Annotated in this window: 52 protein-coding genes and 1 pseudogene (2 of these 53 cut by a window edge); 19 read left to right on the top strand and 34 right to left on the bottom strand. The window is 67.4% G+C overall.

Annotation, left to right across the window (positions count from 1 at the left end; genetic code table 11):
• The 3 genes from ACNQR1_RS16980 to cobN form a co-directional block, all read right to left on the bottom strand.
• Positions 1-213, bottom strand: the start of a protein-coding gene (locus ACNQR1_RS16980; RefSeq protein ID WP_418047340.1) for a PPOX class F420-dependent oxidoreductase. The gene continues 216 nt to the left of window position 1, outside the view; 213 of the gene's 429 nt are visible here — the first part of the coding sequence; the start codon lies at positions 211-213; its stop codon lies off the left edge, out of view.
• A gap of 5 nt (positions 214-218) precedes the next feature.
• On the bottom strand, positions 219-602 hold the full coding sequence (locus ACNQR1_RS16975) for a PPOX class F420-dependent oxidoreductase (protein ID WP_418047339.1): 384 nt from the start codon (positions 600-602) through the stop codon (positions 219-221).
• A 97-nt stretch (positions 603-699) separates the two neighbouring features.
• Positions 700-4,374, bottom strand: a complete 3,675-nt coding sequence (gene cobN / locus ACNQR1_RS16970) for a cobaltochelatase subunit CobN (RefSeq protein ID WP_418047338.1) — start codon at positions 4,372-4,374, stop codon at positions 700-702.
• A gap of 379 nt (positions 4,375-4,753) precedes the next feature.
• Here cobN and cobG point away from each other — a divergent pair, with 379 nt between their 5' ends.
• From cobG to ACNQR1_RS16945, 5 genes are all read left to right on the top strand, one after another.
• Positions 4,754-5,926, top strand: a complete 1,173-nt coding sequence (cobG, locus tag ACNQR1_RS16965) for a precorrin-3B synthase (protein WP_418047337.1) — start codon at positions 4,754-4,756, stop codon at positions 5,924-5,926.
• Positions 5,927-5,935: 9 nt separating this feature from the next.
• Positions 5,936-6,562: a precorrin-8X methylmutase gene (locus ACNQR1_RS16960; protein ID WP_418047336.1), complete on the top strand. Its 627-nt coding sequence runs from the start codon at positions 5,936-5,938 to the stop codon at positions 6,560-6,562.
• Positions 6,559-8,094 carry a precorrin-2 C(20)-methyltransferase gene (locus tag ACNQR1_RS16955; RefSeq protein WP_418047335.1) on the top strand — a complete coding sequence of 512 codons (1,536 nt, stop codon included), beginning with the start codon at positions 6,559-6,561 and terminating at the stop codon, positions 8,092-8,094. The genes ACNQR1_RS16960 and ACNQR1_RS16955 overlap by 4 nt, the downstream gene beginning before the upstream one ends.
• Positions 8,095-8,191: 97 nt before the next feature.
• A complete protein-coding gene (locus tag ACNQR1_RS16950; RefSeq protein ID WP_418047334.1) occupies positions 8,192-8,830 on the top strand; it encodes a TetR/AcrR family transcriptional regulator in 639 nt (212 codons plus the stop codon).
• Positions 8,827-9,900: a phosphotransferase family protein gene (locus ACNQR1_RS16945; RefSeq protein ID WP_418047333.1), complete on the top strand. Its 1,074-nt coding sequence runs from the start codon at positions 8,827-8,829 to the stop codon at positions 9,898-9,900. The genes ACNQR1_RS16950 and ACNQR1_RS16945 overlap by 4 nt, the downstream gene beginning before the upstream one ends.
• Here the strand turns inward: ACNQR1_RS16945 and ACNQR1_RS16940 are convergent.
• The 5 genes from ACNQR1_RS16940 to ACNQR1_RS16920 are packed head-to-tail and all read right to left on the bottom strand — an operon-like array spanning position 9,890 to position 14,959.
• On the bottom strand, positions 9,890-11,449 hold the full coding sequence (locus ACNQR1_RS16940; protein WP_418047332.1) for an adenylate/guanylate cyclase domain-containing protein: 1,560 nt from the start codon (positions 11,447-11,449) through the stop codon (positions 9,890-9,892). The genes ACNQR1_RS16945 and ACNQR1_RS16940 overlap by 11 nt on opposite strands.
• Before the next feature lie 27 nt (positions 11,450-11,476).
• Positions 11,477-12,208 (bottom strand): cobalt-precorrin-6A reductase, encoded by a 732-nt coding sequence (locus tag ACNQR1_RS16935; RefSeq protein WP_418047331.1) that lies wholly within the window; start codon positions 12,206-12,208, stop codon positions 11,477-11,479.
• Positions 12,208-12,963: a precorrin-4 C(11)-methyltransferase gene (gene cobM, locus ACNQR1_RS16930; RefSeq protein ID WP_418047330.1), complete on the bottom strand. Its 756-nt coding sequence runs from the start codon at positions 12,961-12,963 to the stop codon at positions 12,208-12,210. Before cobM ends, ACNQR1_RS16935 begins: the two co-directional genes overlap by 1 nt.
• Entirely contained in the window at positions 12,960-14,183 is a 1,224-nt protein-coding gene (cbiE, locus tag ACNQR1_RS16925) for a precorrin-6y C5,15-methyltransferase (decarboxylating) subunit CbiE (RefSeq protein WP_418050400.1), read from the bottom strand. Before cbiE ends, cobM begins: the two co-directional genes overlap by 4 nt.
• A complete protein-coding gene (locus tag ACNQR1_RS16920; RefSeq protein WP_418047329.1) occupies positions 14,183-14,959 on the bottom strand; it encodes an SDR family NAD(P)-dependent oxidoreductase in 777 nt (258 codons plus the stop codon). Before ACNQR1_RS16920 ends, cbiE begins: the two co-directional genes overlap by 1 nt.
• 35 nt (positions 14,960-14,994) lie before the next feature.
• Between ACNQR1_RS16920 and ACNQR1_RS16915 the strand changes: the two genes are divergently transcribed.
• Positions 14,995-15,420, top strand: coding sequence for a F420-dependent biliverdin reductase (locus ACNQR1_RS16915; protein WP_418047328.1), 426 nt, complete (start codon positions 14,995-14,997; stop codon positions 15,418-15,420).
• A gap of 86 nt (positions 15,421-15,506) precedes the next feature.
• Here ACNQR1_RS16915 and ACNQR1_RS16910 read toward each other — a convergent pair whose 3' ends face one another.
• From ACNQR1_RS16910 to ACNQR1_RS16895, 4 genes are read right to left on the bottom strand one after another with little or no spacing between them, the layout of a single operon-like run.
• Entirely contained in the window at positions 15,507-16,634 is a 1,128-nt protein-coding gene (locus ACNQR1_RS16910) for a M24 family metallopeptidase (protein ID WP_418047327.1), read from the bottom strand.
• Between the two features lie 9 nt (positions 16,635-16,643).
• Positions 16,644-17,039 (bottom strand): VOC family protein, encoded by a 396-nt coding sequence (locus ACNQR1_RS16905; RefSeq protein ID WP_418047326.1) that lies wholly within the window; start codon positions 17,037-17,039, stop codon positions 16,644-16,646.
• Between the two features lie 15 nt (positions 17,040-17,054).
• Positions 17,055-20,786: a WD40 repeat domain-containing protein gene (locus tag ACNQR1_RS16900; protein WP_418047325.1), complete on the bottom strand. Its 3,732-nt coding sequence runs from the start codon at positions 20,784-20,786 to the stop codon at positions 17,055-17,057.
• A complete protein-coding gene (locus ACNQR1_RS16895; RefSeq protein ID WP_418047324.1) occupies positions 20,783-22,159 on the bottom strand; it encodes a toll/interleukin-1 receptor domain-containing protein in 1,377 nt (458 codons plus the stop codon). Before ACNQR1_RS16895 ends, ACNQR1_RS16900 begins: the two co-directional genes overlap by 4 nt.
• A 106-nt stretch (positions 22,160-22,265) precedes the next feature.
• Between ACNQR1_RS16895 and ACNQR1_RS16890 the strand changes: the two genes are divergently transcribed.
• The gene (locus tag ACNQR1_RS16890) at positions 22,266-23,117 is read left to right on the top strand and encodes a hypothetical protein (RefSeq protein WP_418047323.1); all 852 of its coding nucleotides are present in this window, start codon (positions 22,266-22,268) and stop codon (positions 23,115-23,117) included.
• Positions 23,114-24,073: a 5'-3' exonuclease gene (locus ACNQR1_RS16885; protein WP_418047322.1), complete on the top strand. Its 960-nt coding sequence runs from the start codon at positions 23,114-23,116 to the stop codon at positions 24,071-24,073. Before ACNQR1_RS16890 ends, ACNQR1_RS16885 begins: the two co-directional genes overlap by 4 nt.
• Positions 24,074-24,159: 86 nt before the next feature.
• Here ACNQR1_RS16885 and ACNQR1_RS16880 read toward each other — a convergent pair whose 3' ends face one another.
• The 6 genes from ACNQR1_RS16880 to ACNQR1_RS16855 form a co-directional block, all read right to left on the bottom strand.
• On the bottom strand, positions 24,160-24,951 hold the full coding sequence (locus tag ACNQR1_RS16880; protein WP_418047321.1) for a DUF4333 domain-containing protein: 792 nt from the start codon (positions 24,949-24,951) through the stop codon (positions 24,160-24,162).
• A 38-nt stretch (positions 24,952-24,989) separates the two neighbouring features.
• Positions 24,990-27,734, bottom strand: coding sequence for a DEAD/DEAH box helicase (locus ACNQR1_RS16875; protein WP_418047320.1), 2,745 nt, complete (start codon positions 27,732-27,734; stop codon positions 24,990-24,992).
• A complete protein-coding gene (tatC, locus tag ACNQR1_RS16870; RefSeq protein WP_418047319.1) occupies positions 27,724-28,668 on the bottom strand; it encodes a twin-arginine translocase subunit TatC in 945 nt (314 codons plus the stop codon). The genes ACNQR1_RS16875 and tatC overlap by 11 nt, the downstream gene beginning before the upstream one ends.
• A gap of 74 nt (positions 28,669-28,742) precedes the next feature.
• The gene (gene tatA, locus ACNQR1_RS16865; protein WP_418047318.1) at positions 28,743-28,991 is read right to left on the bottom strand and encodes a Sec-independent protein translocase subunit TatA; all 249 of its coding nucleotides are present in this window, start codon (positions 28,989-28,991) and stop codon (positions 28,743-28,745) included.
• A 30-nt stretch (positions 28,992-29,021) separates the two neighbouring features.
• Complete coding sequence (locus tag ACNQR1_RS16860) at positions 29,022-30,029, bottom strand: helix-turn-helix transcriptional regulator (protein WP_418047317.1); 1,008 nt, start codon at positions 30,027-30,029, stop codon at positions 29,022-29,024.
• Complete coding sequence (locus ACNQR1_RS16855) at positions 30,026-31,015, bottom strand: helix-turn-helix transcriptional regulator (RefSeq protein ID WP_418047316.1); 990 nt, start codon at positions 31,013-31,015, stop codon at positions 30,026-30,028. Before ACNQR1_RS16855 ends, ACNQR1_RS16860 begins: the two co-directional genes overlap by 4 nt.
• A 180-nt stretch (positions 31,016-31,195) precedes the next feature.
• On the opposite strand from ACNQR1_RS16855, the gene ACNQR1_RS16850 reads away from it, so the two are divergent.
• On the top strand, positions 31,196-31,687 hold the full coding sequence (locus ACNQR1_RS16850; protein ID WP_418047315.1) for a hypothetical protein: 492 nt from the start codon (positions 31,196-31,198) through the stop codon (positions 31,685-31,687).
• 11 nt (positions 31,688-31,698) lie between these two features.
• On the opposite strand, the gene pafA is transcribed toward ACNQR1_RS16850, so the two are convergent.
• Together pafA and ACNQR1_RS16840 are read right to left on the bottom strand one after the other, a co-directional pair.
• Positions 31,699-33,057 carry a Pup--protein ligase gene (pafA, locus tag ACNQR1_RS16845; protein WP_418047314.1) on the bottom strand — a complete coding sequence of 453 codons (1,359 nt, stop codon included), beginning with the start codon at positions 33,055-33,057 and terminating at the stop codon, positions 31,699-31,701.
• A gap of 129 nt (positions 33,058-33,186) precedes the next feature.
• Complete coding sequence (locus ACNQR1_RS16840) at positions 33,187-33,876, bottom strand: TetR/AcrR family transcriptional regulator (RefSeq protein WP_418047313.1); 690 nt, start codon at positions 33,874-33,876, stop codon at positions 33,187-33,189.
• An 81-nt stretch (positions 33,877-33,957) separates the two neighbouring features.
• Between ACNQR1_RS16840 and ACNQR1_RS16835 the strand changes: the two genes are divergently transcribed.
• On the top strand, positions 33,958-34,398 hold the full coding sequence (locus ACNQR1_RS16835) for a hypothetical protein (RefSeq protein WP_418047312.1): 441 nt from the start codon (positions 33,958-33,960) through the stop codon (positions 34,396-34,398).
• A gap of 22 nt (positions 34,399-34,420) precedes the next feature.
• Here ACNQR1_RS16835 and ACNQR1_RS16830 read toward each other — a convergent pair whose 3' ends face one another.
• Complete coding sequence (locus ACNQR1_RS16830; protein WP_418050399.1) at positions 34,421-35,935, bottom strand: PucR family transcriptional regulator; 1,515 nt, start codon at positions 35,933-35,935, stop codon at positions 34,421-34,423.
• Positions 35,936-36,104: 169 nt separating this feature from the next.
• Here ACNQR1_RS16830 and ACNQR1_RS16825 point away from each other — a divergent pair, with 169 nt between their 5' ends.
• The 4 genes from ACNQR1_RS16825 to ACNQR1_RS16810 all read left to right on the top strand — a co-directional run bounded on the left by ACNQR1_RS16825 (position 36,105) and on the right by ACNQR1_RS16810 (position 42,175).
• Complete coding sequence (locus tag ACNQR1_RS16825; protein ID WP_418047311.1) at positions 36,105-36,956, top strand: universal stress protein; 852 nt, start codon at positions 36,105-36,107, stop codon at positions 36,954-36,956.
• Positions 36,949-38,481, top strand: a complete 1,533-nt coding sequence (locus ACNQR1_RS16820; RefSeq protein WP_418047310.1) for an APC family permease — start codon at positions 36,949-36,951, stop codon at positions 38,479-38,481. Before ACNQR1_RS16825 ends, ACNQR1_RS16820 begins: the two co-directional genes overlap by 8 nt.
• Positions 38,482-38,572: 91 nt before the next feature.
• Positions 38,573-39,442 carry a DUF559 domain-containing protein gene (locus ACNQR1_RS16815; protein ID WP_418047309.1) on the top strand — a complete coding sequence of 290 codons (870 nt, stop codon included), beginning with the start codon at positions 38,573-38,575 and terminating at the stop codon, positions 39,440-39,442.
• Positions 39,443-39,547: 105 nt separating this feature from the next.
• Entirely contained in the window at positions 39,548-42,175 is a 2,628-nt protein-coding gene (locus tag ACNQR1_RS16810) for an NAD-glutamate dehydrogenase domain-containing protein (RefSeq protein ID WP_418047308.1), read from the top strand.
• On the opposite strand, the gene ACNQR1_RS16805 is transcribed toward ACNQR1_RS16810, so the two are convergent.
• Complete coding sequence (locus tag ACNQR1_RS16805; protein WP_418047307.1) at positions 42,141-43,172, bottom strand: agmatine deiminase family protein; 1,032 nt, start codon at positions 43,170-43,172, stop codon at positions 42,141-42,143. The genes ACNQR1_RS16810 and ACNQR1_RS16805 overlap by 35 nt on opposite strands.
• Complete coding sequence (locus ACNQR1_RS16800) at positions 43,169-44,152, bottom strand: nitrilase-related carbon-nitrogen hydrolase (RefSeq protein WP_418047306.1); 984 nt, start codon at positions 44,150-44,152, stop codon at positions 43,169-43,171. The genes ACNQR1_RS16805 and ACNQR1_RS16800 overlap by 4 nt, the downstream gene beginning before the upstream one ends.
• Before the next feature lie 81 nt (positions 44,153-44,233).
• On the opposite strand from ACNQR1_RS16800, the gene ACNQR1_RS16795 reads away from it, so the two are divergent.
• A complete protein-coding gene (locus ACNQR1_RS16795; protein WP_418047305.1) occupies positions 44,234-44,857 on the top strand; it encodes a TetR/AcrR family transcriptional regulator C-terminal domain-containing protein in 624 nt (207 codons plus the stop codon).
• A 111-nt stretch (positions 44,858-44,968) separates the two neighbouring features.
• Positions 44,969-46,093: a hypothetical protein gene (locus tag ACNQR1_RS16790; protein WP_418047304.1), complete on the top strand. Its 1,125-nt coding sequence runs from the start codon at positions 44,969-44,971 to the stop codon at positions 46,091-46,093.
• Here ACNQR1_RS16790 and ACNQR1_RS16785 read toward each other — a convergent pair.
• Positions 46,073-46,672, bottom strand: coding sequence for a TetR/AcrR family transcriptional regulator (locus tag ACNQR1_RS16785; RefSeq protein ID WP_418047303.1), 600 nt, complete (start codon positions 46,670-46,672; stop codon positions 46,073-46,075). The genes ACNQR1_RS16790 and ACNQR1_RS16785 overlap by 21 nt on opposite strands.
• Positions 46,673-46,866: 194 nt before the next feature.
• Between ACNQR1_RS16785 and ACNQR1_RS16780 the strand changes: the two genes are divergently transcribed.
• Entirely contained in the window at positions 46,867-47,457 is a 591-nt protein-coding gene (locus ACNQR1_RS16780) for an SDR family oxidoreductase (protein ID WP_418050398.1), read from the top strand.
• Here ACNQR1_RS16780 and ACNQR1_RS16775 read toward each other — a convergent pair.
• The 9 genes from ACNQR1_RS16775 to ectA form a co-directional block, all read right to left on the bottom strand.
• Positions 47,447-48,184: a YqjF family protein gene (locus ACNQR1_RS16775; RefSeq protein WP_418047302.1), complete on the bottom strand. Its 738-nt coding sequence runs from the start codon at positions 48,182-48,184 to the stop codon at positions 47,447-47,449. The genes ACNQR1_RS16780 and ACNQR1_RS16775 overlap by 11 nt on opposite strands.
• A 5-nt stretch (positions 48,185-48,189) precedes the next feature.
• The gene (gene prcA / locus ACNQR1_RS16770) at positions 48,190-48,918 is read right to left on the bottom strand and encodes a proteasome subunit alpha (protein WP_418047301.1); all 729 of its coding nucleotides are present in this window, start codon (positions 48,916-48,918) and stop codon (positions 48,190-48,192) included.
• On the bottom strand, positions 48,919-49,716 hold the full coding sequence (prcB, locus tag ACNQR1_RS16765; protein ID WP_418047300.1) for a proteasome subunit beta: 798 nt from the start codon (positions 49,714-49,716) through the stop codon (positions 48,919-48,921).
• Between the two features lie 56 nt (positions 49,717-49,772).
• Positions 49,773-49,967: a ubiquitin-like protein Pup gene (locus tag ACNQR1_RS16760; protein ID WP_019343292.1), complete on the bottom strand. Its 195-nt coding sequence runs from the start codon at positions 49,965-49,967 to the stop codon at positions 49,773-49,775.
• Positions 49,968-50,072: 105 nt separating this feature from the next.
• Positions 50,073-51,581 carry a depupylase/deamidase Dop gene (gene dop / locus ACNQR1_RS16755; RefSeq protein ID WP_418047299.1) on the bottom strand — a complete coding sequence of 503 codons (1,509 nt, stop codon included), beginning with the start codon at positions 51,579-51,581 and terminating at the stop codon, positions 50,073-50,075.
• 9 nt (positions 51,582-51,590) lie between these two features.
• The gene (gene thpD, locus ACNQR1_RS16750; protein WP_418047298.1) at positions 51,591-52,502 is read right to left on the bottom strand and encodes an ectoine hydroxylase; all 912 of its coding nucleotides are present in this window, start codon (positions 52,500-52,502) and stop codon (positions 51,591-51,593) included.
• Positions 52,499-52,891, bottom strand: a complete 393-nt coding sequence (locus tag ACNQR1_RS16745) for an ectoine synthase (protein WP_418047297.1) — start codon at positions 52,889-52,891, stop codon at positions 52,499-52,501. Before ACNQR1_RS16745 ends, thpD begins: the two co-directional genes overlap by 4 nt.
• Positions 52,892-52,904: 13 nt before the next feature.
• Complete coding sequence (gene ectB, locus ACNQR1_RS16740) at positions 52,905-54,191, bottom strand: diaminobutyrate--2-oxoglutarate transaminase (protein WP_418047296.1); 1,287 nt, start codon at positions 54,189-54,191, stop codon at positions 52,905-52,907.
• A 47-nt stretch (positions 54,192-54,238) separates the two neighbouring features.
• A complete protein-coding gene (gene ectA, locus ACNQR1_RS16735) occupies positions 54,239-54,784 on the bottom strand; it encodes a diaminobutyrate acetyltransferase (RefSeq protein ID WP_418047295.1) in 546 nt (181 codons plus the stop codon).
• Between the two features lie 514 nt (positions 54,785-55,298).
• Between ectA and ACNQR1_RS16730 the strand changes: the two genes are divergently transcribed.
• On the top strand, positions 55,299-56,456 hold the full coding sequence (locus ACNQR1_RS16730; protein WP_418050397.1) for a hypothetical protein: 1,158 nt from the start codon (positions 55,299-55,301) through the stop codon (positions 56,454-56,456).
• 93 nt (positions 56,457-56,549) lie between these two features.
• On the opposite strand, the pseudogene ACNQR1_RS16725 reads toward ACNQR1_RS16730, so the two are convergent.
• Positions 56,550-57,320: pseudogene (locus tag ACNQR1_RS16725) on the bottom strand (DMT family transporter); the annotation flags it as partial.
• Between the two features lie 73 nt (positions 57,321-57,393).
• On the opposite strand from ACNQR1_RS16725, the gene ACNQR1_RS16720 reads away from it, so the two are divergent.
• Positions 57,394-57,671, top strand: the 5' portion of a protein-coding gene (locus ACNQR1_RS16720; protein ID WP_418047294.1) for a LysR family transcriptional regulator. Its footprint extends 625 nt past the window's final position; 278 of the gene's 903 nt are visible here — the first part of the coding sequence; it begins with the start codon at positions 57,394-57,396; its stop codon lies off the right edge, out of view.

Genomic DNA, 57,671 nt, shown 5'->3' with positions numbered 1-57,671 from the left:
CTTCGGGGCGCCGAGCACACCGCATTTCTGGATGGTGACCCGCGGGGTGTTGTTGATACGCCTGGTCTTCCAGGATCCGTCGTCGGTGATGATCAGCAGCTTGTCGCCGTCGGGGACGCCCCAGACCGCGGTCGGCTTGGGCTTGCCGTCCTTGGTGAAGGTGGTCAGCAGTAGGTACTTCTCGCGGTAAACGTCCTCGAAGGTGGGTGCCATGCGACTCAGTTCACCGGTTTGAGCAACAGCGAAACATTTTTCTGCATGCCGCCGCGCAGCTTGGAGAAGACGTTGAACGTCTTGCCCAGCAGACCGTAGCGCTTACCGATCGCGGCGTAGGTGGCGCCGTTGGCCGATTTGGGCAGGATCTCCGCGACGGCCTCGACCGCCTCGCTCGTGGGATTGCCACGCACGTCACACGCCGCCAGCGTGACCCGCGGCGTGTTGCGGATCCGTTTGACCTTCCAGGACGCCTCCTGGGTGATCACCACCAGTCCGTCGGGTGACGGCGCGGCCCAGATCGCGGTCGGCTTGGGCCTGCCGTCCTTGGTGAACGTGGTCAGCAGAACGTAGTTGGCCTTGGCGACGTCGGCGAAGGTGAGAGCCATACTGCCCAATCTAAGCCAACGGGTCAGTGGGCGTTGACTCTGCGCGCAGGGCGCAAATGTGCGAGAACGGTGCGCCCTGGGCGCAGAGTCAACCCGGTCAGCCCTCAAGCTCGCCTTCGGTTTCCAGCAGCACCTGCCGCAGCCCGTCGAGGGTGGCCTGCTCGGGCTCGGCCCACATCCCGCGGCCCGCGGCCTCCAGCAGCCGCTCCGCCATCCCGTGCAACGCCCACGGGTTGGATTCGGACATGAACTTGCGGTTCTCGTCGTCGAGCACGTACTCGGCCGAGAGCCGTTCGTACATCCAGTCGGCCATCACGTGCGCGGTGGCGTCGTAGCCGAACAGATAGTCGACGGTGGCCGCCATCTCGAATGCGCCCTTGTAGCCGTGCCTGCGCATCGCGGTGATCCAGCGCGGGTTGACCACCCGGGCCCGGAAGACGCGGTTGGTCTCCTCCGACAGCGTGCGGGTCCGCACGGCGTCGGGGCGGGTGTTGTCACCGATGTAGGCGGCCGGGGCCTGCCCGGTCAGCGCCCGCACGGTGGCGACCATGCCGCCGTGGTACTGGAAATAGTCGTCGGAGTCGGCGATGTCGTGCTCGCGGGTGTCGGTGTTCTTGGCCGCCACCGCGATTCGCCGGTACGCCCGGTTCATGTCATCGGCCGCGGGTGCACCGTCGAGTCCGCGCCCGTAGGCGAATCCGCCCCATGCGGTGTACACCTCGGCCAGGTCGGCGTCGTCGCGCCAGTTGCGGCTGTCGATCAGCTGCAACAGGCCCGCTCCGTAGGTTCCCGGCTTGGAGCCGAAAATTCTTGTGGTGGAACGTCGTTGATCGCCATGTTCGGCCAGGTCGGCCTGGGAGTGGGCGCGCACGTAGTTGTCCTCGGCCGACTCGTCGAGGCCGGCCACCAATGCCACCGCGTCGTCGAGCATGGTGACCACGTGCGGGAAGGCATCACGGAAGAACCCGGAGATGCGCACCGTGACGTCGATGCGCGGCCGGCCGAGTTCGGCGAGGTCGATCGGCTCCAGATTCACCACCCGGCGCGAGGCGTCGTCCCACACCGGCCGCACCCCCAACAGGGCAAGCACTTCGGCGATGTCGTCCCCGGCGGTGCGCATGGCCGAGGTGCCCCACACCGACAGGCCGACCGACTGCGGCCAGCGGCCGTAATCGGTGCGGTAGCGCTCCAACAGCGAATCGGCCATCGCCACACCGGTTTCCCAGGCCAGCCGGGACGGAACGGCCTTGGGGTCCACCGAGTAGAAGTTGCGCCCGGTGGGCAGCACGTTGACCAGGCCGCGCAACGGCGATCCGGACGGCCCCGAGGTGATGAAGCCTCCGGCGAGGGCGCGCAGCACCTGGTCGATCTCGCCTGCGGTGCCGGCCAGCCGGGGCACCACCTCGGTGGCGGCGAACCGCAGGATGCGGGTCACCTCCGCATTGTCGGCGATCTTCTCCGCCGCGTCGGCACATATGCGGTCCACCGCGGAAGCGTCCCAACCGGATTCCTGCAGCGCGGCCACCAGCTCGCGGGCGCCGGCCTCGGCGGCGTCGACGGCCGCGCGGTCGTCGCTGCCGTCCTCGGTCAGGCCCAGCGCCTGGCGCAGCCCGGGCACGGTCTGCTCGCCGCCGAACAGCTGCCGGGCCCGCAGGATCGCCAGCACCAGGTCGAGTTCGCCTGCTCCGGTGGGCTTCTGACCCAACACGTGTAGGCCGTCGCGGATCTGGACGTCCTTGATCTCGCACAGCCAGCCGTCGACGTGCAGCAGCATGTCGTCGAAGGATTCCTCGTCCGGGCGATCCTCCAGTCCCAGATCGTGGTCCATCTTTGCGGCGCGCATCAACGTCCAGATCTGCTGGCGGATCGCCGGCAGCTTGCCGGGGTCCAGTGCCGAGACGGTGGCGTGCTCGTCCAGCAGCTGCTCGAGTTTGGCGATGTCGCCGTAGGTTTCGGCGCGGGCCATCGGCGGGATGAGGTGATCGATGAGGGTGGCGTGCGCCCGGCGCTTGGCCTGGGTGCCCTCCCCCGGATCGTTGACCAGGAACGGATAGATCAGCGGGAGATCGCCGAGGGCGGCGTCGGTGCCGCAGGCCGAACTCATTCCGAGGGTCTTGCCGGGCAGCCATTCCAGGTTGCCGTGCTTGCCGAGGTGCACCACGGCGTCTGCCCGGAAGGAACCGGGGAACGACGCGTCCAGCCAGCGGTAGGCGGCCAGATAGTGGTGGCTGGGCGGCAGGTCGGGATCGTGGTAGATGGCCACGGGATTCTCCCCGAAGCCGCGGGGCGGCTGAACGATCAGCACCACGTTGCCCGCCTGGATGGCCGCGATGACGATCTCGCCGTCGGGATCGCGGCTGCGGTCGACGAAGAGCTCACCTGGCGGCGGCCCCCAGTGCTCGACGACGGCGTCGGCCAGTTCGGCGGGCAGCGTGGCGAACCAGGCCCGGTAGTCCTCGGCCGGGACCCGGATCGGGTTGGCGGCCAGCGCCTCGTCGGTCAGCCAGTCCGGATCCTGTCCGCCGCGTTCGATCAGCGAGTGGATCAGGGCGTCCCCATCCCCGGAGTCGACGATGGTCGCGAGGTCGCCGGGGGCGGCCGCCTCGCCGATGTCGTAACCGGCGTCGCGCATGGTGCGTAGCAGCGCCACCGCACTGGCCGGCGTGTCCAGGCCGACGGCGTTGCCGATCCGGGCGTGCTTGGTGGGATAGGCCGAGAACACCACGGCCACCCGCTTTTCCGCAGCCGGAATGGCCTGCAACCGGGCGTGGCGAACGGCCAGGCCGGCCACCCGCGCGCAACGCTCCGGGTCGGCCACATAGGAGATCAGCCCTTCGGAGTCGATCTCCTTGAACGAGAACGGCACCGTGATGATCCGGCCGTCGAATTCGGGGACGGCGACCTGGGTGGCGACGTCCAGCGGCGACATGCCGTCGTCATTGGCGGCCCAGTCCGACCTCGATCCCGTCAGGCACAGGCCCTGCAGAATCGGAATGTCCAGTGCGGCAAGGTGAGCGACGTTCCACGAATCATCGTCACCCCCCGCCCCGACCGCCGCCGGGGTGGCGCCTCCGGCCGCAAGCACGGTGGTGACGAGTGCGTCGGCGGTGCCGAGCAACTCGAGGAGCTCGGGTTCGGCAGTACGCAGGGACGCGCAGAACACGGGCAGCGCGCGGCCGCCGGCGTGCTCGACGGCATCGCACAGTGCCTCGACGTAGCCGGTGTTTCCTGCCAGTTGCTGGGCGCGGTAGTAGAGCACGGCGACGGTGGGCCGCCCCTGTGCCGACGCGGTCGGTGCCTCGTTTTCGGCGGCGGCCGGACGCTCGAGCACGCCCCAGCTCGGGGTGGTCACCGGGGCCGCGAAACCGAACCCGGTCATCATCAGGGTGTCGGACAGGAAGGAATGCAGGTTCCCGAGGTTTTCCAGACCGCCCTGCGCGAGGTAGATGTGGGTTTGCAGGGCCGCACCCTGCGGAGCGGTCGAATGTCCCATCAGCTCGGCGTCGGGCGACTGCTCACCGCTGACCACAACCGTCGGCAGGCCACTGGCCACCACGGTGTCGATACCGTCCTGCCAGGCCCGGTAGCCGCCGAGAATGCGGATGACCGCGATGTCGGCACCGTCGAGAAGCTCCTCGAGCTCACCGATGACCAGCCGCGACGGGTTGGCCCAGCGATACCGGGCACCGCTGGAGCGGGCAGTGATCAGATCGGTGTCCGAGGTCGACAGCAACAGGACGGTGGGAGCGGCGGCATCGGTTACAGCGGTCACCGCTGGCACTTCAGAGGGGTGGGACACCCCCCATTCGTACCGCACCGGCTACCCCGTCGGGGCAGCCGGTGCGGCGCGATCGGCAACGGTCAGGGCTGGGTCTCGCCGAAGCGGTCGTGCCACGACTGCCGGTACGGCGAGCCGGCGGCCGCAACGAGCACCAGGACCAACGCGGCGAATGCACCAAAGGCAAGCATGGATCGCTCCTTTCATCAGAGCCTTGTCAAGCGTTTCAACTTCCCGGTACCGATGGTCCCGGGAATCCCCATAAACGGTACGTTCCGACGCGGTGAAAATCGCCGATCTGTAAGCGACCGAACAGGTTTCCGGACCTGTGACCGATGTCACAACGATCGCCGAAAGTAAGATGGCGAGCGATATGACCAGGACCCGCGACCAAGACGCCTGCCCCGGTGCACTGACGGTGCACCAGGCCGCCGACGGCGCCCTGGTACGGATCAGGCTCCCCGGCGGGATTATCACGTCGGGCCAGCTGACCGCCCTGGCCCAGGTGGCCGAGCAGTTCGGCTCTCCCGCAATGGAACTGACGTCTCGCGGCAACATTCAGGTCCGGGCTGTGACCGATACCGCCGGGGCCGCCACTGCGCTGGCGGCGGCCGGCCTGCTGCCGTCACCTACCCATGAGCGCGCCCGCAACATCGTGGCCTCGCCGTTGTCCGGACGTTCGGGCGGCGTCACCGATGTCCGCCCCCTGGTGACCGATCTCGACGGCGCCATCCAGGCCACCCCGGCGCTCGCCGGCTTGCCGGGCAGGTTCTGGTTCAGCCTCGACGACGGCCGCGGCGACGTGTCCGGGATCGACGCCGACGCCGGGGTACATGCCCGCGATGACGGCACCTTCGCGCTACTGCTGGCCGGGCGCGACACCGGGGTACGACTGGACTCCGGTGACGTGGTGCAGACCTTGGTCGAGGTGGCCGGACGGTTCGTTCAGATCCGCGGAAACGCCTGGCGGATAAATGAACTCGACGATCGTTCGGCTCTGCTGGAGGGCCTCACCGCCGGCGCTCCGGCCGGCGCCACCTGGCCACCGACCATGACGCCGCCGGTGGGCTGGATCGAGCAACGCGACGACAACGTCGCGCTGGGCGCCGCGGTGCCGTTGGGGGTCCTGCAGGCCCGGGTCGCCCTATTCCTGGCCGCCATCGAGACTCCGCTGGTGATCACCCCGTGGCGTTCGGTCCTGGTGTGCGACGTCCCCGAGGGTGTCGCGGATACCGCCCTCCGCGTGCTGGCGCCGCTGGGACTGGTATTCGACGAGGACTCTCCGTGGCTGCGGATCAGCGCCTGCACCGGCAGCCCCGGGTGCGCCAAGTCCGCCGCCGACGTGCGGGCCGACGCCACCGAAGCGGCCAACGCGCCCACCCAGGCCGACTCCGCCGATCCGCGGCAAGAAACCCACCGGCATTTCGTGGGCTGTGAGCGGGCCTGTGGCAGCCCGCCCGCCGGGGAGGTCCTGGTCGCCACCGAGGACGGATACCGGCTGGGTTTCCGCGCACGCGAGGAGCAAAGGCGCTTGGGGCCCCCGTAGGGTATGCGGGTGCTCGACTACATCCGCGACGCCGCCGAGATCTACCGGCAGTCATTCGCGACGATCCGCGCCGAGGCGAACCTGTCGGGCTTCCCCGACGATGTGTCGCGGGTAGTCGTCCGGCTGATCCACACCTGCGGCCAGGTCGACGTCGCCGATCACGTCTCCTACACCGACGATGTGGTGGCCAAGGCGCATGCTGCCCTGGCCGCGGGCGCCCCGGTCCTGTGCGACTCGTCGATGGTCGCGGCCGGGATCACCCGCTCGCGGCTGCCCGCCGACAACGAGGTCGTCTCGCTGGTGGCCGATCCGCGCGCTCCGGAGATGGCAGCGAAGTTGGGGTTCACCCGCTCGGCGGCGGCCGTCGACCTGTGGGCGGACCGGCTCGGCGGCGCGGTGGTGGCCATCGGCAACGCCCCGACGGCGCTGTTCCGGCTGCTGGAACTGCTCGACGAGGGCGCGCCCGTCCCGGCCGCGGTGCTGGGCGGGCCTGTCGGTTTCGTCGGTTCGGCGCAGTCCAAGCAGGAACTGATCGAGCGCCCACGTGGCATGTCCTATCTGGTGGTGACCGGCCGGCGCGGTGGCAGCGCCATGGCCGCGGCCGCCGTCAATTCGATTGCGAGTGAGCACGAGTGAGCACAACGGCGTCAGAACGTGAAACCCGGGGCACCCTGTACGGCGTCGGGCTCGGCCCGGGCGATCCCGAGCTCGTGACCGTCAAGGCGGCCCGGCTGATCGGTGCGGCGGACGTGGTGGCCTACCACAGCGCCAAGCACGGTCACAGCATCGCCAGAGGCATCGCCGAGCCCTACCTGCGGGAAGGCCAGCACGAGGAACATCTGGTCTATCCCGTCACCACGGAGACCACAGAGCACCCCGGCGGGTACGTCGGCGCGATGGAAGATTTCTATGCCGCCGCGGCCGAGCGCATCGCCACGCACCTTGAGGCCGGCCGCAACGTGGCCCTGCTGGCCGAGGGCGATCCGCTGTTCTACAGCTCCTACATGCACATGCACACCCGGCTCACCGAGCGGTTCGAGGCCGTCATCGTTCCCGGCGTCACCTCGGTCAGCGCCGCCTCGGCCGCCACGGGCACCCCGCTGGTCCAGGGTGACGACGTCTTGACGATCCTGCCCGGCACGCTGCCCACCGCTGAGCTGGAGCGCCGCCTGGCCGACACCGACGCCGCCGTCGTGCTCAAGCTGGGCCGGTCCTACACCCGGGTGCGCGAAGCCCTGCAGTCGACCGGACGACTCGACGAGGCCTACTACGTCGAGCGGGCCAGCACCGACCGTCAGCGGGTGTCGCCGGCCCGCGAGGTGGGCAGCGAAGGCAGCGCCCACGTCAAGGTGCCGTACTTCTCCCTGGCCATGGTTCCCGGCCGGTCCCGGTCCAGCTCACCTCAGGGCAGCGTGGTGGTCGTCGGTCTCGGTCCCGGCGACTCGGACTGGATGACCCCGCAGAGCCGCCGCGAGCTCGCCGCGGCAACGGATCTGATCGGCTACGGCCCCTACCTCGATCGTGTCGGGGCCCGCGCCGGGCAGCACCACCACCCCAGCGACAACACCGACGAGCCGGCCCGCGCGCAGCTGGCCTGCAAGCTGGCCCAGGAGGGCCGGACGGTCGCGGTCGTGTCCTCCGGCGATCCCGGTGTGTTCGCGATGGCCACTGCGGTTCTCGAGGAGGCCAAACAGTGGCCCGGCGTCGAGGTCCGGGTGATTCCGGCGATGACGGCAGCGCAGGCGGTCGCCAGCCGGGTGGGCGCCCCGCTGGGCCACGACTACGCGGTGATCTCGCTGTCCGACCGGCTCAAGCCGTGGGACGTGATCGCTGAGCGTCTGACTGCCGCGGCCAAGGCCGATCTGGCGCTGGCCATCTACAACCCGGCTTCCAAGACCCGGACCTGGCAGGTGGGCGCGATGCGTGAACTGCTGTTGGAGTACCGCGATCCGAGCACCCCGGTGGTCGTGGCGCGGGCCGTCTCCGGTGCGCAGCCCGGCCCTGGTGAACGGGTCACGGTGGTGCGACTGGCCGATCTGGATCCGGCCCAGGTCGACATGCGCACCATGCTGATCATCGGCTCGTCCCAGACGCAGTGGTACGCCGGTTCGGCTGCCGGCGACATCACCGAGGACCGGGTGTTCACCCCGCGCCATTACCCCGGCTGATACCCACTGCCTGACTCGCGTCGATTTTCATTGACTGCTGTCAGAATCACCGATAGTGTCCGGCGTCACACCCGTTGAAAATGGGAGGCCGGCCAGCATGCCGACGGCACCACAGGGCGCACCCGCGCGGTCACCGATCGACCGACGCCAACCGCAACGCAGTGATCAGCGGCGCACCGCGATCCTGGAGGCGCTCAACGAGCACCTGCAGAAGACCGGATTCGACGCACTGAACATCGCGGAGGTGGCGCGGCAGGCGGGCGTCGGCCGTTCGGCGTTCTACTTCTATTTCGAGAACAAGGCGACGGCGGTCGCAGCGCTGGTAGAGCCCATGTACGACGCGTTGTTCGCCGCCAACAACATCCTGGCCGACACCACCAGGCCACCCCGCGACCGGGTCCACGCCACCATCGAGGCCGTGCTGCGGACGGCCGAGGATCACCGTTACCTGATGCAGGCCATGTTGGAGGCCCGGGGCGCCAGCGGCGCCGTCCGCGATCTGTGGGACAGCGCACGCGAGTCCTTCGTTCCCACCGTCTCGACGGTGATCGCCGCCGAGCGCGCCGCGGGCCGCGCTCCCGACGGCGCCGACCCCGCGGTACTGGCCAGCCTGCTGATGGAGTTCAACGACCGACTGCTGGAACGGTTCATCCTGGGTGGACCGCTGTCGCGACAACAACTACTGGAAGGCGCGGAAGCAATGTGGATGGGCTCGATCTACGGGACAGTGCAGTGACCGCGGCGGGGTCGATCCCCAAGTCCATCCCGGGCAAGCCCGCCGAGGTGACGGCCGGGTGGCTGTCGCAGGTCCTTGGCGCCGATGTGGATTCGGTGCAGACCGCGCCGATCGGCACGGGCCAGACAGGTGCCACCTACCGGGTCACCGTCACCTACCGCGACGACGCCGACCTGCCGGGCACGTTCGCGGTCAAGCTGCCATCGCAGGACGACACCGTGCGTGACCGCGTCACCATCGGGTACCGGTCAGAGCACGCCTTCTACACCAATGTGGCCGACCACGTACAGATCCCGGTCCCACACTGCCACCACTGTGAAATCGCCGGAGAGGGAGCCGATTTCGTCCTGCTCCTGGCCGATATGGCGCCCGCCGAGCAAGGTGATCAGATCGCCGGCTGCACACCCGCCGAAGCCACCCTGGCGGTGCTGGCACTCGCCGACCTGCACGGGCCGACGTGGGCCGACCCGCGGTGGGCGAACTTCCCCGGCATCGCCATGCCCAAGCCGGAACCCGACTCCGCCAAGGGATTCGGGGACGTCGCCAAGATGGCCGCCGACATCACCCTGGAGAAGATCGGCGCGCGACTGAACGCCGAGGACCAGGACACCATGCGCGCGGCGATGTCGGTCGTCACCCCGTGGCTGCTGGCCGAACCGGACCGGTTCGCGATCCTGCACGGCGACTACCGCCTGGACAACATGCTGTTCGACCCCGACCGGACCCGGATCACCGTGGTGGACTGGCAGACTCTCGGCTCGGGCCTGCCCGCGCGCGACCTGTCGTACTTCACTGCGACCAGCCTGGACCCGGCCGTTCGGGCCGCTTCCGAAGCCGATCTGGTGACCGCCTACCACGACCGGCTGCTGTCCCATGGTGTCGCCGGCTACGACCGCGAGACCTGTTGGCAGGATTACCGTTTGGGTATGTTGCAGGCGCCGCTGATCACGGTTCTCGGCACCGCGTTCGCCAGCTCCACCGAGCGGGGTGACGACATGATGGTGGTGATGGCCCAGCGCGGCTGTCAGGCCATCCGGGAGCTCGGGACGCTCGATCTGATCAACGCCTGACCGGCGGTCCCGTGACGCGGGTGCCAGGGGTGACGCGGGCGATCCCCCGCACGATCCGAGGCATCCGCCGTGCCATCACCGCCATGGCCTGATCCGATCGACGCATCGTGGGCCTCGGACCAGGCGTCGGCACCGAGGACAGCTCCGCTTCGGGCGTTCCGGCCCGCGCACCGTGGCGATCGACCGCCAGCAGCCGCCAGGTGCCGGGCACCCCACGCAGTTCGACGTCGCCGCGGTCCTCGAAGCCGGTTCCCGAGCCCACGACCAGATCGCGGACGGTGCTCGACACCAGGATCTCCCCCGCGCCGGCCAACCCGAGGATGCGCGCCGCGATGTGGACGGCGATTCCCCCGATATCGCCGTCCAGCAGCTCGCATTCGCCGGTGTGGATGCCGGCGCGGATCTCGATGCCCATGGTCTGGGTCTGATCGCGCAGCGCCTCGGCGCAGCGGATCGCCTGTGTCGGACCGTCGAAGGTGGCGAGGTGTCCGTCGCCGGTGCTCTTCACCACGACACCGCCGAATCGACCGGTCAGGTCTGCGGTGATCTCCCCCATCCGATGCAGCACCGCCCGCCACCGCTCGTCCCCGGTCGCTGCGGCGTGTTGCGTGGAAGACACCATGTCGGTGAACAGGACCGTGCGCAGGGCCCGGTGGGACTGCGACGGTGCGGCGTGGCTGCCTGTGAGGAATCCCTCGATCTCGCTGGTGATCTCGTCAGGATTGGCAATCCAGGGCGCATGGTCGGTGCCGTCCACCTCGAACAGCCGCGCGCCCGGGATGCGGGCGGCGATATACCGCCCGCCCTGGATCGGGACCATATCGCCGGTGGCATGGACGACCAGGGTCGGCGCCGCGATGGTCGACAAGATCGACCGCACATCGATCCGGAACAACGCCCCCAGCGTGGCCCGGGCCATTCCCGGGCTGGCACTCATCCGCTCGACCATCCCGAGCTGACGCACGGACCCGGCGGCCGGGAACAGGATTTTGAGTGCCGCACCGGTACCCCACTGCGAGATGCTGGCGCGGCCGAATTCCTGAAAGGCGGCGAGCTGCCGAATCGAGGGCGTGTAGTCCTCACCCATCTCGGTCAGGATCCGCGCATGCAGCTCGGCCGGGTCACGGTCGAAGTCAGCCCACTCGGTGATACCGAAATACGCGAAGGTGCCGGCGAGGACCAGGGCCTGGGTCCGTTCGGGCCGGGTCGCGGCGAACAGCATCGCCGCGGGCCCGCCCTCGCTCAACCCGAACAGCACGGCACGGCCGAACCCCGCGGCATCCATCACGGCCTCGATCTCCGCCGCCCGTTCATCGAGCGTGCGTACCTGCGGGACAGGGTCCGACAGTCCGACGCCGGCCTTGTCGTACAGCAGGACGCGGCAGAACGTCGAGATCCGCTCCATGAAGGCCTCGAACTCGGGCATCGTCCAGAACAGCTCCAGGTGGCTGACGAACGAACCGGCGTAGACAAGGTCGACGGGCCCGTCTCCGAATACCTGGTAGGCGAGACTCAGACCGCCGCACGGTGCGTATGACGTCTCCGCCACGTTCGGAGCCTACTGCGCCCGGATGCGTCAGCCTGCGGTTTTCGCCCTAACCCAGTCCGCAGCGTCCTCGACCGTGTCGACCGTCTGCACTCCGGGTGGAAGTGCCGGACGGTCCACCATCACCACCGGCACCCCGGCAGTCTCGGCGGCCCGCAGCTTGGGTTCGGTCATCGCGCCACCGCTGTTCTTGGTCACCAACGCGTCGATGCGGTGCTCGCGCAGCAGCGCCAGCTCGCCGTCGTAGTCATACGGACCGCGGGACAGCAGCAGGTGGTGATCGGCGGGCAGGGTGTCCGGGTCGGGCGCGGTGACGGCGCGGATCAGGAACCAGGCGTCGACGTCCTTGAATGCGCGGGTGCCGGACCTGCCGGTGGTGAGGAAGACCCGCGAATAGCCATTCCCGGCCACCGCTTCGGCGGCTTCGGTGTCCGACACCACCACGATCGCCGATCCTGGCGCCCATGCCGGCCGGGCCAGGACCAGGTGCGGCACCCCGAGTTCGATGCACGCTTGGGCCGCGTTGGCGGTGATGGTGGCGGCGAACGGGTGCGTGGCGTCGACCACCGCGTCGACGCACTCGTCGGCCAGCCACTGCCGCATCCCGGCCACTCCGCCGAACCCGCCGATGCGTACCGGTCCGACCGGCAGCGCCGGATCCGGTACCCGCCCGGCCAGGGAGCTGATCACCTCGACCTCTGGATGCAGTGCGGCGGCCAGGGCACGGGCCTCACCGGTTCCGCCGAGCAGCAGGACCTTCATCAGTGGGTGGCCCCACGACGCCGGCCCGACGAATACAGGTAGCTGTCGGAAAACCCTTCAGCGGCAAGCACATCACCGACGACGATCACCGCGGTCTTGGTGACCGCCGCGGCATGCATCTTCTCGGCGATGTCGGCGAGCGTGCCACGCAACACGATCTCCTGCGGCCAGCTGGCGAATGCCACCACCGCACAAGGGGTTTCGGACCGGTATCCACCGTCGATCAGCTGCGGCACGATGTTGTCGATCTGGGCCGCGGCCAGGTGCAGCACCAACGTCGCCCCCGGGGCCGACAGCGTGCGCAGGTCCTCGCCCTCGGGCATCGCCGTGGACAGGGTGGCCACCCGGGACAGGGTGACCGTCTGGGCGACGCCGGGGACCGTGAGCTCGCGGCCCAGCGCGGCGGCCACCGCGGCGAATGCCGGTACGCCGGGGACGATCTCGTACCCGATGCCCAGCTCGTCGAGGCGGCGGCACTGCTCGGCCAGCGCACTGTAGATCGACGGATCTCCGGAATGCAGCCGTGCCACATCGACGCCCGCGCGGTCTGCGGCGACCAACTCGTCGATGATCTGGTCCAGGTTCAGCGGTCCGGTGTCGACCACCTTCGCGCCGGGCGGGCACAACGCCAACAGATCCTCCGGCATGATGGATCCGGCGTACAGACACACCGGGCAGCTGCCGAGCAGTTTCGCACCGCGCACCGTGATGAGGTCGGCAGCGCCCGGGCCGGCGCCGATGAAGTACACCGTCATCGCTTGACCACCGCCCACTGCGTGACCGGAAGCGCCGGGCGCCAGCCGGTGAAGCCGCCGATCGCACCGCCCTGGTAGTGCTGATAACGCCGCACCTCGCCGCCTTCCTTCGAATACCATTGCGCCACAACTGCTTCAGATTCCAGCGTGACCGCGTTGACCACCATCCGCCCACCTGAGGGCAGGCGGTCGAAGCAGGCCTGCAGCAATCCGGGCTGGGTGACGCCACCACCGACGAAGATGACGTCGGGCTCGGGCGCACCGTCGAGGGCTTCGGGAGCGCCGCCGCGGACGTCCACCCGGACTCCGAAGGCCGTGACATTGCCCAGGATCCGCTCGCGGCGCTGCTCGTCGCGTTCGAACGCCACCGCAGAGCAACCCGGTGCGCTGCGCGACCATTCGATCGCGATGCTGCCCGACCCCGAGCCGACATCCCACAACAACTCTCCGGGCCGCGGACCCAGCGCCGCCAGCGTGACCGCCCGGACCGACTGCTTGGTGAGTTGCCCGTCGTGGGAGAACATCTCGTCAGGAAGCGCCTGAGCCCGGCGGTCATCGGGACGGTAGGTCACCGCCACCACGTTGAGGTCGTCGACATCGACCGGGCCAGCTGTCGCCCACTGCGCGGCGGTGCCGTCGTGGCGGCGCTCCCCCGGCCCGCCCAGCTGCTCCAGCACGGTCAATTCCGAGTCGCCCCGGCCGGATTCGCACAGCAGCCGTGCCAGCGTGGTCGGGGTCTGCGCATCGCGGGAGAGCACCACAGCGCGTCCGCCGCGGCGTACCGCGGTATGCGGCGGCGCGGTGACCAAGCTGATCACCTCGGTGTCGGGCACCGTCCAGCCCATCCGGGCGCAGGCCAGCGTCACACTCGACACGTGCGGCAGCACCCGCACCCGGTCAGCGCCGAACAAGCGGATCAGCGTCGCGCCGATGCCGTGCAGCAGCGGATCGCCGCTGGCCACCACGTGCACGTCGGCATCGTCGCCCGCCTCATCGATCAATCCCTGCAGCGCAGGCAGCATCGGCGACGGCCATTCGCGGCGGTCCGACGTCACGCTGTCGTCGAGCAGTTCCAGTTGTCGCGGCGAGCCGTACACCGCGGTGGCTTTTGCCAACTCGTCGCGGGAGGTCTGCGACAAACCGGTCATCCCGTCGGCGCCGATGCCGACCACGGTGATCGTCCCCGTCACCGGCCCTCTGTTCTTCGCGCGAGCGCTCATCACCGCGGCATCTTTCGCCAGATCGGCCGCGGCACGAACCGCGTCACGAAGATCATCGGCCGGATCACCCACGGCACCCACACCGCACGCTTGCCCCGGGCCAGCGCCTTGGCCGTGGCGTCGGCCACCTGAGCCGGCGTGCTGGAGAACGGCGCCGGATCCATGCCCCCGGTCATCCGGCCGATCACGAATCCGGGCCGGACGATCAGCAGCTGCACATCGGTCCCGTGCAGGGCGTCGGTCAGCCCGCTGGCGAAAGAGTCCAGGCCGGCCTTGGCCGAACCGTAGACATAGTTGGCGCGACGGGCCCGCGCTCCGGCGATCGAGGAGAACACCACCAGCCGGCCCCGGCCCGCGGCACGCATCCGCTGCGCCAGCACCGTGAGCAGACCGACCTGCGCCACATAGTCCGTGTGCACGATGGCCACGGCGTGGGCCGGATCGGCTTCGGCCCGGTCCTGATCCCCCAGCACCCCGAAGGCCAGCACCGCTGTGTCGATCGGTCCGTGGCCGGTTTCGATCGCCTCGACCACCCGGGTGTGGCCCGCGACGTCGTCGGCATCGAACTCAAGGGTGTGCACCGCAGCGGCACCGGCCTCCTGCACGGCCGCCACTTGCGCAGCGAGTTGATCGGCACGGCGCGCAGCCAGCACGACGACCGCGCCGGGCGCGAGCCGCACCGCGAGTTCGACACCGATCTCGCTGCGGCCCCCGAAAATCACCACGACACGTGGATCCGTACCGGCAATCCCGGCCGTGTCTGCTGTGTCCTCCATGGCAGCGATTATGTCCTGCGCTAGCGTGGACCCCGATGGCTACATCTCGTGGCAAGGCAACCACCAAGCTCACCAGCGAAGCGCTGGCGTTTCTCACCGAACGCCACCTCGCGATGCTCACCACCCTGCGCTCGGACAATTCCCCGCACGTGGTGGCGGTCGGTTTCACCTTCGATCCCAAGACGCACATCGCGCGGGTCATCACCAACGGCGGCTCACAGAAGGCGGTGAACGCGCACGAGCGCGGCATCGCGGTGCTCAGCCAGGTCGACGGCGCCCGCTGGCTGTCACTGGAAGGCAAGTCCACGGTGAGCAGCGAGGCCGACGCGGTCCGCGATGCCGAACTCCGGTACGCCCAGCGCTACCGCACGCCGCGGGTCAACCCCCGCCGCGTGGTGATCGAGGTGCGGATCGAGCGCGTGCTGGGTTCCTCGGAGCTGCTGGACCGCGGCGAAGGCTGATTCTCGGATCCGGAGCCTGCCCCGCGTAACGCAGTGGCGAGAAAACATGCGAAAAACCGCCACCACGTTACGAGCGCGGCAGGTCGCTAGTTCACCGGCACCACGACGAGATCGTGCGGCTGATTGTTGACCGACAGCGCGCCGTCCTCGGTGACCACGACGATGTCCTCGATCCGGGCGCCCCACTGCCCCGGGAAGTACACACCGGGCTCCACGCTGAACGCCATGCCGGCCTCCAGCGGCAGATCGTTGCCCGCCACGATGTAGGGCTCCTCGTGCACCGACAGCCCGATACCGTGGCCGGTGCGGTGCACGAACGCTTCGGCCAGTCCCTCGGCGGCCAGCACGTCGCGGGCGGCCGCGTCGATCTGTTCGGCAGTCATGCCGGGGCGCACGGCAGCAACTGCCGCCTGCTGGGCACGCTGCAGCACCGCGTAGCGCCGCGCCACCTCGGGGTCGGGCTCACCGATGCTGTAGGTGCGGGTCGAGTCGGAGTTGTAGCCGGGCTCATACGGTCCGCCGATGTCGACGACGACGATGTCGCCTGCGCTCAGTTCACGATCCGAGCATTCGTGGTGCGGATCGGCGCCGTTGGGGCCGGATCCGACGATGATGAACGCCACCTCTGAATGTCCTTCGGCGACAATGGCTTCAGCGATGTCAGCAGCCACGTCGGCTTCGGTACGACCGGGCACCAGGAACGCCGGAACCCGGGCGTGCACCCGGTCGATCGCCGCGCCGGCCTTGCGCAGCGCGTCGATCTCGGCGAGGTCCTTGATCATCCGCAGACGCCGCAGCACATCGGTGGCCAGTACCGGAACCACTCCGAGCAGGTCGGCCAGGGGCAACAGGTGCAGGGCGGGCATGGAGTCGGTGACCGCCACGGCGTTGCCCGGCCCGCCGAGCGCGTCGGCCACCATCTGGTAGGGGTTCTGCCCGTCCACCCAATCGCGCACCGTCACACCGAGTTCGGTGACCGCCGATTCGCGCAGCGCGGCCAGCTCCAGGCGCGGGACCACGATGGTCGGGTCCCCCGAGGCCGGCAGCACGAGCGCGGTCAGCCGTTCGAAGGTCTGGGCCCGAGAGCCGACCAGGTACCGCAGGTCATAGCCGGGGGTGATGACCAGGCCGGCCAGCCCGGCGTCCGCTGCGGCTGACGCGGCCGCGGAGAGCCGGTGGGCATAGACATCGGTGCTGAAGCGGCTGACACTCATGGCACGAGGCTAGTGGTGCGGCAGATAACTGGCGATCTCGACCAGGTTGCCGTCCGGATCCCGGCAGTAGTGTGAGGTCATCGGGCCCTGTGCACCGGTCTTGCGGACCGGGCCCTCGGTGATGTCGACACCGCACGCCCTCAGATGTGCGCCCACTGCCTTCGGTTCGACGTCTGCGATGAAGCACAGATCGAGAGAGCCCGGGGCATCGACGGTACCGGTGACCCAACCAGCCGAACCGGTCGGTCGCACGTTGAGCTTCTGCTCGCCGAACACCAACGCGATGCGGTCGCCGCCGAACACCTCTTTCCGCATGCCCAGCACGCGCACGTAGAAATCGACGGTGGCATCGACGTCACGACAATTGACCACGACATGGTCGATACGGTCGACGGTGAAGGTCATACCTCACGCTACTGCTCAGTTGGGGACCGGCAGGTTCTTGCAGAGGGGCTGGTAGTCGTCGTAGTCAATCTTGGGCGATACCCATCTGCGCCACTCATCACGCGTCATATTCTGGGTCAGCTTGGAGCACAACGTCTCTGGCGATGCCTTGGCCGGCCATAACCGCACTGTGTCGTCAACGCTGGCGGATGCGAGTTGGCTCCCGTCGGGGCTGAACGCTATGTCAGTCACCCTTTCGTTGTGTCCTTTCAGCGGTGCACCGACCGCGTCTGAGGTATCGGTATCCCACAGTCGAATCGTGCCGTTATCGCTGGAAGTTGCGAGGTAATCCCCGTTCGGGCTGAACTCCGCATCGGACACGGGACTTGTATGGCTGAGCGGCTCGCCGACCTCGTCTCCGGTGTCCGGGTTCCACAGCCGCACCGTGTTGTCCAGACTCACCGACGCCAAACGATCGCCATCCGGACTGAACACTACGTCGCTCACCGGATAGCTACCCCTGATCGGCTTCCCGACAACTCGGCCATCGTCGCCGTCCCACATGCGTACCGTGCCATCCTCACTGGCCGTGGCGAGAAGGTGTCCATCTGGGCTGAATCTCATGTCCCGCACGCGCGCGGTGTGGACAAGCGGCTCAGCAACTGACTGTCCGGTATCGACATCCCACAACCGCACGGTGTTGTCCGTACTCGAGACAGCGAGGCGGTCACCATCCGGGCTGAAGATGAAGTTCGCACCCGGCAGGGCCTCGCCTATCGGTCGACCTGTCCGGGCATTCCACAATCGCACCGTGGTGTGCTCACCACTACGCGAAGCCACGCGGTTTCCGTCTGGACTGAACACCACCTTGTAGACAGGCCCCGTGTGCTCCATCAGCCCGCCGATCTGCCTGCCTGTATTGGCGTCCCACAATCGCACCGCATTGTCGGCGCCTGCCGAAGCAAGGCGCTGACCGTCCGGACTGAATTCCACGTCCATCACCACGTCACCATGACGTAGCGGACCACCGATCGGCCTCCCGGTACTTGAGTCACGTAGCGCCACCTGGTCGCCGGCCGCAATCGCGAGACGCCGACTGTCAGGACTGAAGACCGCAGCATCGACACTCTGGCCATACCTGATCGGCACCCCGACGGGCTGACCGGTGACCGGGTTCCACAATCGGGCCGACCCATCAAAACTGAGCGTCGCCAGCCGTTGACCGTCCGGGCTGTACCCCACCGCGTTCACATCTCCGCCGTGGGCCAGGGGCGCATCGACGTCGGCGTCCCAAATCCGAACTGTGCCGTCCCAACTCGATGACGCCAAGTGCTTCCCATCCGAACTGAACATGACACTGCTGACTCCGCTGACATGCCCAACAAGGGAGTCCCCGATTTGTCGGCTCGTCTTCACGTCCCACAGCCTCACAGTGTTGTCCAATCCGGCCGTCGCCAACCGCGTTCCGTCCGGACTGAACACCACCGCACTCACCGCGCTGGTGTGGCCGAGATATGGTTGCCCGACTTGCTCGCCGGTGTCGGCATCCCACAACCGCACCGTTTTATCCCAACCTGCAGAGGCCAGCGTGTGCCCATCGGGGCTGAACGCCACCCACATCACTATCCCGGCTTCGCCATGGTGGAGATTGCCCAACGGCCGGCCTCGCTCCGTATCCCACAGCCGGATGGTGCCGTCTACGCCAGCGGTAGCAAGCCGGCGGCCGTCCGGTCTGAATGCCGCCGTGATCACAGAGGGATCGTCAATGACGAGGGGCCTAGTCTGCTTTCCAGTGGCTTCGGTACCCACGTTCCACAACCGCACCGTGCCATCGGACATGCTGGTTGTCACGAGGCGGTGCCCGTCCCGACTGAACGCCACGTTCAACACCGAGCCTGCATGCCCGACCAGTGGGCTGCCGACCGACTGCCCCGTGACGGCATCCCACAGCCGTACGGTGTGGTCGTCACCGGCTGATGCGATGAGCTTTCCGTCCGGGCTGAACGCCACCGATTGGAGTAGCTCCGAATGACCTTTGAGTGGCTCCCTGATCGGTCGCCCGGTGCGGGCGTCCCACAGTCGCACCATCTTGTCGTCACCGACCGACACGATGCGAGATCCGTCAGTGCTGTACGCCAAGCTGTTGACCGAGCTATCGGTAGTAATAACTTTGACTGTGGTGGCGCGTTGCGTCACAGCGGTGTACAGCGAACTGTCCTCTGAGGGCATCAAGGCACGCGCTGCGAGGATCTCGTCGAACGCCTGGACGTCCTCACCTGGTTCGTCCCTGCTCAGGATTCCCTGCGCTTGGGCAAGCAACTTCTGCGCGGTCGCGGCGCGCAGATTGGCCTTCGCTTGACCTTGGGCGATATACGCCCAGATCCCTAGGCCAGCGGCCACGACGATTGCCACCACAGCAACGGCCAACAGCGCAACGAGAACCCGTGCACGCTTCTTCGCCTTGTCGAGGGCGACCTGCTGACGCTTCTTCTCGGCCTCAAGTTCCGCTGTGCGGGCCACCTCCCGGTGTTCGCGCACGACGTCGGTGAGCACATCGTGTGTCAGCTCGATCCATTGCGCTCCGTAGCGGTCTTCGTCGAGCCGGAGCAGTCGCGATTGGATCAGCTGTTCGAGCTCGTCGTCGGTGAGGTACCGGGGCACCGCGTCCTCGCGGATGTAGCGGTCGCGGAACCCGGTTTCGGTGATGAGCTCGGATTCGATGAATCGTGCCACCCGCGGCTGCATGCCACGGACGCATGACAGGTAGTAGTTCGCCAGGGTGTGCTCCTGAGCCTCTTCCACGAGATCTTCATCGAATCGCGGCAGTCCTCGGCGCTTGCGCATCTCGTTGAGCTCTCGGCAGAACAGACTCAGCAGCGCTGGCTCCACGCCGGAACGTTCCAGTTCCCCGTTCGGCGAATCGATATCACCACCCTGGGCCTTACGGCCGGGGTGAAGGTCCTTGCCCGCAACGATACTCACGACGCGGTGCGCCAGATCGGCTGTGATGAGGTGCGCCGCGGGCTCGTGCACAGCCTCCAACGCCTGGCTCGCAGGCAACCGATGGAGCCGCACACGTGACCGACTCAGCACCGGGATCAATCCACACCATTCGTCTAGAGCAGCCAGATAGTCCTCGCGGAGGCTGATAAGAAGTTTGAAATTCCTTGAACGCAAGTCGAATTGGTCTGCCACCGTTTCGTCGTTGTGGATGCGCGTGGCCAAACTCGCGGGTATGCGATTCTCGGCCAGATCGCCCAACTCCTCGCGGAACGCATCCACGAGCTCGGGAACCCGTTCGCCAAGCGTGAAGATCTCCTCGAACTGATCGATCACCATCACCGGCGTCAGAAGCTGATTCTTCGCGCTCCAGATCTCCAGCCCCTTGCGGTGCAGGTACTCCCACAGTGATTCCTCGTCCGATGGCAGCACGGTGTCCGGCGCCTCACTACGAATCGCTTTGCGAACCGCCTGATGCAATTGCTGCGACAGTGCCCCCACCCTGTGCTTGAGTTCCAGCCGGACATAGATCGGGAGGAAATTGCGGGCGCGAAGTTCCGGGAACAGGCCGGCCTGCAACAGTGAGGTCTTGCCGAGGCCAGAACTTCCGTTCAGCACCGTTACCGGCGTATCGAGAACATGAGCGAGCAGGGTCTGCGTGTCTTCGGTACGACCGAAGAAGAACGCGTGAGCGCTCTCCTCGAACGACGCGAGCCCCGGCCATGGATTTTCGCTGTCGAGTTGCGGTGCGGTCTCGGTGATGATCATGCTGCATCGTTGGTCGGTCGGCGCATGCCACGGATGGCGAGCTTCAATGCCGCAAGCAGATCTACGTCGGGTTCACCTCCGGGTGCGTGGCCGACGTTCAAGTGCCCGAAGGAATCCTGCATTCTCGGATACGCGTCCACGCCTCCCCGGAAGTCGTCATCGATGACAACGGGAACGATGAAACTGCGACCCGGTATCCGGCGCGACCGCTGAAGCGCCTCGTACCATTCGTTGAAGACGTAGCCTTCCTCGACCAACTCGGTACGCGCCGAAATGACGGGCACGAACAACTTAACTGTGCGGCGGATTGCCGCCAGAATCTCGGCGTGCCAGTCGTCACCCGCCAACAGCTCTCCCTCGTCCATCCACACATCGCCGCCGATATCCTTGATCGCGTCGCGCAGCCGGCGCGCCTCGGCCACATCCTCACGCATGTAGCTGATGAAGATGGATGGCATGTCCGATGCGACGCGCCGCGACACGGGTTGCAGCGCAAGCGGCTTTACTCCGGATTCCAGTTCCCACCGCCGCCTTAGGTCGGCCGCGAAATCAGTAGGCGAGACCTTCAACTGCTGAACTTGCGTGCTGCGACAGTAAGTTTCGAAAAAGTCAGATAGCGATGGCTCGTACTGCGATGAGCACCCGGCGAAGAAGAACTGCTTCTGCTCGATCGACAGACGGTCATTTGTCGACATCCGTAGGAGGAATCGACCCACCCAGTCGGGTATTTCACAACCGATGAACAGCAGTGCACAGTCCTTCATCTGGTGATTGAGCCAACTGGGAAGGCTTGCCGTGTCGCTCAGCAAAGCATGCATCCACTCGAGCCGATCCTCTTCGTGGATCGCATATTGAGGAGTCGCCGCGACCCGCCCGAACAGGTTCAGCACCACGGTTTCTGCTGCCGCAGGCGCCTCTGCGTTCAGGGAGTGTTCGTTTGTGGACTGGACCGGGGAGAACGCGATCTCGCGGGCCATCGGCCGGCCCTGGAACCGGACGTCGTTCACCGCCTTGGCCAGCAAGCGGTCTGGCGTGGTCGCGACGAAAAGCCGAAAGTCATCGATGGCTGCAAGATTTCGGAGTGCCTCGCCAGGCTCGGGGTCCAGCTTCGCAATGATCTTGTTGATATCCCGGTAAAGCCGGTCACCCTCGATCTGGCCACGAGTGCGCAGAAAAGCAGCCACCGCTTCGCCCATTGTCGTCGGGCCCGCAGGCACGGCCAATCCGTGTTTCTCAACGAGCTGCTCGCCGATCAGCGTGGTCAGGGTCTGCTGGGAATCGCCGACAACATTCAGCTCGGGCCCGACAACCGGTACGAGCCGCCGCTCGCGGATATGCGAGAGAAGATCATCCCAAAAATCTTCATCGTCCACATTCCCATCGTGTTCTCACGAAATGCGGCGCAATAGAGTAGTCGGCTACTCGATTTGTTGATACGCCCGCGTCCGCACGACCACCCCACCCGCTACTGTCGCTGGAATGTTGCGTGATATCCGCGATCTCACCGACGATCCTGAGGCGTACGCCGCTGAGCTGCGCAGGCGCTGGGGCGGCCTGTTGAGTTACCGCTACCTGGGGCGCTCGTACTCGTCGATGGACCTGGGGCCGGCCGACGACACGGTGACGCTGCGGCGCGACATGCGCAATCCGGCGGGCGGATTACGGCTTGCGGTGCTGGGCATCTCCTCGCCGGACAGCGGTGGCGTGAGCGATCTGGAAGCCGTACCCAACCCGGTGATCCACTCCTGCCAGGTCCTGGATCCGGCAGTGGATGTGGCCCGTATCCGGGTGGACACCGAGGTGCTCAAGCAAGGCAGACAACTGGCGTACAGCCGGTCGGTGATCGTCGACGCCGACAACCCGGACCGGATCATCGCGCTGACCGAGGGGCAGGGCATCTCCATCGGTACGCCGCCGGAGGGCCTGGAGAAGATGCCCTTGGACCCGATCCACGTCGTCGACGGTCCCGATCTGCCGCCGCTGTGGCAGGTGTTCGGCGGCAGCAAGCGCGACACCGGGCACTGGGCACTTCCGGAGCTCGCGGTCGAGGTCGCCTCACCGGACGCCGCGCTGCACATCGGCCCACAGTTCGTGATCCTCGAGACGGCCGCTGCAGAAGCAGCCGCCAGTGCCGAGAAAACTGATGCGTTGCAAGGACTTTCGTCGCACGTGATGTTCCTGGCCCGCGGTAAGACCGGCCCGTTCCGGGTGGACACCCAGGTGTTGCCCGGCGCGGCCGGCACCGTTGCGGTGCGGGCCACCCTGCACGACGAGGGTGCCGGCGGCAAGGCGGTCACCGCCGCGTCATACGTCTTCGGGAGGATCCGATGAGCGACCCCGTTCTGCTGCTCGACGGCGCCAGCATGTGGTTCCGGTCGTACTTCGGCGTGCCGTCGTCGATCAAGGCGCCCGACGGCCGGCCGGTGAACGCGGTGCGCGGTTTCCTGGACTCGATCGCCACGCTGGTCACCCGGGAGCGTCCACGCCGGCTCGTGGTGTGCCGTGACGACGACTGGCGGCCGCAGTGGCGCGTCGATCTGGTGCCGTCGTACAAGGCGCACCGGGTCGAGCAACCGCAGCCCGACGGCACGCCCGATGTCGAAGAGGTTCCCGACGACCTCACGCCACAGGTCGACATGATCATGGAACTGCTGGACGCGTTCGGCATCGCCACGGCGGGGGCACCGGGGTTCGAGGCCGACGATGTGCTCGGCACGCTGGCGACGCAGGAACAACACGATCCGGTCGTGGTGGTCAGCGGTGATCGTGACCTGTTGCAGCTGGTGCGCGACGAGCCGGCTCCCGCCGTCCGCGTGCTCTACATCGGCCGGGGATTGGCCAAGGCAACGAAGTTCGGGCCAGAGGAAGTCGCCGAGCAGTACGGGGTGCCCATCGACCGGGCGGGGCCGGCATACGCGGAGCTGGCACTGCTGCGGGGTGACCCGTCCGACGGGCTTCCCGGTGTCGCAGGCATCGGCGAGAAGACGGCCGCGACGCTCCTGGCCCGGCACGGCTCGCTGGAGGGTATCCAGGCGGCCGCCGAGGATCCGAAATCCTCACTGACAAAAGCACATCGGGCCAAGCTGCTGGCCGCCGCCGACTACATGGCCGCAGCCGAGCCGGTGGTCCGGGTCGCCGTCGACGCTCCGGTGCGCCTGTCCACCGCGAGCGACACATTGCCGCTGGCCGCGGGCAACCCGGCCAGGGTCGCCGAGCTGGCCGCGGCGTACGGGGTGACGTCGTCGATCAGCCGGTTGCAGACGGCGCTCGACCGCCTGCCCGGCTGAGGAAACCTGAGGCCGCACTTACCACAACAGGGTCGTCCGCGCGGCAGCGCGGCGACCCTGTTGTGGAAAACGGCAGCGGGTAAGGACTACTTCGGCCGACCGACCTCGTAGGTGCCCTTGTCGTCCTTGAAAGTCACTGTCACCTTGCGCTTGGTGCCGTCGATGGTGACCTCGCAGTCGAAGCTCGAATCCTTCTTGACCGTCGGGTTCTCACCGTTGTTGCACTTGACGCCGGTGACCTTGGTGGCGCCGTAGCCGTTGGTCTTGTCGGTGAGGATCTGCTCGACGCCACTCTGGGCCTTGTCGATGTCGAGCTTGGTCGTCATCGCCCATCCGGGCAGCCAGAACGCGGTAACCGCGAGGATGGCCAGCAGCAGGGCCACCAGGCCACCGACGATGACACCGATGGTCGCCACCGAACGCTTGGAGCCCGCGTCGGCGCCGGGCATGCCGTATTGCCCGTACTGCCCCGGGGCGCCGTACTGTCCGGGAACGCCGTACTGCCCCGGCTGACCGAACTGCGGGGGCTGGCCGGGCTGCCCGTACTGGGGCTGCTGACCGTAGCCGGGCACCTGCCCGTACTGCGGCGGCTGGCCGCCGGGGTAGGCAGGCTGGCCGTACTGCTCGGGCCCAGGGTACTGCGGCTGTTGCGGCTGCGAGTAATCCGGCTGCTGGCCGCCTTGGGCAGGCGGCTGGTACGACGGGTACTGCTGCGGCGTGTATGCCGGCGGCTGCCAGGCCGGAGCGTGAGTGCTGGGGTCCTCGGAAGCGGGGGTGGGCGGCTGCCATGCCTCGGCACCCTGCGCCTGCTCCCCCCCGGGCTCAGGCTGCTGACCGGACCACTGCTGTCCCTGGTCAGATCCCTGCGGTCCGCTCATGGTTCTCCTTGATCCTGTTCGGTAGCGCCTGCCACACACTACCCCGCATCAACAGCAACAACACCGCGCCGAACGTCGTTGACAGCGCGTTTCGCGCTATTGCGCAGGGCAGTTGCCGGTGCGGCATTGCGCACCTGGTCGAGCAAGTCGAGCACCTGGCGGCACCACCGCACGAAATCTCCGGCCGACAACCCTGAGCCGTTCACGTCGGAGGCGGCCAGCGCGGCGGCCAGATCACCCGTGGTGGCCCACCGGTAGACAGCGGTGACGAAACCTTCGTCGGGTTCACGGCTGGGAGCCAACCGGTGACGCTGCTCGTCGCTGCGCAGATCCGCCGACACCCGCCGGGTCTTGCCCAGCGCGCGGCGCAGGCCCTCGGTGGGGATGTCGACTCCCAGGACGCCGCCCGCGCTGTCCCCGCGCGATTCGAACAGCACGGCCGAGAGCACGCCGGCCAGTTCTGCGGGCTGCAGACCGTCCCACAGTCCGGCGCGCAGACATTCGGCCACGAGCAGATCGCTCTCGCTGTAGATACGGGCCAGCAGGCGACCGGCATCGGTGACGCGGGGTTCACCCGAGCCGGCCTCGATGAAGCCGCGTTCACTGAGCAGGGCCACGATCCTGTCGAAGGTGCGTGCCAGCGAGTTGGTCGCCGCATTCACCTTCTGCTGGATCTGGGCATTGTCCCGTTCGATGCGCAGATAGCGTTCGGCGATCCGGGCCTGGGCCTCACGGCCCGGCAGTTGGTGCGCCGGGTGATGCCGCATTTCCTCACGCAGCCCGGCAAGTTCGGGATCGACATCCCGTTCGGGGGCGGCGTCGCCACGGCTCGAGCGCTTCGAGGGCACCGACAGATCTGCTGCCGCCGACCGCAACGCCGACGCCAGGTCCCGACGCACCCGTGGCTGCCGGTGTTCGACCCGCTTGGGCAGCGTCATCGCACCCAGCGGTACCGACGCACCCGAATAGTCGGCCGACGAAATGCGGCCGGCCCACCGGTGTTCGGTGAGAACCAGCGGACGCGGGTCGTCGCTGTCACGTTCGGCGGGCTCCAGCACCACCGCCAGTCCGCCGCGACGACCGTGGGTGATGGTGATGATGTCGCCGCGTCGCAACGCGGCCAGCGCGTCGGTGGCGGCGCGGCGGCGTTGCAGCCGCGACGCCCGGGACTGCGCACGCTCGCGTTCACCGATCTTGGTCCGCAATCGGACGTAATCGAGGATCGGTGCGTCTTTGCCGCCCAGTTCGGCCGCCAACTCGCCCATCATCCGCTCGCCGCGCGCGATCCCGCGCACCAACCCGACCACCGACCGGTCCGCCTGGTACTGGGCGAAGGAGCGCTCCAGCAGTTTGTGGGCCTGTTCGGGCCCCATCTGCTGTACCAGGTTGATGGTCATGTTGTAGCTCGGCGCGAACGAGCTGCGCAGCGGGAAGGTCCGGGTCGAGGCCAGCCCGGCGACCTCGGCGGGTTCGGCATTGCTGTCGTCGGGCCGCCACAGCACCACGGCATGGCCTTCGACGTCGATGCCACGGCGTCCGGCCCGTCCGGTCAGCTGGGTGTACTCCCCCGGCGTCAACGGAACGTGCTGCTCACCGTTGAATTTCACCAGCCGCTCCAGCACCACGGTGCGCGCGGGCATGTTGATGCCCAGCGCCAAGGTCTCGGTGGCGAACACCGCCTTGACCAGGCCCGCGGTGAACAGCTCCTCCACGGTGTGCCGGAACACGGGCAACATGCCTGCGTGGTGGGCAGCGAGCCCGCGCAGCAGGCCTTCGCGCCATTGGTGGTAATCCAGCACGATCAGGTCGGATTCGGCAAGGTCGGCACAGCGCCGGTCGATGATCTCCGCGATCCGGGCGCGCTCCTCGTCGGTGGTCAGCCGCAGCGGCGCACGGAGGCACTGCTGGACGGCCGCGTCGCATCCGGCCCGCGAGAACACGAAGGTGATGGCGGGTAGCAGACCCGCAGCATCCAGGGTGGCGATGACGTCGGGCCTGCTGGGCGGCCGGTACAGCTGCGGACGACCTCCTCCGCGCCCACGCCCCCGTGGTTGCCAGTCGGCGAGCCGGTCGGCCTCACGCCGATGGCTGATGTGGCGCAACAGGTCCGGGTCCACGAGCGCGCTGTTGGTGCCCTCGAACAGATCGAACAACCGACGGCCGACGAGCATGTGCTGGGACAGCGGGACGGGGCGGTGTTCGTCGACGACGACGGTGGTGTCGCCGCGGACGGTCTGAATCCAGCCGCCGAACTCCTCGGCATTGCTGACCGTGGCGGACAGGCTGACCAGCAGCACGTCCTCGGGCAGGTGCAGGATCACCTCCTCCCACACCGCGCCGCGCATCCGGTCGGCCAGGAAGTGCACCTCGTCCATCACCACATACGAAAGCCCGTGCAGTGCAGGTGAATTCGCATACAGCATGTTGCGCAGCACTTCGGTGGTCATCACCACGATGTCGGCGTCACCGTTGATGGACTGGTCGCCGGTGAGCAGTCCGATCTTGTCCGCGCCGTACCGAGCCACCAGATCGTTGTGTTTCTGGTTGCTGAGCGCCTTGATCGGTGTGGTGTAGAAGCACTTGCCGCCGGCGGCCAGCGCCAGGTGCACGGCGAACTCGCCGACCACGGTCTTGCCCGCCCCGGTGGGTGCACACACCAGTACGCCGTGGCCGCTTTCCAGCGCCCGGCAGGAACGCAGCTGGAAGTCGTCGAGCGCGAAGGGATATTCGGCGGTGAACTTGGTCAGTTCACCACCGTTCTGGCCACCGGACTCAGGTGGCATCGTCGTCGATGTCGATCCGCCCCGACCCGGCAACCGGGGCCGGCCGCTCGACCGGCTCCACCGTCGGGATCGGCGCGGCCTCGTCCTCGGGTACCTCGAGGGCCTCCCGCCGGGCCTTGCGCTTGTCGTTGAACCTCGCGATCTGGATGGCCAGCTCCAACAGCAGGCTCAGCGTGCAGGCCAGCGCCAGCATCGTGAACGGGTCCGAACCCGGAGTGGCGAACGCCGCGAACACGAACAACCCGAAGATCAAACCGCGACGCCAGGCCTTGAGCCGCTCGTAGCTGAGCACCCCCACCAGGTTGAGCATGATGATCAGCAGCGGGAACTCGAAGCTGATGCCGAACACCAGCAGCAGGTTGATGAGGAAGCCGAAGTACTGCTCGCCGGACAGCGCGGTGACCTGTACGTCACTGCCGACGGTCAGCAGGAAGCCGAGGGCCGTGGCCAGCACCACGTAGGCCAGCACCGCCCCGGCGATGAACAGTGCGGCACCGAAGCCGACGAACGCCATGGCGAAGCGGCGTTCCTTCTTGTACAGGCCGGGGGTGATGAACGCCCACAGCTGGTACAGCCACACCGGGCATGCCATCACCAGCCCAGCTGCCAGCGCCACCTTGAGGCGCAGCATGAACTGGTCGAAGGGGCCGGTCGCCAGCAGCCGGCACTCGCCGTCGGGCGCGATCGTCGCGCGGGCCGAAGCGGGCAGCGAACAGTAGGGTCCGCGCAACCACTCACCCAGGCTGTGCACACCGAGGAAACCGTGGGTGTACCAGAGGAACCCGAAGATGGTGGTGACCAGGACTGCGGCGACCGCGATCAGCAGACGCGTACGCAGCTCGTGGAGGTGGTCGACCAACGACATGGTGCCGTCGGGGTTGACCCGCGAGCGGCGACGGCGGGGATCGAGCTTCTTGATGAATCCGGAGGTCACGGGCGTGTTCTAGCGGCCTGGTCGTAGACGCGACGCGTCATCGCGGAGCGATGACGCGATCGGGGTCGGACCGGTCAGGCCGTGTGGCGGTCCGGCGACTGCTCGGGGGCAGGAGCCTCGACCCGCTCGGAGGCAATCGGCTTGGCCGGCGGGGTCTCCGCGGAGGGGGCCGCAGAATCCGACTGCATCTCCTTGATCTCGGACTTGAAGATCCGCATCGACTTACCGAGCGACCGTGCCGCGTCCGGCAGCTTCTTGGCGCCGAAAAGCAGCACGAACACCGCGATGACAATGATCCAGTGCCAGGGTTGTAGACCACCCAATTTGGTTACCTCCAGACGTCCGTGCCGAGTCTACCCGCGTGTGTCGCCGGCGTCGTAGGCATGCGGTTCGACTGTGTCGTACACACGCAGCGCCTCTCCCGCCGACTCCTGTACCCGCTGCGCCAACCCCTCTGGGGCCAACACCCGCACTGCCGAACCGAACCCGAGCAGGAAGCGCGCCATCCACTCCTGGGACGCGTAGGTCATCACCGCCTCGCACGCCCCGTCGGGCAACTCGCTGACCACGCGCAGTGGGTAGTAGTCGAACATCCACGACGCGGAGTGGTCGATCAGCAAGGTGGCCGACGGCAACGACGGGTCAGCGGTGTCGGGATCGAACAGTGAGGTGTCGGTGCCGGCCTGCACCGCCGGTGACGGCGGGGCCGAGGGATCGTCGAGCAGTTCTGCGGCGACGATCCGGTCGAACCGGAACATCCGTACCGCCTCGGCGGTGCGGCACCACGCCTCCAGGTAGCTGTTGTCACCGATCAGTACCACCCTGATCGGGTCGACACTGCGCGTCGTGAGGGAGTCTCGCGACGCCGAGTAGTACTCCAGGGTCAGCGCGCGGGCGTCCCGCACGGCCGCCCTGACCGCTGCGGCCACACCGGGCTCCTGAGACGCCGCTTCCTCGGGACCGGATTCTTCGAGGGCCGCACGTTGGGTGCCTGCCGCGGATTCGATCTTGGCGATGGCGCTGCGCGCAGCCTCCGGGTCCACCATCCCGGGTACGTCGACCAGCGACCGCAGCGCCACCAGGATGCCGGTGGCTTCCGTGGACGTCAGGCGCAGCGGGCGGTCGACGCCGGCGCTGAACGTGACTTCGACTGTGTCCCCTTCGAAGTCGAAGTCGATGAGGTCACCGGGGCTGTAACCGGGCAGTCCGCACATCCAGAGCTGCTCGAGATCGGAATCCAGCTGTTTGCGGGTGACCCCCAGGGTTGCCGCGGCCTCGTCACGCGTGACCTTCGGATTCGCCTGGAAGTACGGAACCATGTTCAGCAGCCGGACCAGCCGGGTCGACACCTGACTGCTCATGCCGTGCCCGCCTGCGCCCGCAGCCGGCTCACCACGTCCTCGCGCAGCGAGCGGGGTTCCAGCGCGACGGCGTCGGCGCCGTGGCCGGCGATCTCCCGGGCCAGCCGGTCGAACATTCCGATGTCGACGGTGATCTCCTCCCCCGCGCGCCCGCCCAGCGTGCGCGGCACGGTCTCGATGGCCTGACGGCGCAACGCAGTGGCGCGTCCCCCGGCGATCCATACCCTGGCCTGTTCGCCGGTCGGCAGTTCCGCCACCGCGCGGGCGACGATCTCCCGCAGATTCACACCGTCGGGCTTGGCCACCGCACCGGCAGGCCCGACGGCACTCACGTCGGCGTCGATGCGCGACAACCGGAAGGTACGCGTGTCGTCGCGGTCGCGATCATGTCCGACCAGGTACCACCGGCCGCGGTGGGTGACGACGCCCCAGGGTTCGACGTTGCGGCTGGTGTATTCGGCATTACGTGAGGCGCGGTGCCGGAACCGCACGGCGTGCCCGGAATCGATCGCGGAGAGCAGGATCCGCAACACCTCTTCGGAGCCGCGCAGGCCGGGCAGAGTCGCCGTCGACGCGATGGCCACACCGGCCCCGTCGGCGTCGACGTCGACGCCCGCGGCGCGCAGCTTCAGCAGCGCACCCTGCGTCGCGGTGACCAGTTCCGGGGACTCCCACAGCTGGGTGGCCACCGCCACCGCCGCGGCCTCCTCGGCACTGAGCTGCACCGGCGGCAGCGCGTAGGAGTCCCGGTTGATCCGGTAGCCCTCGGTCGGATCGAACTTCGACACCCGGCCCGTCTCCAACGGGATGCCGAGGTCGCGCAACTCGTTCTTGTCGCGCTCGAACATCCGGGAGAACGCTTCGTCACTGGGACTGTCGGCGTATCCGGCCACGCTGGCGCGGATCTTGTCGGCAGGCAGGAACGACCGGGTGGACAGCAGGGCGATGACGAGGTTCATCAACCGCTCGACTTTGGATACCGCCACGAGATGAAAGCTTAGGGCCTGCGCATGGCGGATCCCGTCAGCGACGGCCGGGCGGGGCGGGCGGCGGCACCTGAAAAGGTGCACCGGCCGATGCGCCACGAATGCGATGCTGGACCAGCGGCGTGATCACCTGACGCCCTTGATGCCCGGGAGGACTGCGTGCGCAGATTCGTTCGCGGCATGACAGCGTCGGCTGTGCTTCTCGGCGCGGTCGCGTGCACCCGTGTCTCCGGCGGAATGCCCGTCGCCGCCCCGGATGCGTTCCCCGACCTCTCGGGCTATCCGGTCGCCGGGAACATCTACGGAACCGAGAACACCCGGCAGTACTTCAGCGGCAACACCTTCACGACACCCGACGGTCAGCGGTGCTCCATCAATACCCGCGACTACTTGCACCGGCTCTGGTGTTGGGGACCGCGGCCGGACCGGGGCGGGTACTGGGACACATCGTTCGGTCCCGACACCCCGGCGACGATGACGCCCGCCGAGCCGCCGGCGCCCGACTGGAATCCGCGACCCGGCGAGTTCCTCGAGCTGCCCCCGGCGCACAAGATCAATCTTCAGGCGGGCATGGTGTGCGCGGTCGGCGCCGACCCGGCGGTGGGGATGTTCGCGTGCCGCGCGGGTGAGCACGGCTTCGTCTTCACTCGGGCCGCCACCCGCCTGTTCTGAATCCGAGCCGGCTACATGCTGGCGATCAGGCGCTTGACTCGCTCGTCGACCGACCGGAACGGGTCCTTGCAGAGCACGGTGCGCTGAGCCTGGTCGTTGAGCTTGAGGTGCACCCAGTCGACGGTGAAATCGCGCCCGGCTTCCTGTGCGGCGCTGATGAACTCGCCGCGCAGCTTGGCCCGGGTGGTCTGCGGCGGGGTGTTGACCGCGGCGTCGATCTCCTCGTCGGTGGTGATCCGGGAGGCCAGACCCTTGCGCTGCAACAGGTCGAACACCCCACGACCGCGCTTGATGTCGTGGTAGGCGAGGTCGAGCTGGCTGATCTTCGGGTCGGACAGCTCCATGTTGTAGCGGTCCTGGTAGCGCTGGAACAGCTTGCGCTTGATCACCCAGTCGATCTCGGTGTCGACCTTCGCGAAATCCTGGCTCTCGACCGCATCGAGCTGGCGGCCCCACAGATCGACCACCTGCTCGATCTGGGTGCTCGGCTCGCGGGTCTGCAGGTATTCCACGGCCCGGCTGTAGTACTCGCGCTGGATGTCCAGGGCACTGGCCTGCCGCCCGCCGGCCAACCGGACCGGACGCCGCCCGGTCAGGTCATGGCTGACCTCGCGGATGGCGCGGATCGGGTTGTCCAGGGAGAAGTCCCGGAACGGGACACCGGCCTCGATCATCTCCAGCACCAGCGAGGCGGTGCCCACCTTGAGCATGGTGGTGGACTCGCACATGTTGGAGTCGCCGACGATGACGTGCAGGCGCCGGTACTTCTCGGCGTCGGCATGCGGCTCGTCGCGGGTGTTGATGATCGGACGTGACCGCGTCGTCGCGCTGGAGACGCCCTCCCAGATGTGCTCGGCGCGCTGGCTCAGGCAGAAGGTGGCGGCCTTCGGCGTCTGCAACACCTTGCCCGCGCCACAGATGAGCTGGCGGGTGACCAGGAACGGCAGCAGCACGTCGGAGATCCGGGAGAACTCACCGGCCCGCACGATCAGGTAGTTCTCGTGGCAGCCGTAGGAGTTGCCCGCCGAGTCCGTGTTGTTCTTGAACAGGTAGATGTCGCCGCCGATGCCCTCGTCGGCCAGCCGCTGCTCGGCATCGATGAGCAGGTCCTCCAGAACGCGCTCACCGGCGCGGTCGTGGGTGACCAGCTGGGTCAGGTTGTCGCACTCGGCGGTCGCGTACTCGGGGTGGCTGCCCACGTCGAGGTACAACCGGGCGCCATTACGAAGGAACACGTTGGAACTGCGGCCCCACGACACGACCCGCCGGAACAGATAGCGGGCAACCTCGTCGGGGCTGAGCCGGCGATGGCCATGGAAGGTGCAGGTCACACCGAATTCCGTCTCGATGCCCATGATTCGTCGCTGCACGCTAACGAGCTTACGGGGTGGTTCACCGCAACGGGTGGACAAGCGCGCGCTGACGGGGCGGCAAAATTTGGATATCACGACGGCCACGGCCGCCGGCGGAGCACCGCGGGCCCGATCACGTCGACCCGGCTATCCGCCGGCGGCGGAGGCGGTAGGCCCTTCGCCGACGGACGCCAGCGAGCCGTCGGGCAGCCCGAGGATGCGTTCGATCGCCTGCAGGTAGGCGCCGAGCACACGTTGCGCGCGGGGTCCGCTGATGTCGATCCCCCGTGTTCCGTCCTGCTCGATCGCGACGGCGAAGGCATCGGCGAGCGCGGCATCGAGGCTCGCGATGAACATCGCGGCCTCGTGCGGGAACCCGGTGTCGAACACGCCTTCGTCGCAGCCCTGCCCGATGACGGATTCGAGTAGGGGCACCGAGGTGCGCATGGACTCCTTGGCCAGCTTCTGACGGAACAGCGCATTCTCGTCGCGCCACAGGATCATCAGGGTCGCCACGGCGGCCGGGTTGTCGGCCTTCCATGCGGCCGATGCACCGAAATAGGCGTGGAGCTTGGCGATCGCATCGAGGTTGTCGTCGGCGATGACGGCCCGCAACGGCAGTGCGGCGCTTTCCGTCATCGCATCGACGACTCCCTCCAGCAGCGCCTGTTTCGAGCCGAAGTAGTGGTACAGCGCCCCTTTGGACATCTGCATCTTGGCCAGCACGTCCTCGATGGTCATCCGCTCATAGCCCTTGTCCAGGATGAGCTGCAGGGCGGCGTCGACAATCTCCCGACGCCGGGCTGCGTAATCCTCCGGTTTGACCCGACGGGCCACGGACACCTCCCGTTGACGATTACTCGGGTGCGAGCCTAACCTAAAAATAGACCGTCCGTCGGTTTATTGATTGGAGCCCCGATGACGCAGGCCACCCCCGAAGCTCGACACCGCACCCGGGCCTTCGCCCGCGTCCTGGGCCCGTTTGTCGCGGCCGCCACGGTGATCATCGCGATTCGTCTGCCCGACCTCACCGGATTGCTCGGCGGACTGTTCGACAACCCGGTCCTGCCCTGGATCCTCGGTGCGGCGATGTTGATGATGGGCCTGATCGTGATCGCGTTCCACCAGTACTGGTACAGCGTGACGGCGGCGCTCATCTCTGCCTTCGGCTGGTTCGTGGCGCTGCGCGGACTGGCGATGATGGCCATCCCGTCGGCCATCGACTCCGGGGCGACCGCGACGGTCACCAGCCCGGGTCCGATGCTGGCAGCCCGGATCTTCTTCCTGCTGCTGACCGCGATGGGCTTGTGGCTGACCTATGTCGGCTGGCGTCGCGAGCAGACGACCGTCACCGCCTGAGCGCGCCGCCGCGGCAACCCGGTCAGCCGCGGGCCAAGATCGCCAGCAGCAGTTCGGCCCGCACCCGGGCCACCCCGAGATCACAACCCAACAGCGCCTCGGCAATCTCGATCCGCTTGCGCATCGTGTGCCGATGCACGCCGATGGCGGCCGCCGCGGCCTCCCACTGGCCGTTGGCCTCCAAGAACGCCCGCAGCGCCGTCATCAGCCCGGTTCCGTGCTCGGCGTCATGGTCGGCCACCGGAGTCAGCACTGCCGCCCCGAGTGCGACCAACAACTCACGGCTGGGACCGGAGGACAACAGTGCGCTACCGGCCAACGCAGCGAATTCCAAAGGGCAACAGCCCCGTTCGGCCACCGATGCGGCCAGTCTGGCGTCATCGACAGCCTGCACCAACCGGCCCAGCGGCTGCGCCCCGCTGAGCCCGCAGCGGCTCGACTTGCGCACCGACCGGTCCAGCCCGCCCAGCAGACCAGCGGCGCCGTCGACCGTCACCGTGCCAGGCAGCAGCACTGTCAGCCGGTGATCGGCTCCATGTGCGAACACCGGATATCCGGCCGCCTCCACCTCCCGCACCACCGCCGCGATTGTTCGCCGCCGCTGGCTCGCCGAGCTCGCTTCGACATCGAACTCGATGACCAGTACGCGAATCCGGCCCTCGGCGTCGGCGACCGGCGCCAGCTGCGCATACACCGGATCCAGGTCGAGCCCGCCGGTCAACAGCAGTCCCAGGGCCTGCTCGTTGAGCAGCCGCTGCACCTCCTGCAATCGTGCCGGTTTCTCGAAATCCAAGGCCAGCAACGATGTTGCGTGCCCGAACAGCACCTGGTCGACCGGACTCAGCACGGTCGGGCTGACCACCGCGAGAACACCGTGCGACCGACCGCCGACCCGGATGTCCTGCTGGGCCACCGTGCTGCCGTCGGACAGCACCCGCACACCCGATGCGGCTCCCGGTTCGATCGAGTCGCGCACCAGGTTGACCGTCGTGACGCTGAGATTGCCCGGCTGCGATGCGATCACCGTCCCGGTCGGATCCAGCACCACCACGGCGGCTTTCAGCGCGCGGCCCAGTTCGGCCACGACCCCGCGCGGGCCGTCACTCACCACCGCCCGGGTGATCCTCGGCTGCGCCCGGGAAGCGCGGAGCACGGCGTCGTACTCGAGCGCGGCGATGCGCGAACCGACCCGCTGCACGACGGCCGCGAACGGAGTCCGGAGCGGCACCTCGATCAGCGCAAGCCCGAGTTCCTCGGCAACTGCCACCAATTCGTCCGGCACTGCCTCGAATGTCAGTCCGATGCCGAATCCGACTGCAGCGACACCACTTTCGGCCAGCATTTGGAGGTAGCGACGCCGACCCCGACGGCCGGCAGGCAGGCTGATCCCGGTGGTCAGCACCATCTCGCCACCGGAGAGCCATTCGGCGGCGTTGGCCAGTTCCGTCGTCAGCACCAGGTTCACCTCGCGCCCGACACCGGCCGACCCTGCCAGCAGACGCAGATGCAGATCCGACTGCTCGATCACCCACCGCACCGGAACCGCCACCAACAGAAATGTACAGAACGTCGAAAATCGGCACAAAGAATCTCCAGATTGTCGGATGATCTGCGGTGTGTTCAGCGACACACTGGGCCCGCCAGAGACCTGACGATTCCCAGAGAGATGGACGGTGCGTGATGCGAATGCGCGGAGGACCGGTCCGATGAGCACGCCACGAATTGCCGTCGCCTACATCGCCACACCGGGCGGTGACGACGCCGTCGCGGTCGGGGAACAGATCGCCCGCACCCTGGGCGCCGGTCTCGACCTGTGCACGGTGCTGCCCAGCGACCGTTCGGCGATCGCCCCCACTCCAGGCGATGTCCTGCACCGCGAGGCCGACGGCTGGCTGGCCGCGGCCGGGGCCGGGGTGCGCAACGACGTCACGGTGCGCACCCACCTGAGCTACGACGAGTCCAGCACCATGGGCCTGATCGCGGCGGCCGAGAACCTCGGCGCCGACGCGCTGGTGGTCGGCGGGGCGGGCGGCGGAATGGCCGGCCCCTTGTCTCTCGGCTCGGTGGTCAACGATCTGGTGCACGCCTCCCCGATACCGGTGGTGATCGCACCGCGCGGGGCCCGACTGCAGCGCAGCGAGCGGATTCGTGAGATCACCTGCGCCATCGGCACCCGGCCCGGAGCCACGCTTTTGCTCGACACCGCCTTGCGGTTCTGCCGGGCCACCGAAACGCCCCTTCGCCTGGTGTCGCTGGTCGCCGTGGATGACGCCCGCCGACTGGAAGCCGCCCAGCAGCACGCACAGCACGCGCTGGACCAAGCGAAGGACTTCTTGCCGGACGATGTTCCGGTCAGTTCGCGGGTGGCCACCGGCCCGACCGTCGAGGAGGCGGTCAACAAGCTGGGCTGGAAAGACGGCGACATGATCATGGTCGGTTCGAGTCGGCTGGCCCAGCCGCGCCGCTTGTTTCTCGGGTCGACTGCGGCGAAGATGCTGCGTGTTCTGCAAGTCCCGATGTTTGTGGTACCGAAAGACGAAGGGGCAGAGCATGTCTGAGCAGCTGGCCAGCGCAGAACTGGAGCAGGCCGAGCACGAGGAGGGCTTGGTCGCCAAAGGCCTGGCCGCGGGGCGCATCGGTACCTTCACCGGTGCGATCCTCGGCATCTCGACGGTGGCGCCGGGTTACACCCTGACCGCCAGCATCGGGCTCATCGTGGCGGCGGTCGGGCTCAAGATGCCGGCGATCCTGATCGCCGGCTTCATCCCGATGTTCCTGACCGCCTACGCCTACCGTGAACTGAACTCCCGGGCGCCCGACTGCGGCGCGTCGTTCACCTGGTCCACCAAGGCATTCGGGCCTTATGTCGGCTGGATGTGCGGGTGGGGCATGGTGATCGCCACCATCATCGTGCTGTCCAACCTGGCATCGATCGGCGTCCTGTTCGGCTACGAGTTCCTGGGCAAGGTTCTGCACAACGAAAGGCTCGCGATGCTCCCGGCCCACAATGTCGCGGTCAACATCGTTTCGACGGTCGCACTCCTCGCCATCGCCACCTTCGTCTCCTGCCGCGGCATCACCACCAGCGAGAAGGTGCAGTATGTGCTGGTCGGCTTCCAGATGATCGTGCTCATCACCTTCGCGGTGGTCGCCATTGCGCGATCCGGCGGCGTCGAGGGGCATCTGAGTTTCGACATCCAGTGGTTCGACCCTTTCACCGGGCTCACGATGAGTGCCTTCGTCATCGGGCTGATCGGATCGATCTTCGCCTTCTGGGGCTGGGACACCTGTCTGACGCTCGGTGAGGAGAGCAAAGATCCCACCAAGGTGCCCGGCCGGGCCGGGCTGTTGTGTGTGCTGTCGATCCTGCTGACCTACCTGCTGGTGGCGGTCGCGGTGATGATGTACGCCGGAATCGGTGACACCGGGCTGGGACTGGGCAACGAGGATATCGCGGAGAACGTGTTCGGGGCGCTGGCCTATCCTGTGCTCGGCGGCTGGGGTGGCCCGCTGCTGCTGCTGGCGGTGTTCGCCTCCTCGATCGCCAGCCTGCAGACGACCGTCCTGCCTGCCGCCCGCACCATGCTGGCGATGGGCGCCTACGGCGCCTTCCCCAAGCGGTTCGCCAGCGTCAACCCGCGGTCGCTGTCACCGGTGTTCAGCACCGTGGTCGCCGGTGTGGTCACCGCCTGCTTCTACACCATCGTGACCCTGCTTTCCGAGCGAACGCTGCTGGATACCATTGCCGCCCTTGGCATCATGATCTGCTGGTACTACGGCATCACCGCGTTCGCCTGCGTGTGGTTCTTCCGCAAGGAGCTGTTCCTCAGCCCGAGGAACATCGTCTACAAGCTGGTGTTCCCGGCAGTCGGCGGTGTCATGCTGCTGTCGGTGTTCGTCAAGTCGGTGCTGGTGAGCATGGACCCGGAGGCCAGCGGCAGCGGCGCGTCGATCGGCGGCATCGGCCTGGTCTTCTATCTCGGCTTCGGCATTCTGCTGTTCGGTGCCGTCCTGATGGCTGCCCTGCGTTTCGTCCAGCCGGCGTTCTTCCGGGGCGAAACCCTGACCATGGAGTCCGCGTGATTTGTGCACGATTTTCCGCGCCTGCCACGGAAAATCGTGCACAAATCACACTCGATGGAACCGAACCGCCGACGCCGACGTCCGATTCAATGTGCTCGATGACCACCTTCGCGATCACGATGGCGTAATCACCCGGGCACAGGCCTTGTCCGCGGGGCTCAGCGACGACACCATCAGCCGTCGCGTGCGTTCCGGCCACTGGCGGCGTTGCGCCCCCGGCGTGTTCTTTGTCGACGATCGTCCATTCACCGATGCGGCGCGGGTGCGCGGCGCGGTGTGGTCGTACGGCCCGGCTGCCGCGGCCAGCGGACTGGCCGCCGCATGGTGGCATGGCGTCACGCGTTACCCGCCGGACAGCGTCGAAGTCACCGTGCCCAAGGTGAGCAATCACCGCAAGCGTGACGGGATCCGGGTCCGGCGCCGCGATCTGCTCAGCTCCGACATCGTCGAACGCAACGGACTCCGCGTGACCGCACTTCCACTTTCGGTCATCGAAGCAGCGACCCGTCGCGGGGGTGGCGCCACGTTGATGGATGCGGCACTGCAGCGGCACGTCGAGCTGAGGCAACTGTGGGATGCGCACCTGCGCAACAAGGGTCGGCACGGGTCGCCGGCGGCCCGAATGCTGCTGCTGTCCGCGGCAGATGGCGCCCGCTCCGAAGCCGAGCGCCTGCTGCTGAAGCTGTTGCGTCGCAACAGGATCACCGGATGGAGGGCGAACCATCCAGTCGCGGGATACCAGGTCGACGTCGTCTTTCCGGCGGCGAAACTTGCCATCGAAGTCGACGGCTGGGCTTTTCACAGCAACGCTGACGACTTCAGAAACGACCGGAACCGGCAGAACGTCATCTCGTTGCACGGATATCAGATCTTGCGGTTCACCTGGCTCGATCTGACTGAATATCCCGATCGGGTGGTCACCGAGATACGGAATGCCTTACGACTTCGGCACGCTTCCTGAGTCTTTGTGCACGATTTTCCGCGTCTGCCGCGGAGAATCGTGCACAAATCACTGGGGGGTGGCATTCGACAAAGTGGCACCTCCGTGACGACGATGATCACCAGAATGTCTATGGTGGTCCGGTCCGCCATGGTCGAGACTCTGGCTGTGGAAAACCCTTCTGCCCGAGTGTCTTTTGCCGCCGATGAAGCCGGCACCCGCGCCGAGGTGCAGTGGCCCGGAAGCCCGCCACTGCTCGCCGAGGTGTGTGCGACGTTCGAACACTTCGGCTTGCGCGTCGCGTCCTATGAGGCCACCGACGCCGGCCATTGCTACGAGTTCGGCGGCCTGAGCCTGCCTGCGCCCATCCTCGACCTGATCGCACGCGCCTACGAAGCCGCGATCGCCGGACGCTGGCAGGTCGACCGATACGCCGCGCTCATTGCCTCAGCCGGGATCGATTGGCGCCGGGTGGTCCTGATCCGGGCGATCACCCGATTCGTCCGGCAGACCGGGTTGAGTTTCTCGGCGGACTACATTCTCGATTCGCTGCTCACCGCACCGGAATTCGTCGACGCGCTGCTTGCGCTGTTCGATACCCGCTTCGACCCGGACGGACCTGACGGCGCCGACACAGACCGCGCCGATCGCGACGTGGCGGCCCTGGTGGATGCCGCCGCGTCACTCGACGACGAGCGCATTCGGGGTGCAATGCACAGTTTTGTGCGGGCGACCCTGCGTACCAACTGGTTTCAGATCGGGCCAGACGGGCAGGTCAAGGATTACCTGTCGTTCAAGATCGACTCGGCCCGGCTGTCCGGTATCGGCCCGGTGGTCCCGCACCGTGAGATCTACGTGTGCTCCGACACCATGGAGGGCATCCATCTGCGCAGCGGAGCCATCGCCCGAGGTGGTCTGCGCTGGTCGAATCGCGCCGAGGATTTCCGCACCGAGGTGCTCGGCCTGATGAAGACGCAGGCCGTGAAGAACGCGCCCATCGTGCCCGGGGGCGCCAAGGGCGCTTTCGTGTTGCGCAACACCGACACCGCCCCCGCCGACGGCTACCGCACCTTCATCCGCGGCTTGCTCGACGTCACCGACAACATCGTCGACGGTGCGATCCGGCATCCGGACCGGACGGTGTGCCCCGACGGCGCCGACGCCTACCTGGTCGTGGCCGCCGACAAGGGCACCGCGAGGTTCTCGGATCTGGCCAATGCCATTGCGGCCGAGTACGACTTCTGGCTCGGCGATGCCTTCGCCTCGGGCGGCTCGGCCGGGTACGACCACAAGGCCATGGGTATCACGGCACGCGGCGCATGGCTCTCGGTGCGGCGGCATTTCGCCGAGGCCGGCCACGACATCGATGTCGAGCCGTTCACGGTGACCGGCATCGGCGACATGTCCGGCGATGTGTTCGGCAACGGAATGTTGCTGTCCCACAACATCAAACTGGTCGCCGCATTCGATCATCGGCACATCTTCGTCGATCCGGACCCGGATCCGGGGACGTCCTTCGGTGAGCGCACCCGGCTTTTCGATCTGCCCACATCGAGCTGGCAGGACTACGATTCGACGCTGATCTCGGCCGGCGGCGGGGTGTGGCCCCGCACCGCCAAGTCGATACCGCTGTCGCCACAGGCCCGTACCGCGCTGGGCATCGACGTGACCGAGTGCACGCCCGACGAACTGATCACGGCGGTGCTGTGCGCACCCGTCGATCTGCTGTGGAACGGCGGGGTCGGCACCTACGTCAGATCCGACGGGGAAACCGATACCGATGCCAGGGACAAGGCCAACGACCGGGTTCGGGTCACGGCATCGCAGCTGCGCTGCAAGGTGATCGGCGAAGGCGGTAACCTCGGCCTGACCCAACAGGCACGGATCGGGTTCGCCCTCAACGGTGGCCGGATCAATGCCGACTTCATCGACAACGCAGCCGGTGTCGCGACCTCGGACCTCGAGGTCAACATCAAGATCGCCCTGGATTCCGGCAGCATCCTCACCGCACAGCGCAATGCGCTGCTGGCCGACGCGACCGACGATGTCGCCGCACGGGTGCTGGCCGACAACGCCGAGGCGATCCTGGCGATCAGCATGGCCGCCGCCGAAGCCGACTCGCTGCTGGACCGGCACATCCGGTTGATCGCCAACCTGCGGGACGAGGCGGGCGTCGACCCCCAGGTGGAGGGTCTGCCGACCGGGCCGGAACTGGTGCGCCGGCGGACCATGGGGCTGGGACTCACCCGACCTGAGATCGCCGTGTTGCTGGCCCAATCCAAGAACCTGGTGGCCCACGAGTTGCTGGCCTCCGAGGTACCGGACCACGAGGCGTTCGTACACCGCCTCGAGGACTACTTCCCCGCTGTGGTCGCCCGACAAGCCCATGCGGAGATCGGCAATCACCCGCTGCGCCGTGAGATCGTCGCCACCTCGGTGGCAGGTGAGCTGATCAACCGGGTGGGCCCCGGCACCATCTACCGCATGCAGGAGCGGTTGGCGGTGACCACGCCCGAAGTGGCGCTGGCCTATGCCACGGTGCGCGACATCCTCGATCTGGACACGCTGTGGGCGGCCGAGCTGGCCGGCAACAGCGATGAGGGCCAGCGCATCCGGGCGCTGTTGCAGGTGCGCGAACTGGTCGAACACCTGACGTCGTGGGTGCTGCGCAACGGGACCGGCAACCGCGCCCAGGTGAGCGCGGCGATCTGCCGGCTCATCACCGCGGGCGGGCCGAAGGCTGATGCTGGGTGATGCAGTGAATGCCACCGCCACGTTCGAACAACGGACGGGCATCGACGCTGAGGACACGTCGGCCGGGATACTGTTCGGCCAGTATCGCCGCCGCGTCGGCGTCCCTCGGATCACCGAAGGCGCAGGCGATCACCCCGCCGTTGACCACCAGGTGATTGATGTAGCTGTAGTCGACGAAGCCCTCGGCGTCGGTCAACTGGTCGGGCGCGGGTAACTCGACGATCTCCCACGGCCGTCCGGAGACATCGTGGGTCTGCTCGATCGATGCCCGGATCTCCTTGCACACCAGGTGATCCGGATGAGAATCGGCACCCTGGGCATGCAGCAGCAGCCGGCCTGGCGAGGGTATCGCCGCCACGATGTCGACGTGCCCGCGGGTGCCGAAGCGCTGCGAGTCGCGGGTCAGCCCGCGCGGCAGCCAGACGGTGTGATCGGCACCGATGGTGCGGGCCAGTTCGGCTTCGACGTCGGCCTTGGTGGCGCCGGGGTTGCGACCGGGGTCCAGTTGCACGGTCTCGGTGACCAGCACGGTGCCCAGCCCGTCGACCTGGATGCCACCGCCTTCGTTCACCAGGTTGGAGTCGACCACCGGCACGCCGGTCCAATCGGCAACAGCGGCAGCGATTTTCGAGTCGTCATCCCAGTGCGCCCAATCCTGGGCGCCCCAACCGTTGAACACCCAGTCCACCGCAACCACCGAACCGTCCCCGGCGTGCACGAAGGTGGGACCGATATCGCGCATCCAGGCGTCGTTCAACGGAGCCTCGACGATGTCGACATCGGCGGACAGGTAACGCCGGGCCGCGGACATTTCGGCGGGGTCCACCACCATCGTCACCGGTTCGAACTCCAGCACCGCGTGCGCGACCGCCGCCCAGGTGCTGCGCGCTTCGTGGTGTTCGGCTTCGGTGTCGCCCAGCGAGTATCCGGCGGACGGGAACGCCATCCAGACGCGATCCTGCGGCGCACTCTCGGCCGGCATTCGGTAGACGGTCATTTCACCACTGCCGTGGCGTCGTGGCCGACCCCGCACGGGTGTTCCACGTCGACCGGCTCCGTCAGCGCGGCGTAAGTGTCCGGCCGCCGGGTGAGCAGAAATGGGAACAGCTCCAACCAGTCCCGGCGCTGATCCAGGTCCAGGTCGGCGACCAGCACGGCTTCTTCGTCGCGAGGTGCCTGCACCAGCACCCGGCCGAACGGGTCCGAGATGAACGACGAACCGTAGAAGGTGACCTTGCCCTCGTCACCGATCCGGTTGGGCACCACCATGAACAGCCCGCTGCTGATGCCGTTGGCGACGATCACCTGCTGCCACAGCGGTTGGGTGTCGAAGGCCGGGAACACCGGCTCCGAACCGATGGCCGTCGGGTAGACCACGATCTCGGCACCGCCGAGCGAGTAGCTTCGCGCCACTTCGGGGAACCATTCGTCCCAGCAGGTCGGCAGCCCGACGCGGGCACCCAGGCCCTCTGGGTTGTACACGGGATACGGGTCGGCCTGCCCAGGCCCCGGACGGAAATAGGTGTCTTCGTAGTAACCGGCCGAGATCGGGATGTGCAGCTTGCGGGTGTAACCGGCCAACTCCCCCGACGGCGTCACCAGGATTGCCGTATTGAAGCCCAATCCATCTTCGGCCGGCGCCTTTTCGTACAGCGACGCGTGCACGAAGACGCCGTTGGCCCTGGCGGCCTCGGCGGCAAGGGCAAAGGTCGGGCCCCCGGTGAGATCCTCGGCAGCCTCGCCGGGATTCGGTCCGGCCGGGGTGTCCGCGGGGTATCGCAGCAGGGTGATCTCCGGCAGACAGACCAGCGCGGCACCGGCGTCGGCCGCCCGGTCGATACCGTCCCGCAGCACCCTGACCAGCTCCGATGCATCGGACCGCCACCGATGCTGCACCAGCCCGACCCGCAGCGGAGGGCGCGTCGACTCGGCGCTTCGGGACAGCGACTCGGGCGCGGTGGCGGTCAGGGTGATCATCGGTCGACTCCTAAAACGAATGGTGTTCGTTTTATTGTGACCCCGCTGACACCGGTTGTAAAGAGGTAGTAGAAAGGTGCCATGGGACGCCCGCCGGTACCGCTGCTCTCCCCCGACCGCATCACCAGTGCGGCAATGGATTTGGTCAATTCGACGGGCGGATTCAGCGTCCCCCGACTCGCCCGGGCACTGAAGGTCCGGCCGTCCTCGTTGTACAACCACGTCGCCGGACGCGAACAGATCGTCGAACTGCTCCGCGAGCGGGCCATGTCCGAGGTCACCCTTCCCGACGACGACCCGGCCCGCCCTTGGACCGAGGTCGTCGCCGACATCATGCGGTCCTACCGGCAGAGCTACGCCCGCTATCCGCGACTCATCCCGCTGCTCACGGCCCACGCGGTGAACAGCGAGCATGCCCTGACCATGTACAACACCCTGGCCGTCACCTTCAGCCGTGCCGGGTTCGACCCGGCCGACACGCTGCGCGCCATCACCCTGGTCGACTCTTTCGTGCTGGGCTCGGCCCTCGATGTCGCCGCCCCCGACGAACCCTGGAGCACCTGCGCCGAGGTGGGCCCGGAACTGACCGCCGCCCTGACCACCGGCAGCACCAAGCCGGCCCGCGCCGACGACGCCTTCGAGTTCGGCATCGCGGTATTGCTTCACGGACTGGCAGCCGTCGCATCGGGCGCCGAGCGGAATTGAGCCCCGCGGGCGGGCCGATTCGCTGGGCGCTGCCATCTTCTGGGACTTTTTACCCTGGTCAGCGGCCTTCGCAGGCATATGGTTGGTGGCAGTCCGCGCAAAGGAGGGGTGATGACCCGCTACGACCTGCCCGATGTTGCCGACCTGATCCGCCTTGGCGAGCCTCATGAGCACGCCATCACGGTGTACGCCGAAACCGCACCGGGACCCGACGAGCGGGAAAAGAGCCTGTTGACCGCGAAGAGCGCCGTCGACCGGGCCCTGCGCAAGATCCGCGATTCCGGTGCGCGGCATGCCGTCGAGGAAAAATTGCGATCACGCTGGACCGAGATCGCCGAATCGGACCTGTGGCTGAGTCTTTCCGGTTCGGTGGCCATCTTCATCGCCGACGACTTCCACGAGGTCTACGTGCTGCCCAATGCCCTGGAGAGCCAGCTGCAGGTGGGCAGTTTCTTCGACATCGGACAGCTGGTGCGCGCGGTCACCACGCCGCAGGAGGCCTATGCGCTGACCTTGTCGGCTGACGGCTGGAACCTGTGGCAGGCCACCGCGAGCACACGTGCCGAGGAGCTGGAGCTCACGGGCGAATACGCGGTCGACGTGGCCGACGCGACCCATCGCGCCACCGTGCGCGACCGCGGCCACGTCCGCCGCCTCGTCGGAGACGAGGGCAAGAAAGTACTGCTGGAGAAGTACGCCAAGCGGGTCGCCGAGGCGGTGGACGCCGAACTGGGCCAGCTCGATCCGTCATCGGCCCGGCCGCTGTACCTCTTCGCGACCGACCCGCTGCTCGACATGTACCGCGGGCTCGACCACAAACGCCAGATCGTGGCGGTACCCGGCGCGGCGGACCAGCTGCGGCCCGACCAGATCGACGGCGCCATCCGCGAGTCACTTCCCGCCCTGAACGCCGAACAGGCCAACGTGTGGGTCGAGGAGTTGGGCAACGACCTCAGCAAGGGGCTGGTGGCCACCGACCTGGGCGACATCGCCCGTGCCGCCGCCGCCGGGGCGGTCGACACGCTCGTCTACAACTTCACCGTCGACGTCCTGGGCCGGATCGAGGCCGCGAACGGCGCGCTGCAGTACGACGATTCCGGGTACGACGTGCTGTCCCGAATCGCGGTGACGGTCCTCGACCACCGTGGCGAGGCCTACGCCGTGCGGCCCGACGAGATCACCGCCGACGTCTGGAACCAGACGGCGGTTGCGAAACTACGGTTCGCCTTGAGCTGACGCCGCGGGCTCGTTCGCACTGCCGACCGGACTCTTCAGCCCGTCCAGCACAAACCTCAGGTGGCGCCGCCAGACGGCGTCGTCACCGTCTGCCATCGCGATCACCTTCGACATCGCCCACATCAATGTCGCCAGATCATCGGCACCGAAGTCGGCCCGCAGCACCCCGGCGTTCCTGGCCCGGCCCACCACGGCCTCCAGCAGTCCCCCGGCGCGGCCGCATTCCCCCGCGACGTCGACGGCACCGACCGGATTGCGGGCCACCGCGTCGTTGATCCCGCGGTCGGACGCCTGCATCACGAACAGGCTCTCGAGGAACCCGGTGAACCCCCGCCAGGGGTCCGCGTCGGCGAGCGCCTGCTGCGCCAGCCGGTCGATGACGGCCAACCGGTCGGACAGCACCACATCCAGGAGTGCGCCGCGGTTCGGGAAATGGTTGTAGAGCGTGCCGATACTCACGCCCGCCTTGCGCGCCACCTCGTCGAGGGGGACATCGACTCCGCGCTCGGTGAAGAGTTCGGCGGCGGCCGCCACCAGGCGGTCCCGGTTACGGACCGCGTCCGCACGCATCGCCGACATGCCGTCCAGCATAGCGAAGTTGAGGGCGCACTCAACTTGTGCTAGTAAGTTGAGTATGACCTCAACTTCTTCCCCCGTCCTGACGGTGCTCGGCGTCGGCCCCGGACTCGGCCTCTCGGTCGCGCACCGGTTCGGCAAGGCGGGATACCGCGTTGCGCTGATCTCCACGTTCGCCACAACGGCATTCGGATTACCTGGCCGCGCTGGCCGACGAGGGCATCGAGGCGGCCGCCTATGTCGCCGACGCATCGCAGCCCGATCAGCTGCGCAGTGCCGTCGACGCGATCCGCGCCCGGTTCGGCCGGATCGACGTCGGTTACTACGGACCGGGCGCCTTCGAAACGGCGCCCACCGGCGACATCACCGATCTCGACGCCGCAGGCGCGAAGGCGGCGCTCGACAGCGTCGTGCCCGCGGTCGACTTCGCCGCCCAACTGCTCCCCGAGATGCGGCAGCGTGGCAGCGGAGGACTGCTGTTCGCCGGCGGCCTGAGCAGCGTCGTGCCCATGCCCCCGCTCGGCGGGCTGGCACTGGCGGCGGCAGCGCTGCGCAACTACGCGGTCACCCTGCACGCGGCACTCGCGCCGGCCGGTATCTACGCCGGGACCCTCACCATCGGCGGCCTGATCGAACGGGGCGACATCCATCGCGCGATGACCGCCGACTCCGGGCAGTTCGCCGGCATCGCGATCCGCACGCTGAACCCTGACGACCTGGCCGAGCAGATCTGGCAGCTCTATACCGAGAGAGCCACCGCCGAAACCGTGGTCAACGTCATCGCCTAGGCGTGCCGGCCCGCACCGGCAACCCGAACCGGGCGGGCACGCCGTCGCTGAACGCGACGTGCGCCGGGGGCCCGTCGCACAACCCGCCGAGGCCGACCGAGGCGAACAGGCCCGACTCGTCGAACCCGAGCAGCTTGGCGGACCGCAACGACCAGGGCGGGTGCTCGTTGGGCAGGTACCAGGTCCGCCCACCGTGAGCGACGTGCAGGCCCCAGCGCGCGGTCAAGAAATGTTCGAGCTGCCCGGGCGCCAGAACGCCGCCGGCCTCGACCTCGATGCGGCTCGACGCGCGGGTTCGCGGCCAGCGCACCCTGGTCGTGTACGTGTGCCGCTCCCCTGATCGCCGGTACGCCATCCCGGCCCACCGGTACCGGACTCCCAGCGCCGCACGGGCCGCGAGCACAACGTCGAGCCTCGGGGTGTCCAGGCTGAGGAACACGACGCCACGACGCCCGGTGCCGTCGACCGAATACAACCGCACATTGGTCTCGAGGAAGCTGCCGAGCACGCCGGGGCCGTAGCCGAAACCGGTGCCGGTCATCCGGAATGCGACCAGTCCGACGTAGCCGGCGCCGTCGAACGTATCGGGTTCAGTGCCCGCCGGATAGAGGTGTGCGATCCCCCGGGGATCGACCGGCCAGTGCAGGAAGGTCAGGTCGACCCAGCTCTGATGCAGGATCCGGGCACCGGTCAGCCCTGGCGCTTCGGGGCTGACCGGCTCGACCACTGCGGCTACTCAGACGGTGCTGGTTCCGGATTCGATTCAGGCAGAAGGGCTTCCAGTGCCGCGCCGGTGATCCGCCGGAAGGCCCGCCGGGGACGGTTGGCGTCCAGGACCGCCACCTCGAGGGTGGCCGGACCCAGCGTGCGCGGCTCGGAACCGTTGCCGCTCGCGCTCAGTGCCTCGACGGCGATCTTGACCGCTGCGGCCAGATCGGCGTTCTCTGCGTACGAGTCGTTCAGCGCGGCGATGATCGGTTCGGTGGTACCGCCCATCACGACGAAGTGCGGTTCGTCGGCGATCGACCCGTCGTAGGTGATGCGGTACAGCTCAGGCGATTTCGTCTCGCCGTAGTGCGCCACCTCGGCGACGCACAGCTCCACCTCGTAAGGCTTGGCCTGCTCGGTGAAGATCGTGCCGAGCGTCTGCGCATAGACATTGGCCAGCTGACGGCCGGTCACGTCACGACGGTCGTAGGCGTAGCCGCGGGTGTCGGCGAACTGGATACCGCCGCGCCGCAGGTTGTCGAACTCGTTGAACCGGCCCACGGCGGCGAAACCGACCCGGTCGTAGAGCTCGCTGACCTTCTGCAACGACCGCGAGGGATTCTCCGCGACGAACAACACACCGCTGTCGTACGCCAGTGCGATCACGCTGCGTCCGCGGGCGATGCCCTTGCGCGCCAGTTCGGAACGCTCACGCATCGCCTGCTCGGGCGAGATGAAATACGGGAAGCTCATTTACCCCTCACCGCCCGTCCGGGTCCGGCGCGCGATGACCTCGCGGGCCAGCTCGGCGATGCGTTCCTCGGTGATCTCCACGGCACCCTCGGCACCGATGGTCACCGCGGTCGGATAGATGCCGCGCACCAGATCCGGTCCGCCGGTTGCGGAGTCGTCGTCAGCGGCGTCGTAGAGCGACTCGATTGCCACCTGCAGTGCCGAATCCGCGTCCACCACCCCCGGGTAGAGCTTCTTGATCGACGACTTGGCGAAGATCGAGCCGGAGCCCACCGATTGGTAGCCCTCTTCTTCGATGTTCCAGCCGCCGGCGGCGTCGAAGGACACGATGCGGCCCGCGTTCTCGGCATCGGCGGCGTCGACATCAAAACCCACCAGGAGCGGGAGCGCCACGAAACCCTGTAGTGCCGCACCGAGATTGCCGCGCACCATGATCGCCAGCCGGTTGACCTTCCCGCGGAAGGTCAGGGCAACGCCTTCGAGCTTCTCGTAGTGCTCCAGTTCCACGGCATACAGGCGCGCGAATTCGACGGCGATGGCCGCGGTGCCTGCGATGCCCGTCGCGGTGTAGTCGTCGGTGATGTACACCTTCTGCACGTCGCGCCCGGCGATCATGTTGCCCTGAGTCGAGCGGCGGTCACCGGCGATCAGCACCCCGCCGGGGTACTTGATCGCGACGATGGTCGTCCCGTGTGGCACTGCGTTGGTCGGGTTGATCGAACCATCGGCGACACGGTTGACCGGCAACAGTTCGGGGGCCTGACGGCGCAGCAATTCAGAGAAAGACGACAGGTCCATGGCTACAGAGGGGTTACCGGAGTGGGGTTGGGACAGAGACAGGTTTTCGCGCCAGGTCACTGGCCGCCCTTTTGGACGTATGCGCGCACGAAGTCTTCTGCGTTCTCTTCCAGCACGTCGTCGATCTCATCGAGCAGATCGTCGGTCTCCTCGGCCAGCTTTTCGCGACGCTCCTGGCCGGCGGCAGATGCACCCGGGAGGTCCTCATCCTCGCCGCCGCCACCGCCACGCTTGGTCTGCTCTTGAGCCATCGCTGCCTCCTGCAATTGTCATCGGCCGGGCTAACCGCCCAACCGGTTCTTCCACAGTACCGGTCAGCACCCGGATTGCCCGGGATAGCTCACCGCCGGAAATGGTCAGTTCGTGAGTTGCTCGACGAGTTCGGCCGCGCTGTCCACAGAGTCCAGCAGGGCGCCGACGTGCGCCTTGCTGCCGCGCAGCGGCTCCAGAGTGGGAATCCGGACGAGCGAATCGCCCCCGAGATCGAAGATCACCGAGTCCCAACTCGCCGCGGCGATGTCGGAACCGAAACGGCGCAGGCATTCGCCGCGGAAATACGCCCGCGTGTCGGTCGGCGGGTTGTCGACCGCGTCGATCACCTGCTGCTCGGTGACCAGGCGCTTCATCGACCCGCGCGCCACCAGCCGGTTGTAGAGACCCTTGTCCAGCCGGACGTCGGAGTACTGCAGGTCCACCAGGTGGAGCCGCGGCGCCTGCCAACCGAGGTTCTCGCGCTGGCGGAACCCCTCCAGCAACCGCAGCTTGGCCGGCCAGTCGAGGATCTCGGAGCATTCCATCGGATCGCGTTCGAGCAGGTCCAGCACGTGCGCCCAGGTCTCCACGACATGGGAGGCGCGCGGATCCGGGTCCTTGATGTCGACGAGTTTGGCCACCCGGTCCAGATAGACCCGTTGCAGTGCCAGGGCGGTCATCTCACGACCGTCGGCCAGTGCCACGGTGGCCCGCAGCGACGGATCGCGGCTGATCACATGCACGGCGTGCACCGGCCGGGCCAGGGCCAGGTCGGACAGGTCCAGCCCGAACTGCGGGCCCTCCTCGATCAGGTCGAGCACCAGGGAGCTGGTCCCGACCTTGAGGTAGGTCGACGTCTCGGCCAGGTTGGCGTCGCCGATGATGACGTGCAGCCGGCGGTACTTGTCGGCGTCGGCGTGCGGCTCGTCGCGGGTGTTGATGATGCCGCGCTTGAGCGTGGTCTCCAGGCCGACCTCGACCTCGATGTAGTCGGCACGCTGGGACAGCTGGAAGCCGGGATCGTCACCCGAGGGCCCGATGCCGACCCGGCCCGAGCCGGTCACCACCTGACGGGACACCAGGAACGGGGTGAACCCCGCGATCACCGCCGAGAACGGGGTCTGACGGCTCATCAGGTAGTTCTCGTGGGACCCGTAGGAGGCACCCTTGCCGTCCACGTTGTTCTTGTAGAGCTGCAGCTTGGCGGCCCCGGGCACGCTCGCGACATGGCGAGCGGCGGCCTCCATCACGCGCTCACCGGCCTTGTCCCAGATCACCGCGTCCATCGGATCGGTGCACTCCGGCGCCGAGTACTCCGGGTGGGCATGGTCCACGTAGAGCCGGGCGCCGTTGGTGAGGATCATGTTGGCCGCGCCGACCTCGTCGGCATCGACGATCGGTGCCGGCCCGGACGCACGGGACAGGTCGAATCCGCGGGCATCGCGCAGCGGGCTTTCGACCTCGTAGTCCCACCGAGTCCGCTTGCCGCGCTGGATCCCGGCGGCGGCCGCGTACGCCAGCACCGCCTGAGTCGACGTCAGGATCGGATTGGCGGTCGGATCGGACGGCGATGAGATGCCGTATTCGACCTCTGTTCCGATGATCCGTTGCATGTGGCCAGCCTAGGTGACGGCCTGTGCACCCCGGGCCGCCAGGTATTCAGGCCGCGGCCGCGCGGCGGCGAACGGCTCGGTCAGCGCGTTGTCGACCGAGTTGAACACGAGGAAGACATTCGACCTCGGCAGGGGCGTGATGTTGGATCCCGAGCCGTGCAGCAGGTTCGCGTCGAACCACAGCGCAGTACCGGGCGGGCCGGTGAACTGGTGGATGTCATGGGTGTCGACAGCCTTGGTCAACGTCGTCTGATCGGGCACGCCGATGTTCTGGGCCACCAGTGAGGTGTCGTGGTTGTCCTCGGGTGTGGCGCCGACGCACGGATAGAACGTCTGGTGCGATCCCGGGATGACCATGAGCGACCCGTTGTACGGATAGTTCTCGGTCAGGGCGATCGAGCAGGAGACAGCCCGGATCGCCGGCATCCCGTCCTCGGCGTGCCAGGTCTCGAAGTCCGAATGCCAGTAGAACCCCGTCCCGGTGAACCCGGGCATGAGATTGATCCGGGCCTGGTGGATGTAGACGTCTCCGCCGAGCAACTGCCGAGCGACCGGCAACACCGTGTCGAGGCGGACCACCTGGGCCACCAGGTCGCTCAGCAGATGCGGTTCGAAGATCGACCTGATCGTGCCGCCCGGCTCACGGATCACCCGCGGGTCATCCCTGTCCAGATCCGCTGCTATCCGGTCGATTTCGTGCCGCAGCAGGGGCAGCCAATCGTCCGACACCGTTTCGGGCGCCAGCAGGTAGCCGTATTCGGAGAACCCGTCCAGGTGAGGCCGGCTCAGCGGTCCGTCGGCGTCACCGCCCCACACCACGGGCTCGTGACGCGGTATCGGATCGATCGCGTGCTCGAGCCGCGTCGGGTAGCGGTCCTCGACCGCGGACGCTTCCCCCTCGGCTTCCCACTGTGCCGTCATGCGACCGACTGCGGCGCGGGGTATACGCCGTTCTCGTCGTGCACCTCCCGGCCGGTCACGGGCGGGTTGAACACACACAGCATGCGCAACTGCTCATCGCAGGTGACCCGGTGGCGGTCATTGTTGTTGAGCAGGTACATGGTTCCGTCCGCGAGCGGATACTGCTGCCCGGTCTCCAGATCCGTCAGCGTGCCGGTGCCCTCGATCACCCAGACCGCCTCGACGTGATGCTGGTAGTGGAACTCGTTGACCGACCCGGCTTCGATGGTGGTCTCGTGGAACGAGAAACCGACGCCGTCGCCGGACAGGATGATGCGCTTGGATCGCCAGGTGCCGTCGGCCACGTCTCGGTCGGTACCGGTGATCTCGGCGGTGGTGCGGACAATCATGTTTCAGGCCTCCTCAGGACAGCGTGACGGCCACGGACTCGGCGAGAATGTCGAGCCCCTCGGACAGTTCGGTCGGAAGAGTGGTCAGCGGCGGCAGCAGTTTGACCACCTCGTCGGACGGGCCGCTGGTCTCCATCAGCGCACCGCGGTCGAAGGCGGCCCGGCACACCTGCCCGGCCATATCCGGGGAGTCGAACTTGAGACCCTGGGCCATCCCGCGGCCACGGGCGGTCACGCCGTCGTGGGCAGCGGCGATCTCTTCCAGCCGCGCCCGCAGCAACTCACCCTTGACGACAGTGTCGGCGCTGAATCCGTCGTTCTCCCAGTATGTCTCGATCGCCGCGGTAGCCGTGATGAACGCGGGGTTGTGACCGCGGAACGTACCGTTGTGCTCCCCCGGCGTCCACACGTCGAGATCGCGGCGGAACAGCGTGAGCGCCATCGGCAGGCCGTAGCCACTGACCGACTTCGATATCGTGACGATATCGGGCACGATGCCTGCGGCCTCGAAACTGAAGAACGGCCCGGTGCGGCCGCACCCCATCTGGACGTCATCGACGATGAGCAGGATGTCGCGCTTGCGGCACAACTCGGCCAGCGCGCGTAGCCATTCGATCCGCGCGACGTTGAGACCGCCCTCCCCCTGGACGGTTTCGACGATCACCGCTGCAGGGCGGTTGAGCCCGCTGCCCGAATCGTCGAGAACGCGCTCGAACCACTGGAAGTCCTCGGTGACCCCGCCGAAGTAGTTGTCGTACGGCATCGGGGTGGCGTGCACCAACGGGATGCCCGCCCCGGCCCGCTTCATCGAGTTGCCGGTGACCGACAGGGCACCCAGCGTCATGCCGTGAAATGCGTTGGTGAAGCTGATGACCGACTCACGGCCGGTTACTTTCCTGGCCAGCTTGAGCGCCGACTCCACCGAGTTCGCCCCGGTCGGTCCAGGGAACTGCACCTTGTAGTCGAGCCCGCGCGGACGCAGGATGAGCCGTTCGAAGCTCTCCAGGAACCGCTGCTTGGCCGCGGTGGCCATGTCCAGGGAATGGACGATGCCGTCGGAGGCGAGGTACTGCAGCAGCGGCTCTTTGAGGGCGGCGTTGTTGTGGCCGTAGTTCAACGCCCCTGCGCCGGCGAAGAAGTCGATGTACGTGCGCCCCGCCGTGTCGGTCACCCAGGAACCTGCGGCGCTGTTCATGACGGTGGGCCAGCTGCGGCAATAGCTGCGGACCTCGGACTCCACCGAACTGAACACGTCGGGAAGGTCAGATTCGGACAACGGCGCTGTCGTAGCGAGCAGCAAGGGACAATCCTTCCAATCAAATCAAACTGGTTATCAGATAACTGATTTCAGCGAGAAAGCGGTGTAGCGATGGGCCCCATCCGCAGAATCGGCTCGTCTTCGTGAGCCCCGTCGGCATCGAGGAGATCGCAACCGAAATGTGGGTCCTCGACCATCGGGACACCGTGCCGGCGCGCGAAGGCGCCGAAGAACGCGCGTGAGGCGGCGTTGCCCGGCGAGACCGTGGCTTCCACGGTCACGGGACGCCCGTCGCGCTGTGTCCGTACGCGGTGTACGAGCGCGTCGAGCATGGTGCTGGCCAGTCCCCCGCCCTGCGCCGAGGGCGACACGGCGACCTGCCACACGAACAGCACATCCGGCCGCGGCGGCGGGTGGTAACCCGTGATGAATCCGTGCAGGTCACCGTCGCGCTCGGCCACTATTGACGTGGCAGCAAAATCTGTTGCCAGCAACAGATAGGCATAGGTGGAATTCAGATCGAGCACCCCGGTGGCTTCCGCGAGGTCGCGGATGCCAATCGCATCGGTACCCCGTGGAGGGCGCAGGAATTCTTCCCGGGAATGGCGTCCCGGAACGCTTTCTAAAACATGCATATCGAGTTAAAAGTCACCACCGAACTTCTCAGCGATCATCGTCAGTTTCAAGCCATCGGTGCCATCGACGTAAGCACACCGCCCTGCCGGGATCAAGCTCCAGGACCGCGCCAGGACCGGCATTCCGTCTGCAGTCACCGTCTTTGACCTGGAATAACTTCACAAATCGTCAATCCCAGAAAAGTGTTAGCGTCGTTATCGAATCGTTACATTGGTGCAGGGGTACCACCCTCGGCCCCTGTCGCGTACTACGCGGACGCGGCCGCCGCAACCGACGAACGCAACGCGTCCCCGGGATTTCTCCCCATATTCCGCACCGGAAATATTCCAATCGAAATTTAATAAACGCGGGTATTGGTCCGGCCTCGAGAACCGGTCGAATATGCTCGGCGGGTGTCACCGAATCGGTGGAACGGCCGACGGCCGGCGCGTTGCCGTGCGGGCAACACCACGCGATCCGTCGCGACGCGTCGACTACACCGAAATGACCTCAGCAACGCCGGGATCGAGCACAATGACCGCCGTGGCCGACATGCGGCGTGTGCACGACTGGTTCCTCCAGCGCGGGCTGCCGCTGGTACTGACCCGCAGGGTGCGATCGCGCGCGCTGCTTGAGCGATCCGCACCGATGGTCGCCGCGGCCGGCGGGCTCATCGCCTTGATCATGCTGTTGGCCGAGCTCACCGGGACCGTCGTACGCGTCGGCACCGCAGTCAAACTCGGCGTCCTGGCCGTGTTGTTGCTCGCGGCACCGTTCGTGCTGGAACTGCTGCACCGAGCGGACACGACCCGCAGTGAAGCGGGTCGCCGCTCGGCAGCACTGCTCGTGATGGCCATGTTCGTCGTCGGTCTGCCGTTCGCCGACAGCGGCTTCTCCGGGATCGCCGCGGCCGAGGCCGCCGCATTCGCGCTCGTCGCTGTGCTCGTCGTGTGGCTGACGTACCTGGGTTTCGGCTCGATCGCGTTGTGGGCGTTCCGGTTTGCCTGGCTGCAGCTGGGGGCGCTCGGCACCCTGATGAGCCGCGCCCTGCCCCTGCTGATGCTGACCGTCGTGGTCTATTTCACCGGCGAGTTGTGGCAACTCTCGGCCCGGATGCCCCGCCACCGGCTGTGGCAGACGATCGGATTCCTGGCTCTGATCGCAATCGCCTTCATGGTCACCACGATTCGTGACGAGGTACTCGCCCTGCGCGAGGAGCGCGGCGGGCCCAGCGACCCGGCCGCACTGCTGGCCGGCACCCCGCTGCCGGTTCGGGACGGTCACCATCCGCGCCGCACCCCGCTGTCACGCGCCGAACAGGTCAACGTGGTGGCGGTGATGGTGGTGTCCCAGGCGATCCAGGTGGTGCTGTTCACCACCGGACTGTTCGCGTTCTTCCTGGCGCTGGGGATCATCGCCATTCCCGACGACGTCATCGTGCTGTGGTCGGCCGAGACGGCCTGCCAGACCGGCGCGCCGCCCTGCGCCGGAACATGGTTCGGCATCGCGATCCCGATTCCTCAGACCGTGGTGCACATGTCGCTGTTCGTGGCGGTGCTCTCCGGCCTGTACTTCACCGTGAGCACGAGCGTCGATCCGTTGTACCGCGAGAGGTTCTTCGACCCATTGATCGCCGACGTCGCGGTCAGCCTGGCCGGGCGTGACGCCTACCTGGAGTTGGAGCGACGCTGAGTCCGGTGCCGTCAACACCATCCGCCCCCAGGTGGTGCCGACGATCACCAGTGCGGCCCCGGCGATTCCGGCGGCGGTGACGGGATCACCGGCCACCGCGACACCGATGACGGCGGCCCACAGCGGTTCGGTGCCCACCAGCAGACTGACCCGGGCCGGACTGGTCGTGCCCAATGCCCGCAACTGCACCAGGAACGCAAACACGGTGCAGGCCGACACCAGGTATCCGATGACGGCCCAGTCGGCGACTCCGTAGCCGGCCGTCGTCGCCGCGACCGATTGCCCCGACAGTCCGCAGAGGGCGAGCGCCAGTGCCGCGACGGTGAGCAACTGAACCAACGTGGTTCGGGCCGAGTCGATCTCATGCGCATCGGACATGCGCGCCATGACGGTCACATGCACCGCCCGCAGCAGCGCGGCCAGCACGATCACGATGTCCCCCGTGCGCGGCGCGGTCAGGCCGCCGGCTTGGGTCAGCAACGCGCAACCGGTCACCGCCAGTGCCGCCGCGAGATAGAAGCGGCGCGCCACCCGATGGCGCTGGATCATGGGGGTGGCCACGATGGTCAGCGCCATGATCAGTCCCGCATTGGACGCCGAAGTCATCGTCACGCCGTAGGTTTCGGCAACACAGACCGCGGCCAGGAGAATCCCGCCGAGTACGCCCGAGGCTGCCTCGGTGCGGGTCAGTCCCGTCAGCCGCCGGCACAGGACGACAGCCAGCACCGCTGCGGCGAGGGCGAACCGCACCACCAGGAGCGCGAAAACCGTCTCGGGGGCGGCGATCTGCTTGGTGGCCAGATAGCTCGATCCCCACACCACGGCAACCGCGAGAAGACAGAGATCGGTAGAACGTCGGGCCATACGGACCAGCCTGTTGCCCACCCAATAGTTCAGTCAAGCTAATCTTTTTTCACTATATATGTAGCATTACTTCATGGATGCCGGCCGCCTGCGGATGCTGCGTGAGCTCGCCGACCACGGCACGGTCGCCGCGGTGGCCCAGGCGCTGTCGATGACACCCTCGGCCGTCTCCCAGCAGCTGAAAATCCTGCAACGCGAGGCCGGGGTGACTTTGATCGAACCCGACGGCAGGCGGGTGCGTCTGACCGACGCCGGGCAGGTGCTGGTCGGGCATGCCGATGCCGTGCTGGCGGCATTGGACCGCGCCCGGGCCGAGATGGACGCCTATCGCAGCACGCCGCGCGGCACGGT

This window comes from Mycobacterium sp. 48b (assembly GCF_048282725.1).
GTDB lineage: Bacteria > Actinomycetota > Actinomycetes > Mycobacteriales > Mycobacteriaceae > Mycobacterium.
Note: the sequence above shows the minus strand (reverse complement) of the source record. Positions and strands in the feature narration are given on the sequence as shown.

Coding starts and splice junctions, on each gene's coding strand:
- ACNQR1_RS16820 (WP_418047310.1), top strand. CDS start 36,949: ATGTCTGAGCAGCTGGCCAGCGCAGAACTGGAGCAGGCCGAGCACGAG.
- ACNQR1_RS16800 (WP_418047306.1), bottom strand. CDS start 44,152: ATGATCACCCTGACCGCCACCGCGCCCGAGTCGCTGTCCCGAAGCGCC.
- prcB (WP_418047300.1), bottom strand. CDS start 49,716: ATGGACCTGTCGTCTTTCTCTGAATTGCTGCGCCGTCAGGCCCCCGAA.
- ACNQR1_RS16885 (WP_418047322.1), top strand. CDS start 23,114: ATGAGCGACCCCGTTCTGCTGCTCGACGGCGCCAGCATGTGGTTCCGG.
- ectA (WP_418047295.1), bottom strand. CDS start 54,784: ATGCATGTTTTAGAAAGCGTTCCGGGACGCCATTCCCGGGAAGAATTC.
- ACNQR1_RS16785 (WP_418047303.1), bottom strand. CDS start 46,672: ATGTCGGCGATGCGTGCGGACGCGGTCCGTAACCGGGACCGCCTGGTG.
- prcA (WP_418047301.1), bottom strand. CDS start 48,918: ATGAGCTTCCCGTATTTCATCTCGCCCGAGCAGGCGATGCGTGAGCGT.
- ACNQR1_RS16790 (WP_418047304.1), top strand. CDS start 44,969: ATGACCCGCTACGACCTGCCCGATGTTGCCGACCTGATCCGCCTTGGC.
- ACNQR1_RS16860 (WP_418047317.1), bottom strand. CDS start 30,029: ATGAGCAGTCAGGTGTCGACCCGGCTGGTCCGGCTGCTGAACATGGTT.
- ACNQR1_RS16745 (WP_418047297.1), bottom strand. CDS start 52,891: ATGATTGTCCGCACCACCGCCGAGATCACCGGTACCGACCGAGACGTG.
- ACNQR1_RS16795 (WP_418047305.1), top strand. CDS start 44,234: ATGGGACGCCCGCCGGTACCGCTGCTCTCCCCCGACCGCATCACCAGT.
- ACNQR1_RS16975 (WP_418047339.1), bottom strand. CDS start 602: ATGGCTCTCACCTTCGCCGACGTCGCCAAGGCCAACTACGTTCTGCTG.
- thpD (WP_418047298.1), bottom strand. CDS start 52,502: ATGACGGCACAGTGGGAAGCCGAGGGGGAAGCGTCCGCGGTCGAGGAC.
- ACNQR1_RS16730 (WP_418050397.1), top strand. CDS start 55,299: ATGACCGCCGTGGCCGACATGCGGCGTGTGCACGACTGGTTCCTCCAG.
- ACNQR1_RS16835 (WP_418047312.1), top strand. CDS start 33,958: ATGACGCAGGCCACCCCCGAAGCTCGACACCGCACCCGGGCCTTCGCC.
- ACNQR1_RS16875 (WP_418047320.1), bottom strand. CDS start 27,734: ATGCCACCTGAGTCCGGTGGCCAGAACGGTGGTGAACTGACCAAGTTC.
- ACNQR1_RS16935 (WP_418047331.1), bottom strand. CDS start 12,208: ATGAAGGTCCTGCTGCTCGGCGGAACCGGTGAGGCCCGTGCCCTGGCC.
- ACNQR1_RS16950 (WP_418047334.1), top strand. CDS start 8,192: ATGCCGACGGCACCACAGGGCGCACCCGCGCGGTCACCGATCGACCGA.
- ACNQR1_RS16760 (WP_019343292.1), bottom strand. CDS start 49,967: ATGGCTCAAGAGCAGACCAAGCGTGGCGGTGGCGGCGGCGAGGATGAG.
- ACNQR1_RS16900 (WP_418047325.1), bottom strand. CDS start 20,786: ATGATCATCACCGAGACCGCACCGCAACTCGACAGCGAAAATCCATGG.
- ACNQR1_RS16890 (WP_418047323.1), top strand. CDS start 22,266: ATGTTGCGTGATATCCGCGATCTCACCGACGATCCTGAGGCGTACGCC.
- ACNQR1_RS16910 (WP_418047327.1), bottom strand. CDS start 16,634: ATGAGTGTCAGCCGCTTCAGCACCGATGTCTATGCCCACCGGCTCTCC.
- ACNQR1_RS16880 (WP_418047321.1), bottom strand. CDS start 24,951: ATGAGCGGACCGCAGGGATCTGACCAGGGACAGCAGTGGTCCGGTCAG.
- ACNQR1_RS16905 (WP_418047326.1), bottom strand. CDS start 17,039: ATGACCTTCACCGTCGACCGTATCGACCATGTCGTGGTCAATTGTCGT.
- cobG (WP_418047337.1), top strand. CDS start 4,754: ATGACCAGGACCCGCGACCAAGACGCCTGCCCCGGTGCACTGACGGTG.
- ACNQR1_RS16850 (WP_418047315.1), top strand. CDS start 31,196: ATGACAGCGTCGGCTGTGCTTCTCGGCGCGGTCGCGTGCACCCGTGTC.
- ACNQR1_RS16810 (WP_418047308.1), top strand. CDS start 39,548: ATGTCTATGGTGGTCCGGTCCGCCATGGTCGAGACTCTGGCTGTGGAA.
- dop (WP_418047299.1), bottom strand. CDS start 51,581: ATGCAACGGATCATCGGAACAGAGGTCGAATACGGCATCTCATCGCCG.
- ACNQR1_RS16915 (WP_418047328.1), top strand. CDS start 14,995: ATGGCTACATCTCGTGGCAAGGCAACCACCAAGCTCACCAGCGAAGCG.
- cbiE (WP_418050400.1), bottom strand. CDS start 14,183: ATGAGCGCTCGCGCGAAGAACAGAGGGCCGGTGACGGGGACGATCACC.
- ACNQR1_RS16805 (WP_418047307.1), bottom strand. CDS start 43,172: ATGACCGTCTACCGAATGCCGGCCGAGAGTGCGCCGCAGGATCGCGTC.
- ACNQR1_RS16825 (WP_418047311.1), top strand. CDS start 36,105: ATGAGCACGCCACGAATTGCCGTCGCCTACATCGCCACACCGGGCGGT.
- cobM (WP_418047330.1), bottom strand. CDS start 12,963: ATGACGGTGTACTTCATCGGCGCCGGCCCGGGCGCTGCCGACCTCATC.
- ACNQR1_RS16920 (WP_418047329.1), bottom strand. CDS start 14,959: ATGGAGGACACAGCAGACACGGCCGGGATTGCCGGTACGGATCCACGT.